This window comes from Streptomyces sp. L-9-10 (genome assembly GCF_004151105.1).
Taxonomy (GTDB): domain Bacteria; phylum Actinomycetota; class Actinomycetes; order Streptomycetales; family Streptomycetaceae; genus Streptomyces.
Window position 1 is genome coordinate 171,841 of sequence record NZ_PHRF01000172.1, and the last position, 57,671, is coordinate 229,511.

At 71.2% G+C, this 57,671-nt stretch carries 45 protein-coding genes (2 of these 45 only partly in view); 10 read left to right on the top strand and 35 right to left on the bottom strand.

The genetic code is table 11. The features are described from left to right. Positions 1-1,467: the 5' portion of a discoidin domain-containing protein gene (locus tag CU044_RS37855; protein ID WP_129773599.1), read on the bottom strand. Its footprint begins 2,823 nt before the window's first position; 1,467 of the gene's 4,290 nt are visible here — the first part of the coding sequence; it begins with the start codon at positions 1,465-1,467; its stop codon lies beyond the left edge, outside the window. 320 nt (positions 1,468-1,787) lie between these two features. Between CU044_RS37855 and CU044_RS37860 the strand changes: the two genes are divergently transcribed. Together CU044_RS37860 and CU044_RS37865 are read left to right on the top strand one after the other, a co-directional pair. Beyond that, complete coding sequence (locus tag CU044_RS37860; RefSeq protein WP_129773600.1) at positions 1,788-3,497, top strand: sensor histidine kinase; 1,710 nt, start codon at positions 1,788-1,790, stop codon at positions 3,495-3,497. Further along, positions 3,494-4,171 (top strand): response regulator, encoded by a 678-nt coding sequence (locus CU044_RS37865; RefSeq protein WP_129773601.1) that lies wholly within the window; start codon positions 3,494-3,496, stop codon positions 4,169-4,171. The genes CU044_RS37860 and CU044_RS37865 overlap by 4 nt, the downstream gene beginning before the upstream one ends. A gap of 102 nt (positions 4,172-4,273) precedes the next feature. Here the strand turns inward: CU044_RS37865 and CU044_RS37870 are convergent, their stop codons facing one another. The 6 genes from CU044_RS37870 to CU044_RS37895 all read right to left on the bottom strand — a co-directional run bounded on the left by CU044_RS37870 (position 4,274) and on the right by CU044_RS37895 (position 11,090). Continuing rightward, positions 4,274-5,866 carry a cation acetate symporter gene (locus CU044_RS37870; protein WP_129773602.1) on the bottom strand — a complete coding sequence of 531 codons (1,593 nt, stop codon included), beginning with the start codon at positions 5,864-5,866 and terminating at the stop codon, positions 4,274-4,276. After that, a complete protein-coding gene (locus CU044_RS37875) occupies positions 5,863-6,363 on the bottom strand; it encodes a DUF485 domain-containing protein (protein WP_129773603.1) in 501 nt (166 codons plus the stop codon). The genes CU044_RS37870 and CU044_RS37875 overlap by 4 nt, the downstream gene beginning before the upstream one ends. Before the next feature lie 99 nt (positions 6,364-6,462). Next, positions 6,463-7,131, bottom strand: a complete 669-nt coding sequence (locus tag CU044_RS37880) for a response regulator transcription factor (RefSeq protein ID WP_129773604.1) — start codon at positions 7,129-7,131, stop codon at positions 6,463-6,465. Then, entirely contained in the window at positions 7,128-8,312 is a 1,185-nt protein-coding gene (locus CU044_RS37885) for a histidine kinase (protein ID WP_129773605.1), read from the bottom strand. The genes CU044_RS37880 and CU044_RS37885 overlap by 4 nt, the downstream gene beginning before the upstream one ends. Next, on the bottom strand, positions 8,309-8,818 hold the full coding sequence (locus CU044_RS37890; RefSeq protein WP_129773606.1) for a CcdC protein domain-containing protein: 510 nt from the start codon (positions 8,816-8,818) through the stop codon (positions 8,309-8,311). The genes CU044_RS37885 and CU044_RS37890 overlap by 4 nt, the downstream gene beginning before the upstream one ends. 148 nt (positions 8,819-8,966) lie before the next feature. Further along, on the bottom strand, positions 8,967-11,090 hold the full coding sequence (locus CU044_RS37895; RefSeq protein ID WP_129773607.1) for a DNA topoisomerase IV subunit B: 2,124 nt from the start codon (positions 11,088-11,090) through the stop codon (positions 8,967-8,969). A gap of 456 nt (positions 11,091-11,546) precedes the next feature. Between CU044_RS37895 and CU044_RS37900 the strand changes: the two genes are divergently transcribed. After that, positions 11,547-11,777 carry a hypothetical protein gene (locus CU044_RS37900; RefSeq protein ID WP_030350144.1) on the top strand — a complete coding sequence of 77 codons (231 nt, stop codon included), beginning with the start codon at positions 11,547-11,549 and terminating at the stop codon, positions 11,775-11,777. A 199-nt stretch (positions 11,778-11,976) separates the two neighbouring features. On the opposite strand, the gene CU044_RS37905 is transcribed toward CU044_RS37900, so the two are convergent. The 7 genes from CU044_RS37905 to CU044_RS37935 form a co-directional block, all read right to left on the bottom strand. Further along, on the bottom strand, positions 11,977-12,825 hold the full coding sequence (locus CU044_RS37905) for a serine protease (RefSeq protein WP_129773608.1): 849 nt from the start codon (positions 12,823-12,825) through the stop codon (positions 11,977-11,979). Between the two features lie 171 nt (positions 12,826-12,996). Beyond that, entirely contained in the window at positions 12,997-14,547 is a 1,551-nt protein-coding gene (locus CU044_RS37910; protein WP_129773609.1) for an RNA polymerase sigma factor, read from the bottom strand. A 338-nt stretch (positions 14,548-14,885) separates the two neighbouring features. Further along, positions 14,886-15,773: an FCD domain-containing protein gene (locus CU044_RS37915; RefSeq protein ID WP_129773610.1), complete on the bottom strand. Its 888-nt coding sequence runs from the start codon at positions 15,771-15,773 to the stop codon at positions 14,886-14,888. A gap of 163 nt (positions 15,774-15,936) precedes the next feature. Next, on the bottom strand, positions 15,937-17,766 hold the full coding sequence (locus CU044_RS37920; RefSeq protein ID WP_129773611.1) for an ATP-binding cassette domain-containing protein: 1,830 nt from the start codon (positions 17,764-17,766) through the stop codon (positions 15,937-15,939). Positions 17,767-17,894: 128 nt separating this feature from the next. Next, positions 17,895-18,659, bottom strand: coding sequence for an NUDIX domain-containing protein (locus CU044_RS37925; RefSeq protein ID WP_129773612.1), 765 nt, complete (start codon positions 18,657-18,659; stop codon positions 17,895-17,897). A 196-nt stretch (positions 18,660-18,855) separates the two neighbouring features. Then, a complete protein-coding gene (locus tag CU044_RS37930; protein ID WP_129773613.1) occupies positions 18,856-20,916 on the bottom strand; it encodes a glycogen debranching N-terminal domain-containing protein in 2,061 nt (686 codons plus the stop codon). A gap of 115 nt (positions 20,917-21,031) precedes the next feature. After that, the gene (locus CU044_RS37935; protein WP_129773614.1) at positions 21,032-22,324 is read right to left on the bottom strand and encodes a DUF4192 domain-containing protein; all 1,293 of its coding nucleotides are present in this window, start codon (positions 22,322-22,324) and stop codon (positions 21,032-21,034) included. Between the two features lie 110 nt (positions 22,325-22,434). Between CU044_RS37935 and CU044_RS37940 the strand changes: the two genes are divergently transcribed. Both CU044_RS37940 and CU044_RS37945 read left to right on the top strand, forming a co-directional pair. Further along, positions 22,435-24,606, top strand: coding sequence for a RecQ family ATP-dependent DNA helicase (locus tag CU044_RS37940; RefSeq protein WP_129773615.1), 2,172 nt, complete (start codon positions 22,435-22,437; stop codon positions 24,604-24,606). Between the two features lie 215 nt (positions 24,607-24,821). Next, positions 24,822-25,451, top strand: a complete 630-nt coding sequence (locus tag CU044_RS37945; RefSeq protein ID WP_129773616.1) for a hypothetical protein — start codon at positions 24,822-24,824, stop codon at positions 25,449-25,451. Between the two features lie 95 nt (positions 25,452-25,546). Here CU044_RS37945 and CU044_RS37950 read toward each other — a convergent pair whose 3' ends face one another. From CU044_RS37950 to CU044_RS37975, 6 genes are all read right to left on the bottom strand, one after another. Beyond that, positions 25,547-26,185, bottom strand: a complete 639-nt coding sequence (locus tag CU044_RS37950) for a hypothetical protein (protein WP_129773617.1) — start codon at positions 26,183-26,185, stop codon at positions 25,547-25,549. A gap of 138 nt (positions 26,186-26,323) precedes the next feature. Then, positions 26,324-27,034 (bottom strand): ribonuclease HII, encoded by a 711-nt coding sequence (locus CU044_RS37955; RefSeq protein WP_129773618.1) that lies wholly within the window; start codon positions 27,032-27,034, stop codon positions 26,324-26,326. A 357-nt stretch (positions 27,035-27,391) separates the two neighbouring features. Beyond that, on the bottom strand, positions 27,392-29,170 hold the full coding sequence (locus tag CU044_RS37960) for a DUF4173 domain-containing protein (RefSeq protein ID WP_129773619.1): 1,779 nt from the start codon (positions 29,168-29,170) through the stop codon (positions 27,392-27,394). 253 nt (positions 29,171-29,423) lie between these two features. Next, positions 29,424-30,284: an ADP-ribosylglycohydrolase family protein gene (locus tag CU044_RS37965; RefSeq protein ID WP_240046080.1), complete on the bottom strand. Its 861-nt coding sequence runs from the start codon at positions 30,282-30,284 to the stop codon at positions 29,424-29,426. 123 nt (positions 30,285-30,407) lie between these two features. Beyond that, the gene (locus CU044_RS37970) at positions 30,408-31,067 is read right to left on the bottom strand and encodes a histidine phosphatase family protein (RefSeq protein ID WP_129773621.1); all 660 of its coding nucleotides are present in this window, start codon (positions 31,065-31,067) and stop codon (positions 30,408-30,410) included. Between the two features lie 139 nt (positions 31,068-31,206). Then, positions 31,207-31,812 (bottom strand): YdbC family protein, encoded by a 606-nt coding sequence (locus CU044_RS37975; protein ID WP_129773622.1) that lies wholly within the window; start codon positions 31,810-31,812, stop codon positions 31,207-31,209. Positions 31,813-32,014: 202 nt separating this feature from the next. Here CU044_RS37975 and CU044_RS37980 point away from each other — a divergent pair, with 202 nt between their 5' ends. Next, entirely contained in the window at positions 32,015-32,539 is a 525-nt protein-coding gene (locus CU044_RS37980) for a TerD family protein (protein WP_129773623.1), read from the top strand. Positions 32,540-32,609: 70 nt separating this feature from the next. Here CU044_RS37980 and CU044_RS37985 read toward each other — a convergent pair whose 3' ends face one another. Continuing rightward, positions 32,610-35,504, bottom strand: coding sequence for a vitamin B12-dependent ribonucleotide reductase (locus CU044_RS37985; RefSeq protein WP_129773624.1), 2,895 nt, complete (start codon positions 35,502-35,504; stop codon positions 32,610-32,612). Positions 35,505-35,649: 145 nt separating this feature from the next. After that, entirely contained in the window at positions 35,650-36,159 is a 510-nt protein-coding gene (gene nrdR / locus CU044_RS37990; protein ID WP_129773625.1) for a transcriptional regulator NrdR, read from the bottom strand. 535 nt (positions 36,160-36,694) lie between these two features. Here nrdR and lexA point away from each other — a divergent pair. Beyond that, positions 36,695-37,480, top strand: coding sequence for a transcriptional repressor LexA (gene lexA, locus CU044_RS37995; protein WP_030350125.1), 786 nt, complete (start codon positions 36,695-36,697; stop codon positions 37,478-37,480). A gap of 147 nt (positions 37,481-37,627) precedes the next feature. On the opposite strand, the gene CU044_RS38000 is transcribed toward lexA, so the two are convergent. The 5 genes from CU044_RS38000 to CU044_RS38020 all read right to left on the bottom strand — a co-directional run bounded on the left by CU044_RS38000 (position 37,628) and on the right by CU044_RS38020 (position 45,836). After that, positions 37,628-39,598 carry an ATP-dependent DNA helicase gene (locus CU044_RS38000; protein ID WP_129773626.1) on the bottom strand — a complete coding sequence of 657 codons (1,971 nt, stop codon included), beginning with the start codon at positions 39,596-39,598 and terminating at the stop codon, positions 37,628-37,630. A 38-nt stretch (positions 39,599-39,636) separates the two neighbouring features. Continuing rightward, on the bottom strand, positions 39,637-41,580 hold the full coding sequence (locus CU044_RS38005; protein ID WP_240046087.1) for an IucA/IucC family siderophore biosynthesis protein: 1,944 nt from the start codon (positions 41,578-41,580) through the stop codon (positions 39,637-39,639). A gap of 167 nt (positions 41,581-41,747) precedes the next feature. Then, on the bottom strand, positions 41,748-42,485 hold the full coding sequence (locus CU044_RS38010; protein WP_240046081.1) for a GNAT family N-acetyltransferase: 738 nt from the start codon (positions 42,483-42,485) through the stop codon (positions 41,748-41,750). A 41-nt stretch (positions 42,486-42,526) separates the two neighbouring features. Then, positions 42,527-44,440 carry an IucA/IucC family protein gene (locus CU044_RS38015; protein ID WP_129773628.1) on the bottom strand — a complete coding sequence of 638 codons (1,914 nt, stop codon included), beginning with the start codon at positions 44,438-44,440 and terminating at the stop codon, positions 42,527-42,529. 37 nt (positions 44,441-44,477) lie between these two features. Further along, positions 44,478-45,836 (bottom strand): diaminobutyrate--2-oxoglutarate transaminase family protein, encoded by a 1,359-nt coding sequence (locus CU044_RS38020; protein WP_129773629.1) that lies wholly within the window; start codon positions 45,834-45,836, stop codon positions 44,478-44,480. 401 nt (positions 45,837-46,237) lie between these two features. Between CU044_RS38020 and CU044_RS38025 the strand changes: the two genes are divergently transcribed. Then, on the top strand, positions 46,238-47,464 hold the full coding sequence (locus CU044_RS38025) for a hypothetical protein (protein ID WP_193564172.1): 1,227 nt from the start codon (positions 46,238-46,240) through the stop codon (positions 47,462-47,464). A 168-nt stretch (positions 47,465-47,632) separates the two neighbouring features. On the opposite strand, the gene hflX is transcribed toward CU044_RS38025, so the two are convergent. The 6 genes from hflX to miaA form a co-directional block, all read right to left on the bottom strand. Continuing rightward, positions 47,633-49,123, bottom strand: a complete 1,491-nt coding sequence (gene hflX / locus CU044_RS38030) for a GTPase HflX (RefSeq protein WP_129773630.1) — start codon at positions 49,121-49,123, stop codon at positions 47,633-47,635. A gap of 124 nt (positions 49,124-49,247) precedes the next feature. Beyond that, positions 49,248-50,789, bottom strand: a complete 1,542-nt coding sequence (locus CU044_RS38035) for a M1 family metallopeptidase (protein WP_129773631.1) — start codon at positions 50,787-50,789, stop codon at positions 49,248-49,250. Positions 50,790-50,941: 152 nt separating this feature from the next. Continuing rightward, positions 50,942-53,092, bottom strand: coding sequence for an HD domain-containing protein (locus CU044_RS38040; RefSeq protein WP_129773632.1), 2,151 nt, complete (start codon positions 53,090-53,092; stop codon positions 50,942-50,944). 118 nt (positions 53,093-53,210) lie between these two features. Then, positions 53,211-54,191 carry a diaminopimelate epimerase gene (gene dapF / locus CU044_RS38045; protein WP_129773633.1) on the bottom strand — a complete coding sequence of 327 codons (981 nt, stop codon included), beginning with the start codon at positions 54,189-54,191 and terminating at the stop codon, positions 53,211-53,213. Between the two features lie 34 nt (positions 54,192-54,225). Then, positions 54,226-54,663: a hypothetical protein gene (locus CU044_RS38050; RefSeq protein ID WP_129773680.1), complete on the bottom strand. Its 438-nt coding sequence runs from the start codon at positions 54,661-54,663 to the stop codon at positions 54,226-54,228. 125 nt (positions 54,664-54,788) lie between these two features. Beyond that, positions 54,789-55,727 (bottom strand): tRNA (adenosine(37)-N6)-dimethylallyltransferase MiaA, encoded by a 939-nt coding sequence (miaA, locus tag CU044_RS38055; RefSeq protein ID WP_129773634.1) that lies wholly within the window; start codon positions 55,725-55,727, stop codon positions 54,789-54,791. A gap of 278 nt (positions 55,728-56,005) precedes the next feature. On the opposite strand from miaA, the gene CU044_RS40260 reads away from it, so the two are divergent. Together CU044_RS40260 and CU044_RS38065 are read left to right on the top strand one after the other, a co-directional pair. Continuing rightward, the gene (locus tag CU044_RS40260; RefSeq protein ID WP_345790172.1) at positions 56,006-56,182 is read left to right on the top strand and encodes a gliding motility protein; all 177 of its coding nucleotides are present in this window, start codon (positions 56,006-56,008) and stop codon (positions 56,180-56,182) included. Positions 56,183-56,222: 40 nt separating this feature from the next. After that, the gene (locus CU044_RS38065; RefSeq protein ID WP_129773636.1) at positions 56,223-56,468 is read left to right on the top strand and encodes an antitoxin; all 246 of its coding nucleotides are present in this window, start codon (positions 56,223-56,225) and stop codon (positions 56,466-56,468) included. A gap of 176 nt (positions 56,469-56,644) precedes the next feature. Here the strand turns inward: CU044_RS38065 and CU044_RS38070 are convergent, their stop codons facing one another. Both CU044_RS38070 and miaB read right to left on the bottom strand, forming a co-directional pair. Further along, entirely contained in the window at positions 56,645-57,379 is a 735-nt protein-coding gene (locus CU044_RS38070) for a class III extradiol dioxygenase subunit B-like domain-containing protein (RefSeq protein WP_129773637.1), read from the bottom strand. Positions 57,380-57,453: 74 nt separating this feature from the next. After that, positions 57,454-57,671, bottom strand: the end of a protein-coding gene (gene miaB / locus CU044_RS38075) for a tRNA (N6-isopentenyl adenosine(37)-C2)-methylthiotransferase MiaB (RefSeq protein WP_129773638.1). It continues 1,270 nt past the right edge of the window; only the last 218 of its 1,488 coding nucleotides appear in the window; the start codon falls outside the window, past its right edge — the gene reads right to left on this strand; it ends in the stop codon at positions 57,454-57,456.

Here is a 57,671-nt window from a genome sequence, read left to right on the forward strand (position 1 = left end):
GCTGTTGCCGGAACGGTTGCCCGCCGCGTCCTTGGCCCGTACGTAGTACGAGACGGTCGTACCGGCGGGCTGGGTGTCCGTGTACGTGGTGGCGTCGCCGGCCACGGTCTGGCGCAGCACGTTGTTGGCGTAGATCTCGTACCCCGTCACGCCCCTGTTGTCCGTCGAGGCGCCCCAGGTCAGCTTGATCTGACCGGAGGACGGCTCGGTGAAGGCGAGGTTGGCGGGGGCGGTGGGCGCCTGGGTGTCACCGCTGTCGCCCTGGCGGGTGACGGTGTTGCTGTTGCCCGAGACGTTTCCGGCCGCGTCCTTGGCCCGTACGTAGTACGAGACGGTCGTACCGGCGGGCTGGGTGTCGGTGAACGTCGTGACATTGCCGGCGACGCTGGTGCGCAGCTCGTTGTCGGCGTAGATGTCGTAGCCGGTCACGCCCGTGTTGTCGGTGGACGCGTTCCAGGTCAGCTTGATCTGGCCGGTGGCCGGCTCGGTGTAGGCGAGCCCGCTGGGTGCGCTGGGCGCCTGCGTGTCACCCGTCTCGGGGCCGTAGACCTCCAGCTCGGAGAGCTGACCGCCGGGCTGGCCGGTGTTGGCCGTGATCAGCACCCGGACATAGCGGGTGGTGACGGCGTCGAAGGGGATCGTCACCGCCTGTCCGCCCGCGGCGTCGAAGGTGTACGCCTTGGACGCGGTCAGATCCGTGAAGGCGGAGTTGTTCTCGCTCCCCTGGATCTTCAGCGTCTGGCTCCTGGCTCCCCAGCCGTCCGGCAGCCTCAGCACCACCTGGTTGACGCGGACCGAGGAACCGAGGTCGGCCTGGATCCACTGCGGGAAGGCGTTGTTCCTGCTCTCCCAGTAGCTGGCCTTGTTGCCGTCATTGGCGTTGCCGGGGCCGTAGACCTCGGTGAAGCTGCTCGCCGTGAGCGTCCTGCCGAGGGCGAGGTTCACCGACGCCGCGGCGGCCGCGTGCACCTCCAGCTCGGCGAGCTGGGCCTTCTTCCCCGCCGTGTTGCCCGTGATGTTCGCCCGTACGAAGCGGGCCTTGGTGGCCGGGAAGGACACGGTGACCTTGTTGCCCGCGCCCTTGCTGAAGGTGTACGTGGCGGAGGACTTCAGCGTCGCGAAGCTGGTGCCGTCCGCGCTCCCCTGGAGGGAGAGCGTCTGCTTACGGGACTCCCACCCTGCGGGGAGCTTCAGCACCACCTGGTCGACGCGCTTGCTCGATCCCAGGTCCGACTGCACCCACTGGGGGAACTTCTTGCCGTCGCCCTCCCAGTACGTGGACTGATCCCCGTCCGTCACGTTCCGGGCGGTCCCGTCGCCCGACGTCGTGCTCGCGGCCGCGGTCCGCCCCGCGGCGATGTTGGGACCGTCGGCCGCCATCGCGGTCATCGACGGCCAGCCGATCATCAACAGACTGGTGGCTATGGCGGCGGAGAGGACCCGCCATCTCCGGCGTAGCGATCTCATGGATCCCCGATCTTCGGCCTCGGCGCGGGGGCGACGAGGGCGCGGCTCTGGCTGCGTACCTGTAGGACAGGCATTTCTGCATTGCTGAACAGAGTCTTTTGCGTTTTGCGGTCAGAGAGTTGCAGAGAAATGCGAGTGCGTCCACCGCTCGGACAGAACGAAATCACCAGGATCCCCACCCGAGTTGGCGGTCAGCGCGCCCCACTTGCTCGTTTCCGGCCGCTCAGCAGGGAAGCGTAAGCGCGCCGCAAATCACGCAAGCCATTTGCGTGATTGTGGAAGTTTCGAAAAGGGCGCCCGGCCCTCTACCGTTCGTACATATGAACGCCGCACCGAGCACCGCGGGCAGACGACGGCGATTCGGCTGGCCACGCCGGGTCTTCTCGCAGGTGCTGCTGATGCAGCTCGCCATCGCCGCGGGCGTCACCGTGCTGGCCACGGGGCTCTTTCTCGCGCCCTTCAGCGCCGAGCTGGACGACCAGGCGATGCGCCGCGCGCTGGCGATCGCCGAGACCACGGCGTCCACCGATGTGGCCGCCGACCTCGTCGCCACGGACCCGGCGGCCGACGGTCCCGTACAGGCCGAGGCCGAACGCATCAGACAGTCCACCGGCGCCGAGTACGTGGTGATCATGGACAGACGCGGGGTGCGCTGGTCGCACACCGACCTGGACCAGATCGGCAGGGTCGTCTCCACCGATCCCAGCGACGCCCTCGCGGGCAGGGACATCATGGAGCTGGACAACGGCACGCTCGGCCGGTCCGCCCGGGGCAAGGTGCCGCTGCGCGACGAGAGCGGGCGGATCGTCGGGGCCGTCTCGGTCGGTATCGCGTACGACAGCGTCCGCGACCGGTTCCTGGCCGCGATCCCCGGGCTGCTCGCGTACGCGGGCGGCGCGCTGGCCGCCGGGGCGCTCGCCGCGTATCTGATCTCCAGGCGGCTCCAGCGCCAGACCCATGACCTGGCCTTCTCCGATATCTCGGCGCTGCTCACCGAGCGCGAGGCCATGCTGCACAGCCTGCGGGAAGGCGTCGTGGCGCTGGACGGGACCGGCAGGATCCGGCTGATGAACGACGAGGCGCAGCGACTGCTCGGGCTCGGCCCCGACGCCATCGGACGGCCGCTGGACGAGGTGCTCGGCACCGGGCGCACCACCGAGGTACTGGCGGGGCGGGTGGTCGGCGAGGATCTGCTGGCCGTCCAGGGCAGCCGCGTCCTGGTCGCCAACCGGATGCCCACCGACGACGGGGGCGCCGTCGTGACCTTCCGCGACCGTACGGAGCTGGAGCGGCTCGGCCGGGAGCTGGACGCCACCAAGGGGCTGATCGACGCCCTGCGCGCCCAGGACCACGAGCACGCGAACCGGATGCATACGCTGCTGGGGCTGCTGGAGCTGGAGATGCACGAGGAGGCGGTGGAGTTCGTCACCGAGGTCGTCGGGGTGCACCGGGCCACCGCCGAGCAGATCACCGAGCGGATCCACGATCCGCTGCCGGCCGCGCTGCTGGTCGGCAAGGCCACGGTCGCCGCGGAGCGGGGCGTCTCGCTGCGGCTCTCCCCCGGCACGCTGCTGCCGGACCGGCTGATCGACCCGCAGGGTCTGGTCACGGTCGTCGGCAACCTCGTCGACAACGCGCTGGACGCGGCGGCCGGCTCGGAGGACCCGCGGATCGAGGTGGAACTGCGCGCCGAAGGCCGTACGGTCGTGCTCGTGATCTCCGACAGCGGCCCCGGCGTCCCGCCCGACCAGCGCGAACTGGTCTTCTCCGAGGGCTGGTCGACCAAGGAGCCACCGGCCCACGGCAAACGCGGCCTCGGGCTGGCCCTGGTGCGCAGACTCGCCGAACGGCAGGGCGGCAGCGCACGGGTCGGCGCGGGGGCGCACGGTGGTGCGGAGTTCACGGTCGTGCTGCCGGAGGCGCTGACGGAGGACGGACCGGGCGGGACCATGGAGCCGGACGGGACCACGGGATCCGGCACAGCGCCCGGGACGGCCCGTGAGCAGGCCACGGCAGGGGAGACGCGATGATCGACGTACTGGTCGTGGACGACGACATCCGGGTCGCGCAGATCAATACGGCCTATGTGGCCAAGGTCGCGGGCTTCCGGGTGGTGGCCCAGGCCCACACGGCAGCCGAGGCCCTGGACCGGATCGCCGGTCATCCCGTCGATCTCATCCTGCTCGACCACTATCTGCCGGACGAGAACGGGCTCGCGGTGGTACGGGAGTTGCGGCGCCTCGGCCATCAGACCGACGTGATCATGGTGACGGCGGCGCGCGATGTCGCCACCGTCCAGTCCGCGATGCGCCACGGCGCGCTCCAGTACCTGGTCAAACCCTTCAACTTCGCCGGGCTGCGGGCCAAGCTGGAGGCGTACGCGACGCTCCGCCGCACCCTGGAGGGCGGCGGCGAGGCGGAACAGTCGGAGGTGGACCGGATGTTCGGGGCGCTCTCCGCGGCGAGCGCCCCGGCTCTTCCCAAGGGCCACTCCCCCACCACCGCCGAGGTGGTGCGCAAGGTGCTGATGGGCGCCGACGGACCGCTCTCGGCGCAGGAGATCGCGGAGCGCGCGGGCATGAGCCGGCAGACCGCGCAGCGCTATCTCAAGCTGCTGGAGCGGGCCGGGCGGGTACGGCTCACGCTGCGGTACGGGGAGACGGGGCGGCCGGAGCACCGGTACGCCTGGGCGACGAGCGGCTGAGAAGCCCGCCGCCGGGACCGGTCCGGTCCCCGGCCCGGGTCCAAGGCCTGGGTCCCCGGCCACGGGCCGCTTCACCGGCGCCGCTCTCGGCCGTTCCCGCCCTCAGACCGCTCCCGCCCCGGTCAGCGACCTGACCTCGGTCTCCGCGTGCCTGGCCGCGTCCGGCGGCTCGGTGGAGGTGACCGTACCGAGCCAGCCCGCGAGGAAGCCCAGCGGGATCGAGACCACACCGGGGTTCTGGAGCGGGAAGAACGCGAAGTCGGCGCCGGGGAGGATCGATTCGGGGCTCCCCGAGACCACCGGCGAGACCACCATCAGCAGGACCGCCGGGATCAGCCCGCCGTACACGGACCAGACCGCGCCCCGCGTGGTGAAGTTCCGCCAGAACAGCGAGTAGAGCAGTACGGGCAGATTCGCCGAGGCCGCGACCGCGAAGGCGAGCCCGACGAGGAAGGCCACGTTCAGGTTCTGGGCCGGCAGGCTGAGCGCGATCGCCACCGCGCCGATTCCGGCCGCCGCCAGCCGCGCCACGGCCACCTCGTCACGCTCTTCGGTGTGCGCGCGCTTGAGCGAGGCGTAGAGGTCATGGGCGACGGAGGCCGAGGAGGCGAGCGTGATGCCCGCGACGACGGCGAGGATGGTCGCGAAGGCGACCGCCGCGACCACCGCGAAGAGCACCGTTCCACCGGTCGATCCCGCCCCGCCGCCGAGATCGAGGGCGAGCAGCGGGACCGCCGTGTTCCCGGCCGCGTCGGAGGCACGTACCGCGTCCGTGCCGACCAGTGCCGCCGCGCCGAACCCGAGCACGATCGTCATCAGATAGAAGCCGCCGATCAGCCCGATGGACCAGACCACCGAACGGCGGGCGGCGAGCGCGGTCGGCACGGTATGGAAGCGCGACAGGATGTGCGGCAGTCCTGCCGTGCCGAGGACGAGCGCGAGCCCGAGGCTGATGAAGTCGATCCGCGCCGTCCAGTCCCCGCCGTACCGCAGTCCCGGCGCGAGGAAGTCCTTGCCGTGGCCGCTCTGCGCCGCCGCCGTGTTCAGCAGGTCGTTGACGTTCCCGTGGAAACGGACCAGGACGAGCACCGTCAGCGCGATCGCGCCGGCCATCAGCAGGACGGCCTTGACGATCTGGATCCAGGTGGTGGCGCGCATCCCGCCGAGCGAGACGTGGACGACCATCAGCGCGCCCACGCCGATCACGGTCCAGGTGCGCGCCGCGCCGCTCGTGCCGCCGAGCAGCAGCGCGACCAGGCTGCCCGCGCCGACCATCTGCGCGACCAGGTAGAGCACGGAGACGGTGAGCGAGGCGGTGCCCGCGGCGATCCGTACGGGGCGTTCGCGCATCCGGGCCGCGACCACGTCGGCGAGGGTGAACCGGCCGACGTTGCGGACGAGTTCGGCCACCAGGAAGAGCACGACCAGCCAGCCGACGAGGAAGCCGACCGAGTAGAGCAGGCCGTCGTAGCCGAAGAGCGCGATCAGGCCCGAGATCCCGAGGAAGGAGGCCGCGGACAGGTAGTCCCCGGAGATGGCGAATCCGTTCTCCATGGGCGAGAAGAGCCGGCCGCCCGCGTAGAACTCCTCGGCGGAACCCCGCCGACGGCGGCTCACCCAGGTGGTGATCCCCAGCGTGACCGCGACGAACGTGCTGAACAGCAGCAGCGCGAGGGTCTGGTGGCCGCCGCTCACCGGCCGTCCCCCTCCGCGCCGGGCGTACGCCGGTCGAACACGGCCCAGCGCAGTTCGAGCGCCGCGCGGTCCCGGTGCAGCCGGGCATGGCGGGCGTACGCCCAGGTCAGCAGGAAGGTGGAGAGGAACTGGCCGAGACCCGCGACCATCGCCACATTCACCGCGCCCGCGACCGGCCGGGCCATCAGCCCCGGCGCGGCCGTCGCCGCCACCACATACGCCAGGTACCAGCCGAGGAAGGCGAGCGAGGCGGGGACGACGAACCGGCGGTACCGGCCGCGCACTTCCTGGAAGGCCGCGCCGCGCTGGATCTCCGCGTAGATTCCGGCGGCCTCGCTCACGCCGCCCGGAGCCCCGGGGACCTGCCCGGGGACCTGCGCGGCCGGTGCCGAGGAGCCGCCCGTAGCGGCCCACTCGCCCCACTCCGGGGACAGTGCCTCACACCACGGATCGCCGAGCCGCACCGCTGCGGCGTGACGCCGTTCCTGCTTCTCCACCGGTCAACTCTCCTTGTCGGCGAACCGTTTCGGCCGCGTGCAAGAAGGATGGGCAGAGTGGGCGGATCCCGGACTCCTCTCTCCCCCGGCTTCACTCCATCAGGTGATGGATGTCCCGGGTGGCCGGATGAGTCCGCGCTGATAGGCGTAGCGCACGGCCTGCGCGCGGTCGCGCACACCGGTCTTGGCGAAGAGGTTGTTGATATGGGTCTTCACCGTGGCCGCCCCGATGTGCAGCCGCTGGGCGATCTCCTTGTTGGAGAGCCCCTCGGCGACCAGCGAGAGCACTTCCGCCTCGCGGGCGGTGAGCCCGTCGGGCAGTTCCGCGGGGGCGGGCTCCGCGGGCGGGGCCGTGACCCGCTCCAGCAGCCGGCGCTGCACGGCGGGCGCCAGCCCGGCCTGCCCCGCCAGGACGTCGTCGACGGCCCGGACGATCTCCTCGCCCCCGGCGTCCTTGGTGAGATAGCCGCGGGCGCCGGCCCGCAGCGCGGCGAACAGCGAGTCGTCGTCGGCGTACGTGGTGAGCACCACGACCTGCGTGCCCGGGTGCTCCGCGCGGATACGGCGCGTGGCCTCCACGCCGTCGCAGCGCGGCATCCGCAGATCCATCAGCACCACATCGGGAGCGAGTTCGGCCACGAGGGCCACGGCTTCCTCGCCGTCCCTCGCCGCGCCGACGACCTCGATCCCCGGCAGCAGCCCGAGCAGCATCACGATGCCCTCGCGCACCACGGCCTGGTCATCGGCGACGATCACCCTCGCCGTCATGCCGGCACTCGCAAACGCACGCTGAAACCCTTCTCGCCGGGGTCTCCGGGGCCTCCGGGGCCGGCCTCCAGAGTGCCGCCGAGCAGTTCGGCGCGCTCCCTCATCCCCAGCAGACCGTACCCGGAGCCCGACGCGCCCAGCCCGGCCGGGGCCGCGCCCTTCCCGCCGGTGTTCCGTACCTCCAGTGTCACCTCGTCCGCGCCGTAGGTGAGCCGGATCAGCACCCGCGCGCCCGGGGCGTGTTTCCGTACGTTGGTCAGCGCCTCCTGCACCACCCGGCGCACCGTCTGGGACGCCTCCGCCGGCAGTGGCCGCGGCTCGCCGCCGATCTCGACCTCGGCGCCGTCCATCGCGGCCAGTTCGCGCAGATAGTCGCCGAGAGGTGCCATCTCGCCGCGCAGCGCGGAGAGCGCCTGGCGGGTCTCGGCGAGCCCTTCGCGCGCCATGGAGCGCGCGGCGACGACCCGTTCCAGGATCTGGTCGCGGAACGGGCTGTGCGGCTCGCTCTCGATCCGCAGCCGCGCCGCCTCCAGATGGACGAGCTGCGCGGAGAGGCTGTGCGCCAGGACGTCATGGATGTCCCGGGCGATCCTGGCCCGCTCCGCGAGGGCGGCCGACTCCGCCTCGGCGGCGTGGGCGGCGCGTTCCTGGGCCAGCAGCCGCTGGGCGTTGCCGCGCGCCTCCGCGTCGAGCCGCAGGACGTATCCGCCGAGGAGCAGCCCGGCGGTGGTGATCGTCGTGGTGAGCCAGTGGTCCTGGTCGTACGCCACGAGGCCGCCGAGGGCGGCGAGGGTGGTGGGCAGCGCGGCGACGAGCGGCAGCCGTTCCATGGCGACGATCGCGCAGCCGCTCCACAGCACCGTCGCCGCGATCTCGAACCCGCCGTGCCGCGCGGCGATCGTCCCGCCCATCAGCAGGACGAGCAGCCCGACCGAAGGCCAGAGATCGTTGCGCAGCGTGGTGCGGAAGAAGCACCGGACGAGGAGCCCGGTGAGGAGCACCCCGGCGACGGCCGCGACCGCGGCCCAGCCGGCCACATGGCGCTCGCTGAAGGTGGACCACATCAGGGCGCCGAGGGCCAGCACACGTACGCCGCGGCTCAGCCATCGCCGGGCGTCGGTGCGGCGCTCCCGGGAGAGAGCCTCCCGGGAGGGCCAGTCCGTCCAGGCCTCGGGGGTCACACACGGTCCTTCCAGGGTGCGGCGGCTACGCCGTCACCGTACGACGCCCCGCCCGCGCGGGCCCGCCGCACCAGCAGACCCCTGCGGACCAGCACCGAGGCGGCGAGCGCGAGCAGGATCGCCCCGGTGCCCTGATGGACCCCGATCAGCGCGCCGACGCCCACGAGCCCCAGCCGCAGGGCGATACCGGCGATCCAGACCCCGGCGGTGGCCTTCGTGCCCTTCGACCACACCGAGCCGTCCCGCTCGGTCCAGATACGGCTGGTACGGGCCCAGCCGACGCCCATCAGTGCCCCCACGACCAGTTCGGCGCCGAGCAGCAGCGCCGACAGCGACAGGTCCCGCGCGTCGAGGAGGCCGGGCCGGCCCAGTGCGATCACGACCAGGATGACGGGCAGCACCAGCCAGCGGTGCCCGTCGGCGGTGACCCGCTGGGGCTTGATCTGGCGGGCGGCGATCAGGGCGACCACCGCGACGGCCACCAGCACATTGACGAGCGAGGACATCAGGGCCTCCGGGGACGAAGAAGTTCAACGACTTCGACGCTACGGAGAAGCACCAGGTCAGATCATCGGCGCGGAGGTTGACCGCGGGTGGAAGTGCGGTCTCCACCCGTGGGTGGAGACCGCACGTCAAAAGTCCCGGGCGTCCGCCTCAGGCGTCGATGCGCGAGCGGTCCAGCGTCGCCGCGGAGCTGGTGATGAACTCCTTGCGGGGAGCCACCTCATTGCCCATCAGCAGATCGAAGATCTGCTCGGACGACTCCAGGTCCCCGATGTTGATCCGCCGCAGAGTGCGGTGGCGGGGGTCCATCGTGGTCTCCGCCAGCTGGTCGGCGTCCATCTCGCCGAGGCCCTTGTAGCGCTGGATGGAATCCTTGAAGCGCACGTTCTTGCGCTGGAACTCCAGCAGCGTCTGCCGCAGCTCATTGTCCGAGTACGTGTAGACGTACTTGTCCTGGCCCTTCTTGGGCTGGACCAGCTCGATCCGGTGCAGCGGCGGCACGGCGGCGAAGACCCGGCCCGCCTCCACCATCGGCCGCATGTAGCGCTGGAAGAGCGTGAGCAGCAGACAGCGGATATGGGCGCCGTCGACGTCGGCGTCGACCAGCAGCACGATCTTTCCGTAGCGGGCGGCGTCGATGTCGAAGGTCCGGCCCGAGCCCGCCCCTATGACCTGGATGATCGCCCCGCACTCGGCGTTCTTGAGCATGTCGGAGACGGACGACTTCTGGACGTTGAGGATCTTGCCCCGGATCGGCAGCAGTGCCTGGAACTCGCTGTTCCTGGCGAGCTTGGCCGTACCGAGCGCGGAGTCGCCCTCCACGATGAACAGCTCGCTGCGTTCCACGTCGTCACTGCGGCAGTCGGCGAGCTTGGCCGGCAGCGAGGAGGACTCCAGCGCCGTCTTCCTGCGCTGTGCCTCCTTGTGCTGGCGGGCCGCGATCCGCGTACGGGCGGCGGCGACGGCCTTCTCCAGCACGGCGCGGGCCTGCGCCTTGGCGTCGCGCTTGGTCGAGGTCAGGAACGCCTTGAGCTCCTTGGCGATGACGTTGGCGACGATCCGGTTGGCCGCGGACGTACCGAGGACCTCCTTGGTCTGGCCCTCGAACTGCGGCTCGGCGAGCCGCACCGTGACCACGGCCGTGAGGCCCTCCAGGGCGTCGTCCTTGACGACGTCGTCCTCCGCGACGCGCAGCATCTTCGCCGAGCGCAGCGCCTCATTGACCGTTTTGGTCAGAGAACGCTCGAATCCGCTCACATGGGTGCCGCCCTTGGGGGTGGCGATGATGTTCACGAACGACCTGACGGTGGTGTCGTATCCGGTGCCCCAGCGCAGGGCGACATCGACGCCCAGCTCGCGGGTGACCTCGGTGGGGGTCATGTGCCCGCGGTCGTCCAGGACCGGCACGGTCTCCTTGAAGGTGCCCTGTCCGGTCAGCCGCAGCACATCGCAGACGGCCTTGTCCTGCGCGAGATATTCACAGAACTCACTGATGCCGCCGTCGAACCGGAACGTCTCCTCGCTGACGCCGCCGCCCTCGCCCTCGCCCAGACCCCGCTCGTCCCTGACGACGATCGTCAGTCCGGGGACCAGGAAGGCGGTCTGCCGGGCACGCTGGTGGAGCGTCTCCAGGGAGAGCTTGGCGTCCTTGAGGAAGATCTGCCGGTCGGCCCAGTAGCGCACGCGCGTGCCGGTACGGCCCTTGGGCACCCGCTTGCCCTTGCGGAGCCCGCTCGCGGGATCGAAGGGGCTGTCGGGGCCCTGCTCGGTGAACATTCCGGGGACACCGCGGCGGAAGCTGATCGAGTGCGTGGTGTTGCGGTCCACCTCGACGTCCAGCCGGGCGGAGAGGGCGTTGACGACGGAGGCGCCCACGCCGTGCAGACCGCCCGACGCGGCGTACGAGCCGCCGCCGAACTTTCCGCCGGCGTGCAGCTTGGTCATCACGACCTCGATACCGGAGAGGCCGGTCTTGGGCTCGACGTCGACGGGGATGCCGCGGCCGTTGTCCTTGACCTCCACCGAGCCGTCCTCGTGGAGGATCACCTCGATGTGGTCGCAGTAGCCGCCCAGGGCCTCGTCGACCGAGTTGTCGATGATCTCCCAGAGGCAGTGCATCAGGCCGCGGCTGTCGGTCGAGCCGATATACATTCCGGGGCGTTTGCGGACCGCTTCGAGCCCTTCAAGGACGAGCAGGTGCCGCGCGGTGTAGTTGGAGCCGTCACGGTCTGCTGTCAGCAGCGCAGTGGACGGCACGGACGTATCGGCGGTCACGCGGTTCGCTCCTCGCTGAATTTGAGATGGGCCCCCGTGGGGTAAAGGCCCGGCGTCTGTCACCGGTCAGAGGGTACAGAGGCCTGGTAGAGCCGTTGTCACGCCACCCTCGCGAATTCTCATGCTAGTCCAAGGTCGCATAGGTGTTCGATCCTTCGATGGAGTGAAGCACACATCACGTTCCCTTCCAGGCATGAACCATTTAGGCTCCGGGCACGTCCTCATCAACAAACCGGCAAGCCGGCCGGCGAGGGCGATCCCCCTGACAAGCAACGTCAAGCAACGCGAAACCCGTAGTGCGAAGCCCCGCGAGCAATACGGCCCATTCGCCGCCAATCGTCAGCAGTCAGCCACAACGGAAGAAATTTTCGAGGAAAAGCCGGGAGCGGGAACGTTTTCGGCCTGGTTGGATGTTGACCCTGGTACGACAGCTCGTCGAGCTAGAGAAGAGGCGACGTGACTACTGTTCTGACCCCCGCGAGCCCGCTGACCGCGGCTGATCGCTGCGACCGGTGCGGCGCCCAGGCCTATCTGCGCGTCCTCCTGTCCAGCGGTGGTGAACTGCTCTTCTGCGCCCACCATGGACGCAAGTTCGAGCCGGAACTCAAGAAGATCGCCGCGGAAATACAGGATGAGACCGACCGACTGACGGCCGTACCGGCCGGCGGCGGTGAAGAGGAACACTGACACCTCGCATCCACGACGAGCCAAGGGTCGGCCCCGAGCCGGCCGACGGGCGGCCACCCCTGTACCGCAGGGTGACCGCCCGTTCTCGTCGTCGTGCCGGTCCCGGCCGTCATGCCGGTCCGGGCCCGTCATGCCCGTTCCGATCAGCCGTGCCCGTTCCGATCACGGGAGGAGCACGACGATCGGCGCGGGCCGCCCGTCATCGTGGGGCCCGTGCTCCGACCGCGTCGGCGACGGGTTGCGCGCCCATGGTGATCCGGGTGTAGACGCCCGGACTGTCGGCGAGCCCACAGCCGCTCCCCCAGGAGACGAGCCCGATAAGCCGCCCCTGGGCCACCAGCGGCCCGCCACTGTCGCCCTGGCACGCGTCATGCCCGCCCCGGGGATCGCCCGCACAGAGCATCGTGGAGGCCTCGTAACGGTCCCCTGAGCCTCCCGGGTAGGCCCGCTCGCAGCTGGAGTCCGGCAAGACCTTCACAGGCGCGGAGCGCAGCACCTGCGCGTAGTCGGCGTTGCCCGAGGTGTCACCCCAGCCGTAGACCGCCGCGTCGGTGCCCGGCGCCGAGGCCGGGTCGCCCCGCTCCGCCGGCCGGATCGTGTACTCCTCGGGCAGGGCGCGCGCGAGCGTCAGCACGGCGAGGTCCGCCAGGTTCGTGCGCGGCTCGTACGCCGGATCCACCTGGACGGACCGTACGGCGACCTCGCGCCCGCCGGGCCCCCGCAGCCGCTCACGGCCCGCGATGACCCGGAGGTCCGGTACGTCCTTCGGGGCCGCCCCGAGGACGTCCCGGCCCACACAATGGGCGGCGGTCAGCACTTTCGTCGGCGCCACCACCACGCCTCCGCAGAACTGGCCCGCACGGGTACCCCCGAAGCGGTCACGACTGGCCAGCGCCACGACCCATGGGCTGTCGGCGATCCGCACCGCCTGGCCGCCGACGATCACCCGATCGGCGGCGGCGGAGACAGGCGCGACGAGTGGCAGCACCGCCCCCGTGGTGATCACGGCCAGTCCTCCGGTCAGCACTCGGGCTACGGAACGACGCATACAGTCTCCTGACTCTCCGGTGGACTCCGATCTACCCAGAGTCATCCCACCGATCGAGTCTCGCACTCCCGCGCACAACGCGAAGGCCCGGATCCTCGGTGGCATCCGGGCCTTCACTCGTGCTTCGCGCGCCCCCTCGGGAGCGCCCGCGCCTGCTCCAGGTACCTGGGCCTAGTCCAGGTAGTCGCGCAGAACCTGCGAACGCGAGGGGTGGCGCAGCTTCGACATCGTCTTGGACTCGATCTGGCGGATGCGCTCACGCGTCACGCCGTAGACCTTGCCGATCTCGTCCAGCGTCTTGGGCTGGCCGTCCGTGAGACCGAAGCGCATGGAGACCACGCCCGCCTCACGCTCGGAGAGCGTGTCGAGCACCGAGTGCAGCTGCTCCTGGAGGAGCGTGAAGCTCACGGCGTCGGCCGGCACGACCGCCTCGGAGTCCTCGATGAGGTCTCCGAACTCGCTGTCGCCGTCCTCGCCCAGCGGGGTGTGCAGCGAGATCGGCTCACGGCCGTACTTCTGGACCTCGATGACCTTCTCGGGGGTCATGTCGAGTTCCTTGGCCAGCTCCTCCGGGGTGGGCTCGCGGCCCAGGTCCTGGAGCATCTGGCGCTGCACACGCGCGAGCTTGTTGATGACCTCGACCATGTGCACCGGGATACGGATGGTGCGGGCCTGGTCGGCCATGGCGCGGGTGATCGCCTGACGGATCCACCAGGTGGCGTACGTGGAGAACTTGTAGCCCTTGGTGTAGTCGAACTTCTCGACCGCGCGGATCAGACCGAGGTTGCCCTCCTGGATCAGGTCCAGGAAGAGCATGCCGCGGCCGGTGTAACGCTTGGCCAGCGAGACCACCAGTCGGAGGTTGGCCTCCAGCAGGTGGTTCTTGGCCCGGCGGCCGTCCTCGGCGATGATCTCCAGCTCGCGCTTGAGCTTCGGCGCGAGCTTGTCGGAGTTGGCCAGCTTGTCCTCGGCGAAGAGACCGGCCTCGATGCGCTTGGCGAGTTCGACCTCCTGCTCCGCGTTGAGGAGCGGGACCTTGCCGATCTGCTTCAGATAGTCCTTGACCGGGTCGGCGGTGGCACCGGCGACGGCGACCTGCTGGGCCGGCGCGTCGTCCTCGTCGTCGTCGGAGAGTACGAAGCCCTTGTTCTCGCCCTCGGTCTCCTCCTCCTCGCCCTTGCCGCCCTGCACCTCATCGGTGGGCTCTTCGCCGTCGGCGGCCTCGTCGGAGTCCTTCTTGCCGACGGCCTTCTTGGCCGTCGTCTTCTTCGCGGCGGTCTTCTTGACCGTGGCCTTCTTGGCCACGGTCTTCTTCGCGGCCGCCTTCTTGGCGGGGGCTCCGGCCTCATCGGCCGCGGCTTCCACGATCTCTGCCGCCGGAGCCGAGGTGGCGGCCGCGACGGTCCTCGTCGTGGTCGTCTTGGCCGCGACGGTCTTGGTGGCGGTGCGCTTGACCGGGCTCTTCGCTGCGACGCTCTTGCGGGTGCGCTTCGGCGACTCCGCGGCACTGACCATCAGCGTCACACCCTCTTCCTCGAGGATCTGGTTGAGGCTGCGCAGAACATTCTTCCACTGGGTTGGCGGAATCTGGTCGGCCTCGAAGGCCCGACGCACGTCATCGCCGGCGATCTGCCCATCAGCCTTTCCCCGCTCGATGAGCGCCATCACAGACTCGGACTCGGCGATCTCCGGCGGGAGCGTACGGGATGTGCTGGCCGACACGAACAACCTCTCGGAACGATGGAAACGGCTTCCGGCCCCGCCCAGGATCGGGCCGGAGCCGACGACCGTCGACTGGGGATGTGCCGACGGCGCGGGCTTGGGCCTCGGAGGTGAATACAGCGCCATGCGTGGCGGACGTATTCCCTCCTCGGCTGTCACCTCTTAGGTCATCGCGCTGTCTCCAGGAGTGTTACGCCCATTCCACGTGGCCCGAGTCACACTCCATTTGCGACAAATGACCAGAAGGGGGATTTAAGGCCCCACAATCGCGTCGCCGGACCCCCCGGGTCCGGCGACACACGATGCGTACATCCCCTATGCCCGGCCTTCGGCGGCGCTCAGTGCTCGCGCGGTGCCGGAACGACGCGCTCCACTTCAGGCTGGACGGTGAGCAGTTGGCGCATGGCCGATTCGGCGGCGTGCGCGTCACCGGCGGCGAGCGCGTCCACGATCCGCGCGTGGTGGGAGAGCGACGCCTCGGTGGGCCGGTCGCATCCGGTGACCGGGCCGCCGGAGACCTGGAGGGCCGCCGAGACGATCCCCGAGAGATGCTCCAGCATGCGGTTGCCGGCGAGCTGGATCAGCAGGGAGTGATATTCGGCGTCCGCACGCGAAAAGGTGATCGAATCACCCTGCGCGAGGGCGTGGCTCATGATCCCCACCATGTCGGAGAGCCGCTGCTGGACATCGGCCCGGCCATGGCCGGCCGCCAGCCGCGCCGCGAGGGGCTCGATCGTCCAGCGCAGCTCACTCAGCTCGCGGCGCTGATCGTCGCGCTGCGGCCCGAAGGCGCGCCACTCGATGATGTCGGGGTCGAGCAGATTCCAGTCGCTCACCGGACGGACACGGGTACCGACATTGGGCCGGGCGCTCACCAGGCCCTTGGCCTCCAGCACGCGCAGCGACTCCCGCACCACCGTGCGGGAGACCTCGAAGCGCTGGCCGATCTCCTCGGGTACGAGCGGCCGGTCGGCGCCCAGATCACCGGAGACGATCATCTGGCCGAGCTGCTGGACGAGTTGGCCGTGCAGCCCGCGGCCGCGGCTGCTCGTCGTACGTCGTCCCACCCGGCCCAAGTCGGTGTCTGCGCCCTCCCAGACGGGGGCGGCGACGCGGTCGGCGCCGGGCGCCTCCGCGAAGGGGTAGCGGTCGAGTTCACCCGGCTCGGCGAGGCCGGACTCGACGGAACGGGCGGCGGTCATCATGGTGTGCGCAAGGGTACTCACGCATCCTTTGTCGGCGTTGCTTCCACGACCCTTGAGGTCTTTGGTGAAAAGCACACGAAAGGGTGATCGGCGCTCGCCCCTCGATTGACGCCTTATCGGAAAGAAGCGGACGCTGTCAGGGGAGTTGCGAACACCTGGGAACGGTCCGGTCGTTCCGCGGTCATCAACGGGCCCTACGGCGAAGGCCGGTGAGCAGATATGCGCAGAGCAGGGCCGAGAGCGACAACGTCAGGGCCGCGGCGACCGGTTGGGCGACGAGTCTGAACGTGGCCATCAGCCAGTGGTCGGCCTGACGCGGCCAGTCCAGCCAGGCCAGCTCGCGCAACCGGCCCGGGAGTCCGACGGCCGAACGCGTGGACGGACCGGCGAGCGCCCGCTGAACCAGGGGTACGACGAGGGTCGGTACGGCGACGACCACGGTCACGCCCGCGACCGTGATCCGGAAGACCCCGGCCCCCAGCAGCCCCGCCCAGGCGCAGCCGACGGTCAGCCCGGCCCAACCGGCGCTCAGCGCGAACCAGTTGCCCGGGACGGGCACAGCGTCGGCGCCGTACACCAGGCGCAGGGCCCCGGCGTCGGCGGCCACGGTCAGGAACGCGAGCGCCAGCGCCGCCGCCGCTGTCACGACGAGCTTGGCGAGGAGCAGACCGAGGCGTCGCGGGACGGTACCGCGTGCGCCGGCGAGCGCGGGATAGCGGAACTCCTCACCGAACGAGTACGCGCCGAGCAGCCCCGCGCCGAGGGCCGCGGGCGGCAGGGGCAGGATCGCGGGCCAGGCGGCGAGCAGACCGGAGAGCGGGGTCCTGCCGGTACGGGCGAGCGGCACGGCGAGGGCCACGGACGTGACGAGGACGGCGATGGCGATCAGTGCGGTGGTGCGGATCCCGAACATGCGGCGGAGTTCGTAGCGCAGCGGCCGGAGCGGACTGCGCACCGGCCCCGACGACAGCGGTGCCGGGAGCGGACCGCGGTCGTGCTGCCGGGAGTCGCCGTCCTCATGGCCGTGGTCGGGTCCGCCCTCGTAGCCGTAGGCGCGGTCGGGCTCGAAAGCCGGCTCGAAGGCGGAGTCGTAGGCGGGGGCCGGGGACGGCACCGGTACGGAAACCGGCGCGGGACCCGTGTCGCCGAACTCGTCGGCGAGCTGGTGGACGAGGACGCCGTTGCGGAAGGCGGTCTCCCCGATCTCCGGGCAACTGCTGCCGTAGACGGTGAGCAGACTGCCCACGCCGGGCTCGGAGACCACCTCGACGGAGCGCCGGTCCGCGCGGGCCTCGCGGCTGAGCGCGTCGGCGAGACGGGCGGCGTGCGGAGTCCTGACGGCGACGCGGGGGCGCAGCCGGGTACGGGCGAAGGAGGCCACGTCTTGGTCGGCGACGAGACGGCCCTCGTCGAGGGTGACGACATGGTCGGCCGTGCGCGCGGCCTCCTTGGCGTCCTGCGTGGTGTAGAGAACGGTGCCGCCGTGGTCGGCGTGCGCGCGCAGCAGTCCGAACAGCCAGCTGTTCTCGCGGGGTGACAGCTCGGCGGACGGCGCGTCGAGCAGCAGCGTGTGCGGATCCCCCAACAGCGCGGAGGCGAGCCCGAGTCTGCGGTCCATGCCGACCGAGAGCGAGCCGAGCCGTTCGTCGCGCAGACCGCCGAGCCCGACGACGTCGAGGAGTTCGTCGGCGCGTGAGGCGGGCACTCCCGCGGCGGCGCAGAGCATCCGGAGCTGGCCCTTGACGGAGCGCGCGGGATGGCCCGGCACGTCCCCGAGGAGCACCCCGATCTCGCGTGCGGGATGGGCGATGCGGTGGAGGGTGCGACCGCGGAAGTAGGTGACTCCGCGACCTGGTTCGAGTTCGAGCATCAGCCGGAGCGCGGTGGTCTTGCCCGCGCCGGGGGCGCCGAGAAGCGCCGTGACGGAGCCGGACCGCGCCTCGAAGGTCAGATCGTCCACAGCGGGCGGGAGGTCTCGACGGGGGTTGCTGGTCAGTCCGATGGCCTGGAGCATCGCTTCTCTCGCGGGGAGGTGAGACCGCTCGGCGGCAGGGCGGGTACCGCAGCAAGATAACGCGACATGTCCGACTTGTGGCGCAGGGTGGCGTCTCCGGGTGTCAGACGTCCGGCACGTGGCCCCCGTCAGACCTCCGGGCGCAGCATCGGCGGGTTGAGTACGGTCGCCCCGCCGGCCCGGAACAACTGCGCGGGCCTGCCGCCCTGCCGGGTCGTGGTCCCGCCCGACGGCACGAGGAATCCCGGAGTGCCGGTCACCTTGCGGTGGAAGTTGCGTGGATCGAGCGCCACGCCCCACACCGCCTCGTACACCCGGCGCAGCTCACCGACGGTGAACTCGGAGGGGCAGAACGCGGTGGCGAGCGAGGAGTACTCGATCTTGGAACGGGCCCGTTCCACCCCGTCCGCGAGGATCCGGGCGTGGTCGAAGGCGAGTTGGGCGGGCTGTTCGTCCTCGCGGGCGAAACCGCCCTCCTGGTGGAGCAGCGCGTCCACCGGGGCCCAGCGGGCGCTGTTGGCGTCACCTCCGGCGCGGGGCGCGGGAAGGTCGGGCGAGAGCGCCAGATGAGCCACGCTGACCACCCGCATACGGGGATCGCGCCCGGGATCCCCGTAGGTGGCGAGCTGTTCGAGATGGGCGGCGTTCCCGGGCGCCGGGGAGACCGGGTCGTGCGCGCACAGGCCGGTCTCCTCGGTGAGTTCGCGCGCCGCCGCGCCGGCGAGGTCCTCGTCCGCCCTGACGAAACCACCGGGCAGCGCCCACCGGCCCTGGAACGGCGACTCTCCGCGCCGTACCACCAGCGCGCAGAGCGCGTGGCGGCGCACGGTGAGCACGACCAGGTCGACGGTGACAGCGAACGCGGGGAAGGCCGACGGGTCGTAGGGCGACATGCCGCGATCATAGTCGTCTGCCTGACGATAAACACTCGTTCCGCCTCTCCCGCCGCCTACTTCTTCGCCGTCTCCTCCGCCGTCTTCGTGATCTCCGCGCCCCGGGCCGGGCCCGCGTGCCCGCCGGGTCCGAGACGGGTCCGTCCGAAGCGGTCCCGTCCGCTCCCGGGCGGACGGGACTTCGGGCGTACCCGTCTCAGACGCCCAGTTGGAGACCGGGGGCCGCCTCCTCGACCATGCCGAGCCCGGCTCCGCTGACCCGTACGGAGAAGGGCTCCTCCGCCACCCGTAGTCCGGTGAGCTGGAGCGCCCCGAGCGGGGCGCTGCGGACCGGACGCAACGCGACGGTGCGCGCGGGCGCGTCCGGGCGGATACCGGCGAGAGCGGTCAGCAGATGGATTCCGGCGGCGGCGGCCACGGCCGCCGGGCGGCACGCGGCGGGGTGCGGTACGGGAGCACCGCCCGCGGTACGCCGCTCCCCCGCGTACATCTCGGGGAGACGGTGACCGAACGTCTCCGCCGCGTCCAGCACACCCCGGAGCAGCGAGAACGCCTCCTCCTCGTATCCGGCCGCGATCAGGCCGTCGATCGCGACGGCCGTCTCATGGACCCGTACCGCCCCCGCGCGGTGGCCGAACGGATTGTGTCCGGGCTCCTTGCTCCCGAGGCCGCGCAGCCCCCATCCCGAGTCGAGGTCCGCTCCCCGGACCATGCCGACCAGCCGCTCGGTCTCCGGCGCGTCGAGCAGCCCCGGGGCCCGCTTCCCTCCGCCGAGCAGGCCCGTGTCCAGCAGATGGGCGGCGCCGGCGCTGGGTTGGGGAAGAAGCCGGCCGTCGGGCCATCGCGCCGCGGCGGGGCGTCCGCCCGTGGACTCGTCGGCCCAGAACGTCCGCCGGAAGCGCAGCCGCAGCGCACCCGCCCATTCCCGCCAGCCGTCGGCCCCCGGCCGGCCGCAGGACTCCAGCAGATCCGCTCCGAGCAGCGCGGCGCGATGCGCGTGGGCCTGGGTCTCGACGCGCCGTGGCCCGGAGGGGCCCGGCTCCCCGAGCAGCCCGTCGGCACCGAGGGCGGTGCGCAGCCAGTGCAGACAGCGCTCCGCCGTGGGGAGCAGCTCGGCGAGATCACTCTCGGGAAGACCCCAGCGGCGGGCCTCGGCGAGGACCACGGGGAAGGCGAGTGTGGCCTCAACTCCTGTACAGCTCGGGGGCAGATGGGGCCCGGCGTCCCGCAGCGGTCCGGGAATGCGCCCGAAGTCGCGTCCGGGGCCGCGGAACTGGATGCGGGCGAGTGTTCGCATCGTGCCGGCGGCCAGCCGGGTGCCGAGCGGAAGGGCCATCCGTACCGCCCAGAGCGCTTCCGCGGCCGGAGGTCCGCAGCGCCAGGGCACGCCCGCGGCGGGATGGACATCCGTGGAGCCGCCCGGCCCGCGCAGCAGGAGCGCCCTGAGATCGTCGAGGCTCGCGGCGAACAGAGGCCGCACCCTGGGGTCGTCGCCCTCGGCGCTCGCCTCCGGCAGGGGATTGCTCGCGGTCCGGCCGGTCGGCCGCACGGGCCGGTCCGTACGGATCCGCAGCTCGATGGTGCGAGAGGCCCCAGGGGCCAGCTCCATGTCCCAGCGGAGCAGTCCGGCCGAGGCCATCGCGTCCCGCGGGGCCGGGTCGGCGGAGACGACGGCGTGTCCGCCGTCGGCCGCGGCCCAGCGCAGACCCGCCGCGTGGACGCTCGCCGGGAGTTCGGGCCCGGCGCGGCCGACCGCGATCGCGGCCAGCCGCGCCAGATCCGTCCCCAAAGTGATCTCCACCGGGAACCGGCGGACTCCGCGGGCCGAGTTGTGCAGCGTGATGCGTTCGGTGCCGTCGGCGTCCCGGAGCCGTTCGACGCTGATCTCCGGATCGGGTCCGGCGTCCGCCGGCGTACGGACCACCGCGCTGAACCGCGCCCGGTCGGCGGCGACCATCCTGCCCTGCAACGGGAGGGGTTCCCGTCCGGCGATCCGCAACAGGCAGCGGGCGAGGAGACGGCGGCCCGACTGGTAGAAGCCCTCCAGCCCCTGACCGGTGAGTTGTCCGTGCTCGGCCGAGACGGCGAGACGCGGCATCGCGACGCAGAAGAGCGTGCGGTGCACGCCGGGCAACTCGCCGCGCGGCAGGGCGCCGCTCCGTACGGCTCCGGGCGGTGCGGCACGCGAGGGCGCGGCACGCGACGGGTCGCCGCTCGACGTTCCAGGGGTGTGTGAGGGAAGGGCGGTGAGGGCCATGGGTGGTTTGCTCTGCCTTCTGTGCGCTCCGGGGAGCCGCGCTGTGTACGGCGGCGCGGCTCGTACAACTTCGCCACAGAGGTGAACGGCTGCCCGGGCGGCCGGGTCACGGCTCTCATCGGCCACTCCTGGTCCCGCGCCGGCCGCTGCGCCCGGCGCGTCGGTCGCGCGCCGCCGGCGCACCGGACGCGGCTCCCTTGGGCGGAAGACCCTTCCGCGGAACGGGCCGGCGCACCGGACGGAGCTTGGGCCGCCCACTCGTCCCGCGCGGGCCCGGCAGCGCCCGTGCGCCGCGCTCCTCGCGCAGACAACGACGCAGCGTCTCGGGGTCCAGTCCTTCGTTGCACGCCTGGTGGAGCAATCGCGCGAAGACGTACTGGGGATCGAGCCGCAGCGCGAGTCCCAGGGCGACCCGCGCGCTCGGCTCGTCGCCGGTCGACCAGGCGACCCAGCCGGCCAGGGTCAGCGGGGCGGTCGCGTGCTCGGCGTACGAACCGACGCAGCGCCGGGACAGCGCGCGCCAGAGCCGAAGGGCGGGCGCGGCCTCGGGCCCTTCCATCCACTCGGCGGCGCGGTCGCGGGTCTGCCTGTCCTGGAGTCCGAGAATGACGGTGGCCGCCTCTTCGTGGGTGATGAGCCGGTCGTCCTCGGTGTCCGCGCCGGCCCCGCCCGCGTCCGGAGCCTCCCTCAGCCGCCCGATCAGGGCGCGCGCCAGCCGCAGTGTCTCCTCGCCGACCCGTTCCCGGCTTCCGCCGCCCAGGATCCTGGGCACGAGTGCCGCGCCCGCGTCGTCCAGCGCCCGTTCCTGTTCCGCCGCGGCGGGGGTGCGCCAGGGCTCCAGGCGGGCTTCCATCTCCCGCAGCGATCCCCGTACCTGGACACCGGCGTACGCGGCGGCCGCCGCCATCACCGACGTACCGGGCAGGGCCAGCCCGGTCCCCTCGGGCGGACAGCAGCGGACATCCGGGCAGCAGTAGGACCAGAATCGCCCGTCGGAGATACAGAGCGCCTCGTGCACGGGAACGTCGAGGCTTCCGCACGCGGTGCGCAGCCGCTGCGCGAGGGGGCGCAGCCGCTCCATCACCTGCCGGCCCGTCTCCCCCGCCGCCGGGTCCTGGCAGAGGAAGACGACGATTCCCTCGGGACGGCCGCCACGCTTCTCGCTGCCGTCGATCAGACACTCGGCGAGCTGATCGGCCACCGGTGGCCATTCCTTCGGCGAGCGTGGGATACCGAGCCTGAGCCGTCCGCCGAAGCGTCCCCGGTCGCCCTGGAGCGCGACCATGACGATGGAATCGGAGGGATGGAATCCGAGCAAATACGGGAGAGCGTCGGCGAGTTCCGCGGGACTGCGCAGGGTGATCTGCTGCTCGTCGGCGGATCCGGTCGGTTCGTGGTGCTTGTTCATGGCTCGACGGTCCCGCGCCGGGCCGGATCCCGCGACCCCTGTGGATAACTTTATCCACAGGCTGGACGGCGCATTCGCGGTTTGTCGGAGCCATCGGGTTGCATGGGGGCATGACCAACGCAGACCGCACGGCTCTCCGGGCCTCGGCCGACTCCGTACTCGCCCGCCTCGTCGGTGACACCACCGGCACCGCCCGGCTGCGCGAGGACCAGTGGCGGGCCATCGAGGCGCTCGTCGCCGACAAGCGCAGGGCGCTGGTCGTGCAGCGCACGGGCTGGGGCAAGTCCGCGGTGTATTTCGTCGCGACGTCCCTGCTGCGCGAGCTCGGCGCGGGCCCGACGGTGATCGTCTCGCCGCTGCTCGCGCTGATGCGCAACCAGGTGGAGGCGGCGGCGCGGGCCGGGATCCGCGCGCGGACGATCAACTCGTCCAACGCGGAGGAATGGGCGACGATCCAGGACGAGATCGCCGCGGGTGAAGTCGATGTCCTGCTGGTCAGCCCGGAGCGGCTGAACAATCCGGACTTCCGCGACCAGGTCCTGCCCCGGCTCTCGGCTGCCACCGGTCTGCTGGTGGTCGACGAGGCGCACTGCATCTCCGACTGGGGCCATGACTTCCGGCCCGACTACCGGCGGTTGCGCACGATGCTCGCCGAGCTGCCGGCGGGCGTTCCGGTCCTCGCCACGACCGCCACGGCGAACGCCCGGGTGACCGCCGACGTCGCCGAGCAGCTCGGCACGGGGGCGGGGACGGACGCGCTGGTGCTGCGCGGGCCGCTGGACCGGGAGAGTCTCAGTCTCCATGTGCTCAAGCTGCCGGACGCGGCGCACCGGCTGGCCTGGCTCGCCGACCACCTGGGCGAGTTGCCCGGCTCCGGGATCATCTACACGCTGACGGTCGCCGCGGCCGAGGAGGTCACGGCGTATCTGCGCCAGTGCGGGCACACGGTCGCGTCGTACACCGGCCGTACCGAGAACGCCGACCGGCAGCAGGCCGAGGACGATCTGCTGGCGAACAGGGTCAAGGCGCTGGTCGCCACGTCCGCGCTGGGCATGGGGTTCGACAAGCCCGACCTCGGATTCGTGGTGCATCTCGGTTCGCCCTCCTCCCCCATCGCCTACTACCAGCAGGTGGGGCGCGCGGGCCGCGGGGTGGAGCATGCCGAGGTGCTGCTGCTGCCCGGCCGGGAGGACGAGGCGATCTGGAAGTACTTCGCCTCGGTCGCCTTTCCGCCCGAGGAGCTGGTCCGGCGCACGCTCGATGTCCTCGGCCGGGCGGACCGGCCGCTGTCGCTGCCCGCCCTGGAGCCGCTGGTCGAGCTGCGGCGTACGCGGCTGGAGACGATGCTCAAGGTCCTCGATGTGGACGGGGCGGTGCACCGCGTGAAGGGCGGCTGGACCTCGACCGGGCGGCCGTGGGTGTACGACACCGAGCGGTACGCCTGGGTGGCGCGCCAGCGCGACGCCGAGCAGCAGGCGATGCGCGACTACGCGTCGTCGACCGCGTGCCGGATGGAGTTCCTGCGGCGGCAGTTGGACGACGAGGAGGCGGCCCCCTGCGGGCGGTGCGACAACTGCGCGGGGGCGCGGTTCGAGGACAAGGTGACCGCCGCGGCCCTCGACGCGGCTCGCGGCGAGCTGGGCAGGCCGGGCGTGGAGGTGGAGCCACGGAAGATGTGGCCGACCGGGCTCACCGCCGTCGGTGTCGACCTCAAGGGACGTATCCCGCAGGGCGAGCAGTACCTCCCGGGACGGGCTCTCGGCCGGCTGTCGGACATCGGCTGGGGCAACCGGCTGCGGCCGATGCTCGCGCCACAGGCCGCTGACGGCCCGGTACCGGACGATGTGGTGACCGCCGTGGTGAGTGTGCTCGCCGACTGGGCGAAGGGGCCCGGCGGTTGGGCCTCCGGCGCGCCCGACGCGCCGCCCAGGCCCGTCGGGGTGGTCACCGTGGCGTCGCACGGCAGGCCCCGGCTCGTGGGCTCGCTCGGCAGCCGGATCGCGGAGGTCGGCAGGATGCCGCTGCTCGGCACGGTCGCGTACGCACCGGGCGCGGCCGACTCCCGGATCCCCCGCACCAACAGCGCACAGCGCGTACGGGCGCTGCACGAGACGCTGACCGTACCGCCCGAACTGGCCGAGGCGTTGGTCTCCGCGGGCGGCCCCGTACTGCTCGTCGACGATCTCTCGGACAGCGGCTGGACGCTCGCGGTGGCGGCGCGGCTGCTGCGCAAGGCCGGGGCAGAGGGGGTGTTTCCGCTGGTCCTCGCCGTTCAGACATGACGCATAACCGCACCAGTGGCGAGTTCAGGCGGGGATATGACTGCCATATCCCCGCATTCCGGACGACAGTGCCAATTGCTCGTTGCCGCACGCCGATACGCCAGCGAGAATTGGAACCGCCCCCGCACGGTCCCTCGCCGTCCGTCAAGGCCGTGCCGCGGCGCGCCCCCGTCCGACCCAGCCCGCACTGTGGGCGCGTATGCGAAGGGAGGAACGTGACCTTCGGATTCGCTCCGTCCGCGGACACTTCGGTCAGCACACCCGCCGACTCCGTCAGCCGCCTCGCCAGAATGCTCGAACCCGCCGAATGGGCGGAGGCGGGTATTCCACTGCTGCGCAACCCCCGTGAGGTGGTCAGCGGTCTGCACAGCCGGCACCGGCCGACCCCGTCGACCGCTGTCGTGGCCGTACTCGACCACGAGGAACGGCTCGCCGCCAGCGCCTCGTTCGCGCCGCGTGCCGCGCCGGTCGACGGATGGGAGTTCCGCAACGCGCTGCTGGCGCATCTGCGCCGCGTCATCCCGCACGACCTGCGCCGCCGTACGCCCGTACGCACCGCCGTCCTGCTCTACTGCCGTGAGGGCGACGCGCGTTGGACGGAGGAGGACGGGGCCTGGATGTGGGGGCTGCGGGACGCCTGCACCCTCCATGGGCTGCGCTGTGGCGCGTACATCACGCTCACCCGCGGCGGCTGGCAGGTGCTGGGCGAAGGCCGCGGTGGCCGACGGCCCAGCTCCGAGACCCCGCCCACCGCTCTGGCCGAGACGGTGGCCGACCCCGACCCGTCTCCGGTGCGCGGCGGCGGTGGAGCCGTGGAGGTACTGCGGCGCACGGCTGCCCGTTGAGCAGCCGGGCGCCCGCCGCACGTCACGCCCGTCACAGCGGCCCGGCCGCCCCCTGAACGGGCAGCCGGGTCACGGCGGGACCGGCGTCGTACGGCTCAGACGCCCGCACCCAGCACGGTGTTGATCCGCTCCGAGTCACCGCACACGACGAGCAGTGCGGCGGCCTTCTCCCTGGCCGGCGGAAGCACCCGGGCGACGGCGCCGTCACCGCCTCCGTTGACGGCGACGACCACGACGGGCCGTGACTGCGCGCGGGCGACGGCGCCGCCGTCCGCGAAGAACACGTCCTCGCGGGCGTCGTGCTGAGCCCAGTAGGAGGCTTCACCGAAGGACAGCTCGTGGGTGGCCCACGGGTGTTGTTCCCCGGTGGTGAGCACCAGGATGTCGCCCGGCGCCCGCCCCGCCTCGAGCAGCAGATCGACCGCTTCCTCGGCGGCATCGAGCGCACCGCCGGCCGGAGCCGGAATCAGCTGGATCTGAGGGACGGAAGGAGTCGTGGCGCCGGAAGCCTGGGGCTGCCCGGCGGAGTTGTGCGAGCGCTGCGCCGGCGGCGCGGGCCTCGCGGGACCGGGGCCCGGACGTCCGGGCCGCGGTGTCGTCGCGGAGCGCGGCCCGGGGACGGGACGCGGACCGGGTACAGGACGAGGGGTCGGCGCCGTACGGCCGGTGGCCGGAGTGGCGCTGGCACCCTGGGCTCTCTCGTGAATCTGAGGCTCCTGAGGGATGAGAGGCATGACTGGATGTCTATCAAACACCGGTGCGAAAAGCATCGGCAGGTGGGGATATTTGTACCCATGTCTGAGGGCGCGAGCCACACAGATTCAAGGTTCACCGGAAGTTCCGGAAGTCGGACCTTCCGGAAAATCGGCAGTTCAGAAGTCGAAGCCGAGCTGGCCCCCGCTTTCCATAGCGGTGGCCTCGGCGGAGACCCGGACCTTCTTGAGGTGCCGCCACCGGGGCAGCGCGTCGAGATAGGCCCACGAGAGCCGGTGGTGCGGTGTGGGCCCCCACTCCTCCAGTGCCGCTCTGTGCACCGGTGAGGGGTAGCCCGCGTTGGCGCCGAACGCGTAGGGGACGTATTCCTCGGCCCCCGCGCCGAGTTCGGCCATCATGGCGTCCCTGCGCACCTTGGCGAGGACCGAAGCGGCCGCCACCGAGACACAGGACTGGTCGCCCTTGATGACCGTACGCACCTGCCAGGGTCCTCCGAGGTAGTCGTGCTTGCCGTCGAGGATCACCGCGTCGGGCCGCACCGGCAGCGCCTCCAGGGCGCGTACGGCGGCGAGCCTGAGCGCCTCGGTCATCCCCAGGGCGTCGATCTCCTCAGGGGAGGCGTGTCCCAGCGCGTGCGAGGTGACCCAGCCCTCCAGCTCATCGGCCAGCTCCGTACGGCGCTTGGGGCTGATGAGTTTGGAGTCCGTGAGGCCGGCCGGAGGTCTGCGCAACCCCGTGACGGCCGCGCATACGGTGACCGGACCGGCCCACGCTCCGCGCCCGACCTCATCGACGCCTGCGATGATCCTGGCCTCGGTGGTGGCGCGCAGCGAGCGCTCGACAGTGTGCGTGGGTGCTTCGTACGGCATGGCACCAGCCAGGTTACGCCGCCCGAACGCCACGCGACAGACCGGGTACCGGCCGTGGTGTTCGCCGGTGACATCGGGACGCGCGTCGCGACGCCGGACCCCATGGGTTCGCCGCGCGGGATGCCCCGTTCACCGCGCGGGACCTCGGTGCACCGCCCTCGTGACGAACCGGGCGTACGGCTCGACGGCACCGGCGAGAATCAGCCCGCGGAATCGCGCGGCGGTTGACGCCTCACGCACGTGGGCTGTTGACGTCCCACACACGTGGGCGGTTGACGCCTCGCACACGTGAGAGACCGTCGTACCGCCCGCGGTGGGTACGGGACGTCCGGAGGCGCGTCCCGTACCCACCGACGCTCATGGCCTGTCGAGTTCGCGCCCCAGCCCGTAGCAGGTGGAGGACGGGTCGAGCTCCCGCTTCGCCACGATCTCGCGGGCCCTGCTCTCCGACCAGCTCGTCGCGTACCACGGATCGGACGCGTTCCGGAGATTCCGGTCGATGCCGGCCAGGGCGCACGAACGCAGCGGCTCGGAGAGCCGGTCGAGCGCCGGTGCGGCATCGGCCGAGAGCTCCTGGAGGTAATCGATGTCGATCTTGTGCGAACGCTCGTACCGCTGCACGTTCCGCTCCGCGACCAGCGCGTCCGGCGAAATCAGGCCAAAGGCCAGGACGGCCGCCCCGGCGCTCGCGGCGACGGCACGCGGCAGCCACCGGCCGCCGAGAGCCCCGGCCACCAGGATCAGGACGATCACCACACCGAGCCACAGCTCCACCGCCGCCACCGAGACCCGCAGGCGGGTCAGCCCGTAGGCGTCGACGTACAGATCCATCCGGCGCAGCGCCGCTGCCACCACGACCAGGGTCAGCGTGCAGAGGACCCCGAGCACGGCCCGGACCAGGGCGGCGTCTCCGGCTCCGTCGCGCGGGGCCCATCGCCGGGCGAGCCCGATCACGAGCAGGACGAGCAGGGTGGCCCAGAGCAGCTGCCAGAAACCCTGGCGCGCGTACTCCGCGTACGACAGGCCGGTCTCCCGGAGGACCTTGTCGTACCCGCCGAAGAGCACGGCGAGCTGGATGGCGATGAAGGCCGCGAAGAGCAGATTGAGGACGATGAGCGGAAGCGCCCACTCCATCCGGCCACGGGCCCGTCCGGGACGTACGGTGATCCGGTCCCAGCGCAGCGGTGCGGCGGCGGTGTGGGCGGCGGCGAGCGCACCGACGGATCCGACCACGAACCCCACGAACCGCCACGGCCCCTCGTCGAGCGAGACGTCGGGGGTCAACTGGCCCAGCAGATCGGCGAACGCCGCGTCGGCGTTGGCGAAGAGAGTGCCGAAGACGATCAGCAGCACGACCGCGACCGCGACGGCGCGGACGGCCGACATCACGCGACCGCGCGATCCTCCGGCGCGTGCCCGCAGGCCGGCCCACCCCCAGAACATGCCGGGGCCGAGGGAGCCGATCAGGCCAAGCGGGCCGAACACGACACCGGGCCAGGTACGGCAGCCGTGCAGGGCGAGCGAGCCGAGCGCCAGCGCGGAGACGACCGCGAGAAAGGTCGGCAGCCCGGCGTCCCGCAGTGCGGGTACGGCGAGCAGAGCGATGCCGCCGAGAGCCCAGACCAGCGTCCAGGGGCGCGGGCGGCGGCCGGCGGCCCGGGCCGCGAAGAAGGCGGCGAGCGCCGCGGGCACCGCCACGATCAGCAAATTCAGTCCGAGTCCGTCACCCAGCACCAGGGCGCTGAGCAGGGCGGTCACCAGGACCGACCAGAGGGTGGCGGCACGGACCGGGGCAGGGGTGGCCGGCTGTATCTCGGTGAGCCAGCGGGACTGCTCGCCGGGTCGCGGCTGCCACCGTTGCCAGTCGGGCGGCGGCGGCCCGCCCTGACGCTGCTTGGTGAGCACGGGCTCGGCGGAGGACGGACGGGCCGCGTCCCCGGGACTCCGCGCGCCGCCCGGCGCCGGCGCGCCGCCCCGCCCCTGCGCACGGCTCCGCCCCTGGCTGTCGGCCGGCCCCTGGTCGTCGGCCGCCCCCTGGCTGTCGGCCGTCCCCTGGTTGTCGGCCGTCCCCTGGTTGTCGGCAGGCTCCCGCCCCCGTTCCCCGTCGGATTCCTGTCCTCTGACCGGATCTGTCACGGGACCCCCTCCCGGCCGGGTCCCTTCGCGGCAGCGGAGTGGCGCGTACGGCCCGGCGTCTTGTCGGCGCACGCCCCTCGAAGATCACCGGGGCGGCGTGGCCGACAGAGTAACCGCGCTCTCCCGCCCCTTCCCCGGTTCCGGGAGCAGGTGTGGCAGGACCGTGACAACCACGGGCGAACACCTATGAGTGCACGCCTGTGAGCGCACAACTACGAGCGGACACCTACAGGCGGACAACTACGGGTGCCGCCTACGGTGCTCGCAGCCAGCCCGGCAGCGCTTCCGTCCGCTCCAGCCAACGCGCCGGCGGCGCCCCGGTCCTCGCCGCGGAGATCACGCCCCCCGCGATCGCGCATGTCGTATCCACATCACCGCCCACCTGGGCCGTGGTCCAGAACCCCCGCTCGAAATCGCCGAGGGCCCGCGCCGCCGACCAGAGCGCGAACGGCACGGTGTCATGCGCGCTGGTACGCCGCCCGCAGCCGAGAACCGCGGCCACCGTGCCCGCGTCGGCGTAGTCCAGCATGTCCCGCGCCCGGCGCAGCCCCGCCCCGACCGCGCTGCGCGGCACGAGCGCCACCACTCCGTCGAGCAGCGCCTCCGGCGCCGGAGGCCCCGCCGGATCCGCGGCGAGAGCCGCTGCCGCCGCCACCGCCATGGCGCCCACCACGGCCTCGCGGTGCTGGTGCGTGGTGTACGCGGAGATCTCGGCCTGATGCGTGGCCTGCTCCGGATCGTCCGCGTACCAGGCGCCGAGCGGCGCGATCCGCATGGCGGCCCCATTGCCCCACGAGCCCTGCCCGTTGAACAGCTCGGCGGCCAGCTCGCGCCAGTCGCCGCCCTCCCTGATCAACCGGAGCATACGGTTCACGGCGGGCCCGTAACCGCGGTCGAAGTCATGATGCGCGGCGAAGGACAGGGCCAGCGCGTCCTGGTCGATACGGTGATGCGCGGCCAGGACGGCCAGGACCGACGCGGCCATCTCGGTGTCGTCGGTCCACTGCCAGGACCCGGGCGGCAGCTCGCGCCGTTTCAGCAGCGGATAGTTCGAGGGGACGAAGAACTGGGAACCGAGAGCGTCGCCCACCGCCAGCCCGCGCAGGCTCGCCACGGCGCGGTCGTAGCGGCGGTCGTAGCACGGATCGGTTCGCCGACCGGCCGAGGATTCGGCGGGCGTGGAACCAGCGGGTGTGGAATCAGCGGGTGTGGAATCAGCGGTCATCGCACGGTCATTCTATCCAGTACGCCCGTAGGGCTCGGGGGTGCGCCAGCGCTCGAACGGCTGGTCAAGGGTGTATCGCCCGTCCTCGCCGAGCAGCAGGGTGCGGGTCTCCCCGTTGCCCGGATTGGACAGGGACTCGAACTCCGCCACCGACCAGTGGAACCACCGCATACAGAACAGCCGCATGGTCAGTCCGTGGGTCACCAGCAGCACGTTCTCCGGCGAGTCCGGTGTCTCGAAGCTCCGGTGGAGGGATTCCAGGAACGCGCCGACGCGATCGTAGACATCGGCGCCCGACTCGCCCTGCGCGAAGCGGTAGAAGAAGTGCCCGTACGCGTCCCGGTAGCCCTTCTGCAGCCGGACGTCCTCCCGGTCCTGCCAGTTCCCCCAGTCCTGCTCGCGCAGCCGGGGTTCCTCCCGTATCCGCACCAGGCCGGGGTCGAGGCCGAACGCCTCGAACGTCTCGTGCGTGCGGCGGTAGGGGGAGACGAAGACGCTGACCGGCTCCCGGCCGAACAGCTCACGCAGGCGTACGCCGGTCTCCAGGGCCTGCCGCCTGCCCTTCTCGGTGAGCCTCAGGGCATGGTCGGGCTCGCGTTCGTACACCGTGTCGTCGTCGTTGCCTACCGACTCGCCGTGCCGGACGAGGACGATGCGCCGTGGTCGTGCCATGCCACGACCCTAGAACGGTCCGCACCGGGCCGTGCCACCGCCCGGTGCGGACGGAGACCATCCGGCGTAGCACCTCCCGGGCCGCCTGCCGGCACCGGGCAGCCGGCGGCGGGCTCCCGGACAGGGCCCGGCGGCCTGATCACACCGTCCAGGTCGATTCGAGGTCGACGACGTCCCCGGCCAGCGCGGCCACATCCGCGGCCGTCTGCGCGCGCAGCGTCAGCCGCTCCACCCGTTCGACCCGGTACTTTCCGTGCTCGGCCGCCGACTGCCACATGGACAGCACTATGAACTCATGGCCGGGCGCCTCTCCGAACAGCCCCCGCACCATGCCGGGCGACCCCGCCATCGCGGGGTTCCAGACCTTCTCCTGCATCAGCGCGAAATGCTCGACCCGGTCCTCGTGCACCTTGCAGTGCGCTACCCGCACCACATCGGCGTCGGTGAAGCGCGGTTCGAAACCGGTCTTCACATCGAAGCGGTAGTCGAAGAGCTTGACCTGTATGTCGCGATGCGTCCCGGACTGTGCGGCGGCGAGCCGGTCGTGTGAGCGCGCCATGAACGAGTCGTAGAACGCGCGGCTCTCCCAGAACGAGAAGACGTGCGCGACGCCCGGCCGCGCTCTGCTCCATCCTCCGCTCTGCCCCCGGAACCCCGGCTCACCGAGCAACCCCGCCCATTTCCGCTGCCCGCGCTCGAAACCTCGACGGTCGGTCACGGTGCAGCGAATCCACTTGACCAGCACCGCGCCATCGTACGGCGCGGAACGTGGCCTCGGTCACGCTCCTCAAGGACGGGACGGAGCCACCGTTCGGACAGCCGACGCGGCGAGTATCGGCCAACGTGGCGTCAACTGGACAGATCGCGAGGCGGGTTGTCAGCGCCCCGGACTAGCCTTGTCCCCAAGGCTCGGAGATCCGGCCAGGTTCGGAAGAGGGGGAAGACTGGTGAGCAACCTCAACAGAGGGGTGGAGAAGATCGAGGTCACGCTCAAATGGGACCCCAGTCCCCTGGGCGCGCCCCCGCACGATCTCGACCTGGTCGCCGCGACGTACACCTCCGACGACCCGAGTGGCGCCCCCGCCTATCTGGTCCATTTCGACAGCCGTTCACCGGACGGCACGATCACACTGGACCGGCAGAGCCGGACGGGGCAGGGCTTCGGCTCCGACGAGGAGATGACGCTGGAGCTGGTGCGGCTGGCATCCTCCTACACCCGCGTGCTGGTGGGCGTGGCCATCCAGCAGCGCGACGGGCGGCGGACGTTCGGCGACATAGTCAATGCCTCGGTCCGTGTCCTGGAGGGGTACACGGAGTTGGCCGCCCACGGCTTCGACGGGGTGACCGGCTCCACGGCGGCCACGTTCGCGGAGTTCACCCGGGACGACTCGGGCGCCTGGCACTTCCGCACGACGGTGCGCGGATTCGACACCGACCTCCAGTCCTTCGACGCCCTGATGGGCGGCGCCTGACCCGCGACGGCCCCGAGGGGCGGCGACCACTCGGGCCACCGCCCCTCGGGGGGACTCATCTCGTTGCGGCTCAGCTGCAACCGCTGGTGGAGCCGCATCCCTCGCAGATGTAGCAGGACCCGGCCCGCTGCATCTTCGTGCCGCAGGAGAAGCAGAGCGGCGCGTCGGCGCTGATACCGAGCTGCATCTCGACCAGTTCGGCCGAGGTGTGCGCCTCCTTGGGCGCCGGGGCCACGGCCGCCGCCGGCCCGGCGGGCGTCGGGGTGACCGCCTTCAGCGTCTCCTGCCGGCGCGGGGCCGACTGGGCCAGATTCTCGATGTCCATGTCGTCGTCCATGGACGGCTCGTACGAACCGGTGTCCAGGTGGCGCTGGCGCTCCTCGGCGGAGTGGATGCCGAGGGCCGAGCGGGTCTCGAACGGGAGGAAGTCCAGCGCGAGACGGCGGAAGATGTAGTCGACGATCGACTGCGCCATCCGTACGTCCGGGTCGTCCGTCATTCCGGCCGGCTCGAAGCGCATGTTGGTGAACTTCGATACGTAGGTCTCCAGCGGGACGCCGTACTGCAGACCGACCGAGACCGCGATCGAGAAGGCGTCCATCATGCCCGCGAGGGTCGAGCCCTGCTTGGACATCTTGAGGAAGACCTCGCCGAGACCGTCGTCGGGGTAGGAGTTGGCGGTCATGTAGCCCTCGGCGCCGCCCACCGTGAAGGAGGTGGTCAGACCGGGACGGCCCTTCGGGAGACGCTTGCGGACGGGGCGGTACTCGATGACCTTCTCCACCGCCTGGCGGATCGTGTCCTCGGCCTTCTCCGCAACCTTCTCGTCCTTCTTCTTCGCGGAGAGCGGCTGACCGACCTTGCAGTTGTCGCGGTAGATGGCGAGCGCCTTGACGCCCATCTTCCACGCCTCGAAGTAGACCTCTTCGACGTCCTCGACGGTGGCGGTCTCCGGCAGGTTCACCGTCTTGGACAGCGCACCGCTGATCCACGGCTGGATCGCCGCCATCATGCGGACGTGGCCCATGGCGGAGATGGAGCGCTCACCCATCGCGCAGTCGAAGACCTCGTAGTGCTCGGTCTTCAGACTCGGCGCGTTGATCACATTGCCGTGCTCGGCGATGTGGGCGACGATCGCCTCGATCTGCTCCTCCTGGTAGCCCAGCCGGCGCAGGGCCTGCGGGACGGTGCCGTTGACGATCTGCATCGAGCCGCCGCCGACCAACTTCTTGAACTTGACCAGCGCGAGGTCGGGCTCCAGTCCCGTGGTGTCGCAGGACATCGCGAGACCGATGGTGCCGGTGGGCGCGATGACCGAGGCCTGCGCGTTGCGGAAGCCGTTCTTCTCGCCCAGCCGGAGCACGTCCTGCCAGGCCTCCGTGGCCGCGGCCCAGACCGGGGTGTCCAGGTCGTCGACCCGGGGCGCGGTGGCGTTGGCGTCGGAGTGCTGCTTCATGACGCGCTTGTGCGGCTCGGCGTTGCGGGCGTACCCGTCGTACGGGCCGACGACCGCGGCGAGTTCGGCGGAACGGCGGTACGAGGTGCCGGTCATCAGCGAGGTGATGGCGCCGGCCAGCGAGCGTCCGCCGTCGGAGTCGTACGCGTGGCCCGTGGCCATCAGCAGGGCACCGAGGTTGGCGTAGCCGATGCCGAGCTGACGGAAGGCGCGGGTGTTCTCACCGATCTTCTGCGTCGGGAAGTCCGCGAAGCAGATGGAGATGTCCATCGCGGTGATGACCAGCTCGACGACCTTGGCGAAGCGCTCGGACTCGAAGGACTGGTTGCCCTTGCCGTCGTCCTTGAGGAACTTCATCAGGTTCAGCGAGGCCAGGTTGCACGAGGTGTTGTCCAGGTGCATGTACTCGCTGCACGGGTTCGAGCCGTTGATCCGGCCGGACTCGGGGCAGGTGTGCCAGCGGTTGATGGTGTCGTCGTACTGGATGCCCGGGTCGGCACAGGCCCACGCCGCCTCGGCCATCTTGCGGAACAGGGACTTCGCCTCGACCTCTTCGATGACCTCACCGGTCATCCGGGCGCGCAGCCCGAACTTGCCGCCGGCCTCGACGGCCTTCATGAACTCGTCGTTCACCCGGACCGAGTTGTTGGCGTTCTGGTACTGGACGGACGTGATGTCGTCGCCGCCCAGGTCCATGTCGAAGCCCGCGTCACGCAGGGCGCGGATCTTCTCCTCTTCCTTGACCTTGGTCTCGATGAAGTCCTCGATGTCGGGGTGGTCGACATCGAGGATGACCATCTTGGCCGCGCGGCGGGTGGCGCCACCGGACTTGATGGTTCCGGCGGAGGCGTCGGCACCGCGCATGAAGGAGACCGGGCCCGAGGCATTGCCTCCGGAGGAGAGGAGCTCCTTGGAGGAACGGATCCGGGAGAGGTTCAGACCGGCGCCCGAGCCTCCCTTGAAGATCATCCCCTCTTCCTTGTACCAGTCGAGGATCGAGTCCATGGAGTCGTCGACGGACAGGATGAAGCAGGCGGAGACCTGCTGCGGCTGAGGCGTGCCGACGTTGAACCACACCGGCGAGTTGAAGCTGAAGACCTGGTGCAGGAGGGCGTACGCCAGCTCGTGCTCGAAGATCTCGGCGTCCGCGGGCGAGGCGAAGTACTGGTGGTCCTCGCCGGCCTTGCGGTACGTCTTCACGATCCGGTCGATGAGCTGCTTGAGGCCGGTCTCGCGCTGCGGGGTGCCGAGGGCCCCGCGGAAGTACTTGCTGGTGACGATGTTGACCGCGTTCAGAGACCAGAAGTCGGGGAACTCGACGCCACGCTGCTCGAAATTGACCGAGCCATCGCGCCAATTGGTCATGACGACGTCACGGCGCTCCCAGGCCACCTCGTCGTACGGGTGCACGCCGGGGCTCGTATGAATGCGCTCGATACGCAGCCCCTTGCCGGCCTTGGCCCCCTTGGCTCGGGAACCTCGTGCCGAGCCGCTCGCCGTCTCTGTCATGCCGCCTCCCATATACGTACAAAAACGCGCCGAAGTGCCATGTTCTTCCCGTGGCACGGCGTGTGTGTCTGATGCCTCGGGTGCGCACAGGGGCACCCGTGACAGGTCTTCGTCACCGCGGAGCGGCCAGGATCGGGCCGGCCGGTCAGTCCGCGGCGATGGCGGGTACGGGGACCGCAGCGGCCCCGTCGACGCCTGTTTCCTCTGAGGGGGGCCGCTCGCGCAGTTCCGCGATGGCGGCCTCGAAGTCTTCGAGCGAGTTGAACGCCCGGTACACGGATGCGAAGCGCAGGTAGGCGACGAGGTCGAGTTCCCGCAGTGGGCCGAGTATGGCCAGTCCCACGTCGTGGGTGGTCAGCTCGGCGCTCCCGGTGGCGCGCACCGCTTCCTCGACCCGCTGGCCGAGCTGTGCGAGGGCGTCCTCGGTGACCGGCCGTCCCTGGCATGCCTTGCGCACGCCGGAGATGACCTTGGTACGGCTGAAGGGTTCGGTCACGCCGCTGCGCTTGATCACCATCAGTGACGCGGTCTCCACCGTGGTGAAACGGCGGGAGCAGTCGGGGCACTGACGGCGGCGGCGGATCGACGTCCCGTCGTCGGTGGTGCGACTGTCGACGACACGGCTGTCGGGGTGCCTGCAGAAGGGACAGTGCATGGTTCCCTACCCTCCTTCACAGCGCGACTGAATAGCCCCGTCAGGGCCCGTAAACGAGCCCCTCGAAGCACCCCCAGCATAGGCGATGGCTTCACCCCCGAAAGCGGGGGGACCACAACTTCTGGGTGGCTGAGACAATCCAACCACTAGATCTGGGGTTTGACTGCATCCTATGCCCCGGCGCGTGTCGCGTGTCGAGGCGGGTGCCGGCACGGGCACCGGGAGGGGCGCGGGGCCCGGTCCGGGGGCGGATTCCCGGGGCCGGGCGGACCGGCCACGAGAGTACGGGAAGGGCGCGGCGCACGGCCTTCCGGGCCGCCCGGTGGAACACTGGCCGCCGCGGAGGGCGGCGGCCGGGAGCAGGACGGTACGGTGGCGACCGGCCCCGTACCGCGACCATCGAGCCTGCCTATACACCCAGTCAGATGCTCAAGACGGACTCTCCGCAATTTTTCACTCGAACGTGTGTTTGGCGCAACCTTTCGAAAGCTACTACCGTTGTCCAGCTAGGGAGAACATTTCGAGAGGGGCCGACGTGACCACCACCGCAGACAGCGCCACCATCACTGCCCAGGACCGCTCCCAGAGCCGACTCGAGCCGGTGCATGCCATGAATGACGTACTCACGAACCCGGAGGGCGCCAAGCCCACACGTTCGTTGCCCGGCCGACCTCCAGGAATCAGGGCGGACAGCTCCGGTCTCACGGACCGGCAGCGACGGGTCATCGAGGTCATCCGTGACTCCGTGCAGCGGCGCGGATACCCGCCTTCCATGCGGGAGATCGGCCAGGCCGTGGGCCTCTCCAGCACCTCTTCGGTCGCCCATCAGCTGATGGCTCTGGAGCGCAAGGGTTTCCTGCGGCGTGACCCGCACCGGCCGCGGGCGTACGAGGTGCGCGGCTCCGACCAGCCGAGCACCCAGCAGACGGACACGACCGGCAAGCCCGCCGCCTCGTATGTCCCGCTGGTCGGCCGGATCGCCGCCGGCGGACCGATCCTCGCGGAGGAGTCCGTCGAGGATGTCTTCCCGCTCCCCCGCCAGCTGGTGGGCGACGGAGAGCTGTTCGTGCTGAAGGTCGTCGGTGACTCGATGATCGAGGCCGCGATCTGCGACGGCGACTGGGTGACGGTCCGCCGACAGCCGGTCGCGGAGAACGGCGACATCGTCGCCGCGATGCTGGACGGCGAGGCGACGGTCAAGCGCTTCCGGCGCGAGGACGGTCATGTCTGGCTGCTCCCGCACAACGCGGCATACCAACCGATCCCCGGTGACGAGGCGACGATCCTCGGCAAGGTGGTGGCGGTCCTGCGCCGGGTGTGAGCACTCCACCGGCTCCGACCGGGCCCCGGAACCCACTGCGCCGGTTCCGGGGCCCTGCTGTGTTTTCGAGGCTTCGCGTTCGAGGCTCTGTGTTCGACGCTCTGTCGCCTGTCCGCCTGTCGCCTGTCCGCCTCCGGACCAAAGGCCTCAGTGCCCCTCGGCCTGGGCCACCGCGTCGATGGACGCGAGGGAGCGCCGTACCTGATTACGGTCCGTGGTGTACCAGAAGTCGGGCAGTGACGCCCGCAGGAAGCTGCCGTACCGCGCGTTGGCCAGCCTCGGGTCCAGTACGGCCACGACGCCCCGGTCCCCGCTCGCCCGCACCAGACGTCCGGCGCCCTGGGCCATCAGCAGGGCGGCATGCGTCGCCGCCACGGCCATGAACCCATTGCCGCCGGCCTCCTCGACCGCCTTCTGCCGCGCGCTCATCAGCGGATCGTCGGGGCGGGGGAAGGGAATCCGGTCCATCACCACGAGCTGGGAGCTGGGGCCCGGCACATCGACGCCCTGCCACAGGGACAGCGTGCCGAACAGACAGGTCTTCGGATCGGCGGCGAACGCCTTGATCAGCTCGCCGAGCGTCTCCTCGCCCTGGAGCAGGATCGGGACGTCGAGCCTGCCCCGCAGCTCCTCGGCTGCCGCCTGGGCGGCCCGCATCGAGGAGAAGAGCCCGAGCGTACGGCCGCCCGCCGCCTCCACCAGCTCCGCCAGCTCATCCATCATGTCGCCGCGCGAGCCCTCCCGGCCGGGCGTGGCCAGATGGCGTGCGACATAGAGGATGCCCTGCTTGCGGTAGTCGAAGGGCGAGCCCACATCGATGCCCTTCCACTGCGGGACGTCGTCGCCCTCGGTGCCTTCCGGCGCCAGCCCCAGCGAGGCGCCCACACCGTTGAAGTCGCCGCCGAGCTTCAGCGTCGCGGAGGTGAGCACGACGGAGCGGTCGGTGAAGAGCTTCTCCCGCAGCAGTCCCGAGACCGAGAGCGGGGCGACGCGCAGGGACGCGCCGAACCGGTCGTGCCGTTCGTACCAGACCACGTCCCACTCGGAACCGTTGGCGATCCGCTCGGCCACGCCATGGACGGATTCGACGGAGGCCAGGGCCTGCTTCCGTACGACATCCTCGTCCTGGACGGACTTGTCACGGGTGGAGCCGAGCGCCGAGATCACCGTACGGGCCGCGTCGCGCAGCGCCATCAGTGCGTAGCCGAGGTCCTCGGGGATCTCTTCGAGCCGCCCGGGGAGGGCCAGCTCCATCAGCCGCTCGAAGGTCTCGGCCGCCGTCTGCAGGGCATCCGCGGCCTTCTCGTTGACCAGCTTCGCCGAGCGCCGCACGGCGCGGTGGACCTGCCCCGGGGTCAGCTCGCCGGTGGCGACTCCGGTGACCCGCGAGACCAGTTCATGGGCCTCGTCGACGATCAGCACCTCGTGCTGCGGAAGCACGGGGGCGCCCTCGATCGCGTCGATCGCCAGAAGCGCGTGGTTGGTGACGACGACATCGGCGAGCTTGGCACGCTCACGCGCCAGCTCGGCGAAGCACTCCGCGCCGTAGGCGCATTTCGAGGCCCCCAGGCACTCCCGCGACGAGACGGAGACCTGGGACCAGGCGCGGTCGGAGACACCGGGGGTCAGATTGTCGCGGTCGCCGGTCTCGGTCTCGTCCGCCCAGTCCCGCATCCGCAGCAGGTCCTGGCCCAGCTTGCTGGTGGGCGCGGCCGCCTCGAACTGGTCGAAGAGGCCGTCCTCCTCGTCCTGCGGCATCCCCTCGTGCAGCCGGTGCAGACAGAGATAGTTCGAGCGGCCCTTGAGCATGGCGAACTCGGGCCGCCGCCGCAGCAGGGGATGCAGCGCGTCGACCGTACGTGGAAGGTCTCGCTCCACGAGCTGGCGCTGCAACGCCAGGGTGGCCGTGGCCACCACGACCCGCTCGCCGTGGGCCAGGGCCGGCACCAGATAGCCCAGTGACTTACCGGTGCCGGTGCCGGCCTGGACGAGCAGATGGGACGGGGCGTCGATGGCTTCGGCGACGGCCTCGGCCATGGTGACCTGGCCTGGTCGTTCCACACCGCCGACGGAGCTGACGGCGGCGTGGAGGAGCTCGGGGAGTGATGGCTTCGTCATAGCCCGACCACCCTACGGGGCCCCGCTGACAACGGACGTCACTCGCTCGTCCGCCGGACGGCGAGCGGGTTGGGAACCGTACCGTGCACGGCGGCGTGCGGCCGGTGGGCGCGGTCCCGGTAGCCGTCGAGATGCAGCCGGTTCCGGTTGAGGCAGAGGCGCTCGATGCGGGGCGTGAGCAGATCGAATGTCTCGAAACGTTCCTTCAGTTCCGGGAACCGTGACTGGTACCGCAGGATCTCCGCCCGTACGAGGAACCAGAACTCTTCCTCGGACACGCCCAGTTGGTCCTGGCACAGCGGCGCGAGATAGCGGAAGACGCCGACGAAGAGCCCTGAATGGATGAACTGGGTGAGGAAGGACGGCTCTTCCGTCAGAAGGACGCTCTTCACGTCCGCGGGCATCGAGTCGTGCTCGGGCAGCGGCCGCGCGCTGATGTTCACATCGTCGACGAAGTCCTTGATGGCGAGCCGTACCGGCACGTCCTGGCCGTCGAAGACGACGATCGCGTTCTCGCCGTGCGGGGAGAAGACCGTCCCGTAGCGGTAGAGGAAGTGCAGCAGAGGCGGCAGCAGCGCGGAGAAGAGCCGCTGAAGCCAGTCGGCGGGCGTGAGTCCCGAGCGCGCGACCAGTTCGGCGGTGAACGCCAGGCCGTGCGGATCCGTATGGATGAGGGAGGCGAGCGTACGGGCGCGCTCACCGGATGCCAGCCGGGCCTGGAGGGGCTCGCGCCAGATCGCGCCGAGCAGTTCCTTGTACTGGTAAGGGACCTCGGGGAGATGGTCGTAGAGGGGATGTTCGACCGTGACGGAGGCGACTTCACCGAGCAGGATCACACCGCAGTCGTCGCGGAGGAAGGTGTCCGCGTCGCGCACCGCGTGCATCCACGCGGTGACGGCGGGGGCGGCGAGCGTGCGCTCCGTGGGAAGGCCGCGCCAGACGAGGGTGTTGAGGATGGACAGCGGCAGTTTGACCGTGTGCCGGTCGGGCCGTCCGAGGTTGAGGAAGGTGCGGATGGACTGCTGCGGCAGCCGGAGATCCCCGTCGGTGGGGAGCGGGACGATCGCTCCCTCGGCTATGGCGGGGGCGTAGAGCTGAAGCAGTACCTCGTCCCACTGCCAGGGGTGCACAGGGAGGTAGAGATAACCGGCGGGGTCGAGCCCCCGGCTGCGGAGTATGGAGTCGAAGCGCTCGCGGACGGCGTCGTCGAGTTCGCCGGCGTAGAGCCGGTCGGGCGCTTCCAGCGCGCCGACTCCCCGGTAGGTGGCGAGCGAGGTGCTGGCCGCGATCCAGGGGAGCCGGGTGGGTGTACGGGCCTCGGGCGCCCAGCGGTCGGCGTCGGTGGCGGAGAAGCCGCCCCGGCCCTTGTTGAGGACGATCCAGGGGTGGCCGGTCTGGTGTCCTTCGAGTTCGGCGTAGCCGAGGTCGGCGAGGCGTGCGGCGCTGAGGGCGGTGTGGTCGAGCTTCGCGTCGGCGGCGATGGTGGTGGTGAGCTCGCGGACGAGATGGCCCAGGGTCGCACCGTCGAGGGCGAGCAGCCGGCGGGACAGCAGCAGAAAGCGCAGGGGGTCCGTGAAGCGCCGGCCGTCGCAGGCGAGGGAGCCGGGGTCGACGCGCCAGCTGCCGTAGGCGCCGCGTGTCGCGCGGAAGGTGAGCGTCTCGCCGTCGTCGAGAGTGAGGGCGTACAGGAGTCCGTCCGCTGAGGCGTACGAGTGGTGCGAGCCAGGTGAATCAGGCGCATCGGGCCCGGAAGCCTCGTCGGGCGACGGGACCGCTGCCGGTGCCGGTGCCCGGACCGCTGCTGGGGCCGGTGCCACTGCCGGGACCGGCTCGATGATCTCCTCGTACGCGAACTCACCGATCAGTTTGGCGAGAAGGCGGCCGGCGACCCGCTCCCAGGTCCGCGGGTTCAGCTCGGGTGGGGAGAACAGGCCGGCCGGCTCGGTGGAACGGGTGGAACCGCTGGAATCGCTGGAGGATATGGGGCCGGTGGGGCCGGCGGAGTCATGGGTCGCAGGGGACGTCGGCACGTGGACTCCTCGGGGAGGGAACCGATGGGATCGAGGTCATCGAGTTGTAGGGCGGTCGGGCGGGGCGGGCATCGCGGCGGGACGGGCGTCGAGGCGGGCCGGCCACAAGAGCGGGTCTTTCACAGCAGGTCGCGCAGGGCACGGTCGCGGACCATGAGAGCGGCTCGTTTGTCGGGCAGGTCGACTTCCGCGGAGAACCGGAAGCCCGCACTGAGAAAGGCGGAGACGGAGGGCGTGTTACGGAGGTCGGGCTCGGCGATCACGCGCCCGCAGCGCGGACGGTGATCGAGGACAAGATCGGAGACGGCTCGGAGGAGGGTCGTGCCGACTCCGCGGCCGCGGTTGGTGACGCCTCCCAGCAGGAGATGGATCCCGGTGTCGTGCGGGCGTGCGGGGTAGTGCCGGGCGAGCGGGTCGAGGTCCGCGCGGTAGATCTCCCAGTAGCTCATCGGGACCCCGTCGAGCACACCGAGACAGGGGACGCTTCGGCCGTCGCCGTCGAGCTGCGGGCGCAGATGGGCGGCGGTGACCTCTTCCGGCCCCGCCAGCTCCCAGAAGGCGGCGACGGCGGGGTCGTTCATCCAGCGGCTGATCAGCGCCACATCGCGGGCGAGGCGTACCGGCACGAGCTGGAAGACACCCGAGGAAGTGGCGGCGGGCCCCCATCCGGCCGGGGCGTCGAGCAGGTCTCCGCCCGCGGGGTCGTCACGCGAAGGGGTCAGGGCCATCGGATCCCCCTCTCCGAACAGTGCGACGAGTTCGTCGGACCACCGCATGTCGAGGGTGTCATCGGCGCCCCCGCCCGTGCGCGGGGTGGGACCGGCTCCGGTGTCGGTGCCGGCATCGGTGGGAGACACAGGGACGCTCTCCTCTCGGCGGTGCGGACGGTTCATGCCCTTCAACGGCGAAGGGGGTTGGCGATGGTGACGTAGACGGACTGGGTGTCGACGGGGCCGACGAGTTCGTCGAGGCCGTGCAGCCGGGTGAGCATGTTGGCCTTGCAGCGGAGGGTGGATGCCTCCAGGAGCTGCTCGGGCAGCGGTGAGCCGAGCCCTGCCGCCCCGGCGAGGAACTGGCGGAAGGCGGCGATCAGTACGCGTTCGTCGGCGAGGCCCTGGGCGCCGAACGCGCCGATCAGACCGAGGACGTTGTTGATGGCGAGGTAGTAGGCGAAACGCTCGTCGGTGACGTCGTCGGAGACGAAGGTGTCGCTGACGGCGCCGATGCCGGGCAGCCGGCGGTCCAGTGAGGCACGGTGGGACTCGCGGAAGTAGTAGCCCTGGTTGTCGCGGTACCGCCCGCCGACGGGCCAGCCCTCGGCGTCGAGAAGGACCAGGGTGTTCTGCTGGTGTGCCTCCAGGGCGATGCCCGCCGTACCGTCCAGCCAGAGCACCGGGCGTACGACCTGGTCCAGGTAGCGCAGGAACCACTCGGCGGCCACGGCGCCGCCGGGGCGGCCGGTGCGGGCGGCGAGCGTGGAGACGAGCCCGGCCAGCCGCGACCGCATGCCGGCATGCCCCGGGCAGGGGCGCGCGGCGGTGAGTCCGGCGATGCAGACGGCGTCGTCCGCCGAGGTGAACGGGTTGTGGCGCAGCATGACGTCGAGTCCGGTCACGGCTTCGCCGTCCTCGGTGTCGACGGCGAGCCAGGCGGGGTCCCGGACGATGTCGAAGCCGGGATGGGCGGCCTGCCACTCCTTGGCGAGTCCGCTGCGCAGCAGCCGCTGGACCTCGACACCGCGGTGCAGTTCCTTGCGGAGGTTCTCGCGGCGGGAGTTGGTGATGCGTACCCCGAGGGAGAGCTTGAGCATGGCGGGGGCGCCGGGCCGGTAGACGGTGCGGATCGAGGAGGTGGGGTGCCAGGCTGCGCCGTGGGGGCCCAGGTCATGGAGGAGACCGGCGTCGAGGAGGCGGGCCACGGCGGGGCGGTGCCTCACCTCACGTGCCTGCCAGGGGTGGAGCGGCAGGGCGACGGAGTGTTCGGGAAGGGGGACGTCGCCGAGCAGGCGTGCCGTGAGCTTCTCGGCGGGCAGGACGCGGCCCTGTTCGGTCCAGGCGGAGTCGGTGGCGAGTACGGACCGGTCGACGGCCATCCAGTGCAGCGGGAACGAGCCGCGCGACTCCGGGGAGTAGAGCCGGGCCTCCGCCTCGGAGAGCCCTTCCCGGCTCTTGGGCGTGGGATGCAGGGGGTGGCCGAGGAGGAGCGACTGCTCGGCGGTGAGGAACAGGTCGGCGTCGGGCGCGGCCTCGGGGCGGCGTCGCCGCTCGGTGAGGAAGTCGGCCGTGTGGAGAAGGGAGTTGGCGACCCTGCCGACCAGCTCCCCGCCCTGGTAGCGGCCCGACTCCCGGCCGAGGAGCGCGGCGACGGTGACGGCCTCGGCGGCGGGGGCGTCCCGGGGGGCGCTCTCCAGGTACGGCATCCCGAAGCGGTGCCAGCCCGTCACCGACCAGTACCGGACGGGGACGAGCAGCGCGGTACCGCTGGCGTGGAGGGGGATCCGGAGGACATGGTCCTCGGGGCGGGGCAGGTCGTTCTCCCTGACCCAGCAGCGCAGCAGATTCTCGACGGCCGCCGCGTCGGCGGCCTTCAGCGGGTCGGGGTGGTCGAGCTGGTCGGCCACCGGGACTCCGGCGAACGTGTCGGCACCGGTGGCGAGTTGGCCGTCGAAGCCGCCCGTCGGCTGCCGTGGCACCGTCGTCGGCTCGACGGTGCCGGAGGCGCGGGACGCGTCCTGCACCCGGTCGTGTTCTCCGGGGTGGGCGGTGGGGCGGCCGGCGGCCTCGGGCACATCAGGTGCGGGGGTGGAGTTCACGGCGGGGGCTTCCTTGTGAGGGTGTCCGGGGGCAGTTCTAGGGGCCGGTTTCTTTCCGGCGGAGTGCGGCGCGCTCGGCGGCGGCCAGGGCGTCGGCGAAGCGGTCGAGGACCGCGACGGCCTGCTCGTCGGTGAGCGTGAGCGGCGGGAGCAGCCGTACGACGGCGGCCTGACGTCCGCCCAGTTCCACGATGAGGCCCCGGCTCAGGCACTCCCGCTGGACGGCTGTGGCGAGTGCCGGATCCGGCGGGGCCGGGTCGCCGGCTTCCGGGACGACGAGTTCCACACCGATCATGAGACCACGGCCCCGCACGTCTCCGATACAGGAATGGCTGGCGGCCAGCCCCTGGAGCTGCCCCAGCATGCGCGCGCCGAGGATCGCGGCGCGGTCGGCGAGGTGGTTCTCCCGTACGTAGGCGAGGGTGGCCGCGCCCGCCGCCATCGCGAGCTGGTTGCCGCGGAAGGTGCCCGCGTGGGCGCCGGGCGGCCAGCAGTCGAGATCCGAGTGGTAGACGATCACGGCCAGCGGCAGGGAACCGCCGATGGCCTTGGACATGACCATCACATCGGGGGTGATCCCGCTGTGCTCCACGGCCCAGAAGGTGCCGGTCCTGCCGACCCCGGTCTGCACCTCGTCGGCGATCAGCGGGATGGACCGGCCGGCGGTGATCTCGCGCATCCTGCGCAGCCAGTTGTCGGGGGCGGGGATCACCCCGCCCTCGCCCTGCACCGGTTCGAGGATCATCCCGGCGGGGGCGGGCAGGCCTCCCTTGGGGTCGTCGAGGAGGTTCTCGGTCCAGCGCGCGGCGAGTTCGGCACCGCGCTCCCCGCCGGTGCCGAACGGGCAGCGGTACTCGTACGGATACGGCAGCCGGGTCACCCGTACGTCCTCGGCTCCCCCTGAGGCGGCGAGGGCTCCGGCCGTCATCCCGTGGTACGCGCCGGTGAAGGCGAGGAGCCCGGTGCGGCCGGTGGCGGTGCGGACGAGCTTGAGCGCGGCCTCGACGGCGTCGGTGCCTGCGGGGCCGCAGAACTGCACCCGGGCGTTCTCGGCGAACCGCGGTGGCAGGGTGGCGAACAGCTCGGTGGTGAAAGCGTCCTTGACGGGTGTGGCCAGATCGAGGACATGGAGCGGGGCCCCTGAGTCGAGGACCTTCCTGATCGCGTCGAGCACGACCGGATGGTTGTGTCCGAGGGCCAGTGTGCCCGCGCCGGAGAGGCAGTCCAGGTACCGCCGCCCGTCGGCGCCTTCGATGGTCAGTCCTCGCGCGCGCACCGGCACGATGGGCAGGGACCTCGCATAGGTGCGGGCCGCCGATTCCCGTAAGGACTGCCGCCGGAGAATGCCCTCATGGGCGACGGTCGGTGCCGCTGGAGGGGGTTCGGTCACGGCCACGGCTGTCGGTCCTCCCGTTTTCACACTTCATGTCACAGTCAGTCAGTTGTGCTGATTTGCCGGTCAGTTGTCTGATGATGATGCTGTCGGTACGGCAGTCGGTCGTCTGTCCGTCATCATCTGTCCGTCGTCGTCTGTCAGTACGGCGCCCGCCCGCCGAATGTTCGACGGTGGACACCGATGTGAGACGGGGCGCCGTCCCGTACGTACAAACGACGGGAAGTGCCCGGGATCACGGGCAGCCGAAAGATCCTTGGGACGCGGAACCGCTGCCCTGCCGCACGCCGTCCCCATCGGCACCGGCATAGTGGGGGGCCGTCGTCCCGGCTCCGGCACCGCGACCGGGGCGCACCATACGTTTCACCGTTCCGAATTGTCCGAAGTCCCAGGGGGATCACGCCATGCGACCCATTCGCGCCACGCTCGCCGCACGCCGTGGAAGGAGCCCACGGCGCAGAACCTCCCCCGTCCTCGCCTCGGCGGCGATGGCCGCGGCCCTCGCGCTGACGGCCACGGCCTGCGGGCCGGAGGAGGACAACGCCACCGGTCAGGCGAGCGACGCCGCCACCGCTTCGTCCGACGGCAAGATCCAGATACCCGACGAGCTCAAGGACCGGCTCAAGGAGCGCGGGTTCGATCTGGACAAGTGGAGGAACGGCGAGTGGAAGAACTGGGACAAGGACACCTGGCTGCGTGAGGCCAAGGACTACATCAACCCGATCATCGAGGGCCTCTGGGACCCGGACCGGATGCGGGACGCGGAGAAGCCGCCGGAGAAGGCCGTCGAGGAGCAGGACATCTCCGGCGACGCGGGCGTGACCGACCCGACTCCGGATCCGGTCACCGCGCAGGCCGTGAACGCGCCGTACCGCGAGAACGCCGCCGAGGCGGGCAAGTTGTTCTTCGACGGCCCCGAGGGGTCGATGGTCTGTTCCGCGACCGTGGTCGAGGACCCGGCCCACCCCGGCAAGTCCAACCTGGTGTGGACCGCGGGCCACTGCGTGCACGCGGGCAAGACCGGCGGCTGGTACCGCAACCTCGCCTTCGTCCCGTCGTACAACAACGACGGTCTGTCGACGGCCGATCTGGAGACGGCCCCCAAGGAGCAGATCGCTCCGGAGGGCGTGTGGTGGGCCGACTGGGCGCAGACCTCCGAGCAGTGGATCTCGCAGGGCGCCTCGACCGGCGGCCAGGGAGCTCCGTACGACTTCGCGGTCATCCATGTCACTCCGGAGAAGGGCGGCACCGGCAAGTCCCTGGAGGAGACGGTCGGTTCGGCACTGCCCGTGGAGTTCAACGCTCCGGCCACCCCGCAGATCGACGCCATGACGGCGACCGGCTATCCGGCGGCGCCGCCGTTCGACGGCCAGAAGCTCTTCCAGTGCCAGGACAAGCCGGGCCGGCTGTCGCTGACGGCCGACGACCCGACGATGTACCGGGTCGGCTGCACCATGACCGGTGGCTCGTCCGGTGGCGGCTGGGTCGCGAACGGCGCGGACGGCACGCCTGCCCTGGTGTCCAACACCTCCATAGGTCCGGTCACGGCGGGCTGGCTCGCCGGACCGCGTCTCGGTGATGTCGCCAAGGGCGTCTACGACGGGGTCAGCGAGAAGTTCGCCGGTCGGTGACGCGCGGGCCCGCGGACGGCACGAAGGCCCGCCCCCTCCACACGGAGGGGGCGGGCCTTCGCCCTGTACGGCCTTCGTTCTGTACGGGCTTCGTTCTGTACGGGCTTCGTTCTGTACGGGCTTCGTCCCGTGCGGGCCCGCGGACGGCACGGGCCGCGCGGCCTGCGGTCAGCCGGCCACCGGTACATACGGAGCGAGCGCGGCGGCCAGCTCGTCATGGACACGCGCCTTGAGCACCGTGCCCTCCGGGACGTGTTCCTCGGAAAGCACCTCGCCCTCGGCATGGACGCGGGAGACCAGCGAGCCCTCGGTGTACGGGAGAAGCACCTCGACCTCGACCTCGGGCCGGGGCAGCTCCTCGTCGATGAGCGCGAGCAGCTCGCCGATCCCCTGGCCGGTACGCGCCGAGACGGCGATCGCGTACCGCTCCGCGCGCAGCAGCCGCTGAAGCACCAGCGGATCGGCCGCGTCGGCCTTGTTGATCACCACGATCTCGCGTACGTCCACCGCGCCCACATCGCGGATCACCTCCCGCACGGCGGCCAGTTGCTCCTCCGGCGCGGGGTGCGAACCGTCCACCACATGCACGATCAGATCGGAGTCACCGACCTCTTCCATCGTGGAGCGGAACGCCTCGACGAGGTGATGCGGCAGATGCCGGACGAATCCGACCGTGTCGGCCAGGGTGTAGATCCGGCCGCTCGGGGTCTCGGCCCGGCGCACGGTCGGGTCGAGGGTGGCGAACAGCGCGTTCTCCACCAGCACGCCCGCGCCGGTGAGCCGGTTGAGCAGCGAGGACTTGCCCGCGTTGGTGTATCCGGCGATCGCGACCGACGGCACCTTGTTGCGCCGCCGCTCCTGCCGCTTGATCTCGCGGCCGGTCTTCATGGCCGCGATCTCCCGGCGCATCTTCGCCATCTTCTCGCGGATACGCCGCCGGTCCGTCTCGATCTTGGTCTCACCGGGACCGCGGGTGGCCATGCCGCCACCGCCGCCGCCGCCCATCTGACGGGACAGCGACTGACCCCAGCCGCGCAGCCGCGGCAGCATGTACTGCATCTGTGCCAGCGCGACCTGCGCCTTGCCCTCACGGGACTTGGCGTGCTGGGCGAAGATGTCCAGGATCAGGGCCGTACGGTCGACGACCTTCACCTTGACGACGTCTTCGAGATGGATCAGCTGGCCGGGGCTCAGCTCACCGTCGCAGACGACGGTGTCGGCGCCGCTCTCCAGCACGATGTCCCGCAGCTCCTGGGCCTTGCCCGAGCCGATGTACGTGGCCGGATCGGGCTTGTCACGGCGCTGGATCACACCGTCGAGCACGAGCGCACCCGCCGTCTCGGCGAGCGCCGCCAGCTCCGCGAGCGAGTTCTCGGCGTCCTGCACGGTCCCCGAGGTCCATACGCCGACCAGCACCACGCGCTCCAGGCGCAGCTGCCGGTACTCGACCTCGGTGACGTCTTCCAGCTCGGTGGAGAGGCCCACCACACGCCGTAGCGCCGCGCGCTCGGAGCGGTCGAACTGATCGCCGTCCCGCTCTCCGTCGATCTCTTGGCTCCAGGCGACGTCCTCTTCCATCAGGGCATCGGCCCGAAGGCTTTCCGTGCGGGGGTCCGCGAAACGCTGTACGTCCTGGGAAGGGGAGGAAGAGGAGGTCATTGGATCCTTACGTCGAAGAGAAATCCATTACGTCAGTCACAACGCGTGACGATGGGAAATGATTCCCGGCCGCGTCGCCGACCATTCGATGGTGACACGGTTCCGCCCGGCCGTCACTCGGGTTTCACGCTCCGTTCCCGTGCGATGTCCCGGTGCCGTGGGGTGCCCCGGTGCCGTGGGGCGTCCGGTCCGGTGCGGCGTGCCGGTTCCGCGGGGCGTTCTGGTTGCCGGCCGGCGCCTCGGAGCGCCAGTCGGGGTGGCCGGGCATCGGCGGAGTCTTCTGCCGGTACAGCCACGCCGTGAAGAACGCGGACAGATCACGCCCCGCGACGGACGACGCCAGCTCGGTGAAGTCCGCCGTCGTCGCCGTCCCGTCCCGGTGGATCCGTACCCAGTCCCGCTCCAGGCGCGCGAAGGCCTGCTCGCCGATCTCGTGCCGCAGCGCGTAGAGCACCAGCGCGCTTCCGTCGTACATCACCGGCCGGAACAGGCTGATCGGCTGCCCCTCGACCGGCGGCTTCGGGCTCGCCGGCGGGCCGCCCGCCGCCCGCCAGCCGTTGGACTGCCGGTACGCCTCCCGCATCCGGGTCTCCATCGACTCCCCGGCGTGCTCCTGCGCGTAGCGCATCTCGTACCAGGTGGCGTGTCCCTCGTTCAGCCAGAGATCGGACCACCTGCGCGGGGAGACGCTGTCGCCGAACCACTGGTGGGCCAGCTCATGGACCATGACGGAGTCGACGTACCACTCCGGGTATCCGGGCTGGGTGAACAGGGAGCGCTCGAAGAGCGAGAGTGTCTGTGTCTCCAGCTCGAAGCCGGTGTCGGCGCCCACGACCAGGACGCCGTAGTTCTCGAAGGGGTACGGCCCGACCTGCCGCTCCATCCAGCCGATCTGGTCCGGTGTCTTCTTGAGCCAGGGCTCCAGCTTCTGGCGGTCCTTGGTCGGCACCACGTCCCGTACGGGCAGTCCGCCGGGCCCCTGGCGGCGCACCACGGTCGAGTCGCCGATGGAGACCTGGGCCAGTTCGGTGGCCATGGGGTGGTGGGTGCGGTAGGTCCAGGTGGTGATCGCGCCCGCGCGTGCCCTGCCTTCCAGTACGCCGTTGGCCACGGCGGTCAGCCGCTCGGGCGCGGTGATCCGGAAGGTGAAGTAGGCCTTGTCTGCGGGGTGGTCGTTGCCGGGGAAGACGCGGTGGGCGGCGTCGGCCTGGTTGGTCATCGCCAGTCCGTCGCTGGTCCGTACCCAGCCGCCGCGGTTGCCCGCGGGGTCGCTGGTGTGGCTGACGGTGATGCGCATCCGCGCGCCGTCCTCGACCGGCGTGGCGGGGGTGATCACCAGGTCCTCGCCGGCCGTGGCGAAGCGCGCCGCCGCGCCGTTCACCTGGACCGAGCGGACCTTTCCATGGGTGAAGTCGAGGTTGATCCGTTCCAGCCGCTGGGTCGCCTGTGCGTCGATCTTGGTGATGGCGTCCAGCGGCTTGCGGTTGTCACCGCCGTAGGTGAAGTCCAGGTCGTAGGCGGCCACGTCGTAGCCGGGGTTGCCGAGCCGTGGGAAGAGCGGATCGCCGATGCCGAGCGGCTCGGGGGCGGGCAGGGTCGCGGCGACGAGGGAGACCGAGGCGGCGGCCAGCAGGGCGGCGCGCAGTCGGCGGTTGGTGAGGAGCATGCCCCACGGCTACCAGCGCCTCCCAGGCGCACCGCGACGGCGCGCTCCGTACCCACCCGAAAGGGGCAGGTCAGAGCGCGGGCACGGGCCGGATGCCGATCGGCGCGCGGTTGACGAACACCGTCGCGGTCGACCGGCGCCCGGCGGAGCGATCAGGCCGTCGCCGGATGCTGGGCGCGGCTGACGTCGTACACCCCCGGCACGTCGCGCATCGCCCGCATCAGACCGGGCAGCCCTGCCGCGTCCGGCAGCTCCAGCGTGTACGTGTGCCGTACGCGCTGTTCGCTGGGCGGTTCCACGGTGGCCGCGACGATCGCGGCGCCCGCCGTGGCGATGGCTTCCGTGAGATCGGCGAGCAGCCGAGGACGCCCGAAGGACTCGGCGTACAGCGTCACCCGGCACTCCGGCGCGTCTCCCCAGCTCACCGCGACGGGGGCGCGGTCGAGGGCCCTCATCCGTTCCACCGCCCGGCACTCCTGCCGGTGGACGGTGACCACGCCGCCGCGGATCGCGAAGCCGGTGACGGCGTCGGGTGGCACGGGCGTGCAGCAGCCCGCCAGCCGGACCGTCGCGCCCGGCAGGTCCACCACGGCGTTGGCGACGTCCCGCCGGCCCGTGCTGACGGCGAGGGCGGCGCGGGGCGTGGCGGCGGGAAGTCCCACCGTTTCCGGGTGCGCCGCGAGCCATCCCGTGATCGCGATCCGGGCGGCGGCGGTACGGGCGTGGCTCAGCCACTCCGGGGAGGGCCCCGAGACCGCGTCGCTGTCGAGCAGCAGCTGGACCGTGTCGCCGTCGTTCAGGACCGTGCTGAGCGTCGCCAGCCGGCCGTTGACGCGCGCCCCGATGCAGCCGTGCGCGGCCTCGCCGTACTGCGCGTACGCGGCGTCCACGCAGGTCGCCCCGGCCGGGAGTCCGAGCATGCCGCCCTCGGCGCGGAAGACGGTGATCTCCCGGTCCTGGGCGAGGTCCGCGCGGAGCGTCGTCCAGAAGGTGTCCGGGTCGGGCGCCGCCTGCTGCCACTCCAGGAGCCGGGAGAGCCAGCCGGGCCTGGTCGGATCGGCGCGCTCGCCGTCCTGCGGCTCCCCGGCGGACTCCTGCGCCGTACCGGCCGGGGCAGCGGTCCCGGGGGCGGATCCCGGACCGTCCGACGCTCCCCCGCTCTCCACGGACGCGTACGGATTGCCGAGGGCGACCACCCCGGCCTCGGCGACCTTGTGCATCTGGTGCGTACGGATGAGGACTTCGGCGACCGCACCGTCGGGGCCCGCCACCGCGGTGTGCAGCGACTGGTACAGGTTGAACTTGGGCGCGGCGATGAAGTCCTTGAACTCGGAGATGACCGGCGTGAAACAGGTGTGCAGCTCGCCCAGGACCGCGTAACAGTCGGCGTCCTCGCCGACGAGCACCAGCAGCCGGCCGAAGTCCGTGCCGCGCAGCTCACCGCGTTTCAGCCCGGACCGGTGTACGGAGACGAAGTGCCGCGGCCGTACGAGGACTTCGGCGGCGATGCCCGCCTCGCGCAGCACCCTCCTGACGTCCTCGGAGATCGCCGCGAGAGCGTCGCCCGCGGTGGCGTTGTCGGCGATCAGGGCACGGGTGTGCGCGTACTCCTCGGGATGGAGGATCGCGAAGACCAGGTCCTCCAGCTCGGTCTTGAGGGCCTGCACACCGAGGCGTTCGGCGAGCGGGATGAGGACGTCCCGGGTGACCTTGGCGATCCGGGCCTGTTTCTCGGGGCGCATCACACCGAGGGTCCGCATGTTGTGCAGCCGGTCCGCGAGCTTGATCGACATCACTCGGACATCGTTGCCAGTGGCCACGAGCATCTTGCGGAAGGTCTCGGGCTCGGCGGCGGCGCCGTAGTCGACCTTCTCCAGTTTGGTGACCCCGTCGACCAGATAGCAGACCTCTTCACCGAACTCCGCGCGCACCTGATCGAGCGTCACTTCGGTGTCCTCCACGGTGTCGTGGAGGAGAGAGGCCGTCAACGTCGTGGTCTCGGCGCCCAGTTCGGCGAGGATCAGGGTCACGGCCAGCGGATGCGTGATGTACGGCTCGCCGCTCTTGCGGAACTGTCCGCGGTGCGAGGCCTCGGCGAGGACGTACGCCTTGTGCAGCACGCCGAGGTCGGCGTCCGGATGGTGTGCGCGGTGGGCATCCGCGACATGGCCCATGGCGTCGGGCAGCCTGCCCCTGGAGGTGGGGCCGAGTAAGGCGGCCCGGCCGATTCTGCGCAGGTCGATCCGGGGAAGGCCGCGTCTGCGACTGATCTGGGCACCAGGGTTGGTGGCCTCTGCACTCATGGGGCACCTCCGGCAGCTTCGACCGGCGGTGAAGAGCAAGGCCGCCCTCCGGGCCGGTGCTTGATGCTACCGAGCCCACCACGTGGACCAGTCCCGCTCTCGCCCGGCGTGAAACGGATCACCCATTCGAGCGAGCTTCAGGGCGAGTTGCGAAGGCCGTTTCGAGCCAGACCGGATCGACGTACCCCTCCGCGACGATGACGGCGGGTCCGGTCATCTCGATCTCGCCGTCCGGGTGCTCCGTGATGACGAGCCGTCCGCCGGGCAGATCCACGGTGTAGGTGACGGGGACACCGGTCACCGCGGGGTCGGTGCCGTCCCTGCGGGCCGCGGCGACGGCCACGGCACAGGCGCCCGTACCGCACGAGCGGGTCTCGCCCGAGCCGCGCTCATGGACGCGCATGGCGACATGGCGGGGACCGCGGTCGACGACGAATTCGACGTTCACCCCGTCCGGGTAGACGGACGCGGGGCTGACCGGCGGCTCGGAGAACAGGTCCCCGGCGTGCGCCAGCTCCTCCACGAAGGCGACCGCGTGCGGATTGCCCATGTTGACGTTCCGCGCGGGCCACTCCCGGCCGCCCACGGCCACGGTCACCCCGCCGTCGGGGAGCACCGCACGCCCCATACGGACCGTGACACCGCCGTCCTCGGCCCCTGTCGCGCTGTCCGCGCTGTCCGGGTTCGTGGCGCTCGCGCCGCCCGTGGCGCTCTTGGCGAGATGCGCCCACTTCACGCCACCGCGCGTGGCCACCGCCAGATCGCCCGCCGTCACATGGCCGGCGCGCTGGAGATAGCGGGCGAAGACCCGCACTCCGTTGCCGCACATCTCGGCGACGGACCCGTCGGCGTTGCGGTAGTCCATGAACCACTCCGCCTCACCGGCCATGGCGCGCGCCTCGGGGTGCGCGGCGGACCGTACGACATGCAGCAGCCCGTCGCCGCCGATGCCGGCCCGGCGGTCGCACAGGGCGGCGACGACGTGGGGAGGCAGGTCGATGGCGTTGTCCGGGTCGGGGACGATCACGAAGTCGTTCTCGGTCCCGTGTCCCTTGAGGAAGGCGACCGGCGCGGTCGGGGAAGTGCTCACGGAACCCATCGTACGAGCAGGGTCCGACATCACGACCGCGCGGTCAGCGCAGCCGGGCGACCCGCCAGACGGCGAGGGCGACGAGGGCCGCGGCCACGGAGACGTACAGGGCGATGACCCGCCAGTCGGGGCGCTCGCCGGAGGCGCGGGTCGGCAGGCCCGGCCAGGTGTGGCCGACCCTGCGGGCGGCCATCATGCCCCAGCCCGCCGCACAGCAGCTGATCAGCAGCCCCAGCATGGCGACGACCGCGCCGCCGTCCCCGGTGCCGAAGGCGAGGGGGAAGGCGAACATCAGCGAGCCGATCGCGGCGAGCCCCACGATCGGGGCGAGCTGCCAGATCCGCAGCCGGCGCTGGGGACGCAGTTCAACCTCGACCTCCGGCGTCGTGGTCTCTTCCTCGGGCCCGTCCGGGCTCAGTCCGGGAGAGGCTTCCGGAATGTCCGGTGCCGTGGGTTCTCTGTCGCGAGGGCCGGCCTCCATCGCCACGCGCCCTCCCCAATCGGACTCCACTGGTCGATCGATGCCCGATGGTCGATCGATGCTCGATGATGGCACGCCCGGAGGTACCGCAAGGGCGCACGGAGCGTCCCGATGCCATCACGTGATCAGGCTGTGACCGCTCGTTCGACCAACGCCAGCGCCCGGCGCGGCAGTTCCTCCCTCTGCTCCGATCCGCCGCCCAGCCAGTGGACCCGCGCGTCGCGGCGGAACCAGGAGTCCTGGCGGCGCGCGAAGCGTTTGGTGGCGCGCACGGTCTCGGCGCGCGCCTCGTCGTCGGTGCACTCCCCCGCGAGCGCCGCGAGCACCTGCTGGTAGCCGAGCGCGCGCGAGGCGGTACGCCCTTCGCGCAGGCCCCGGTCCTCCAGGCCCCGCACCTCGTCCACCAGCCCCGCGTCCCACATCCGGTCCACGCGCTGTGTGATCCGCGCGTCCAGCTCGGGGCGGGCGACATCGACGCCGATCTGCACGGTGTCGTAGACGGAGTCATGGCCCGGCAGATTGGCGGTGAACGGTTTGCCGGTGATCTCGATCACCTCCAGTGCCCGGACGATTCTGCGGCCGTTGCTGGGCAGGATCGCGCGGCCCGCCTGGGGGTCGGCGGCGGACAGCCGGGCGTGCAGGGCGCCCGATCCGCGCAGCGTGAGCTCGCTCTCCAGCCGGGAGCGCACCTCGGGGTCGGTGCCGGGGAAGTCGAGGGCGTCGATGGCACCGCGCACGTACAGTCCGGAGCCGCCCACCAGGACGGGAGTACGGCCCGCGGCGAGCAGCCGGTCGATCTCCGCCCGCGCGCGCCGCTGGTACTCGGCGACGCTGGCGGTCTCGGTGACCTCCCAGATGTCCAGGAGGTGGTGCGGGATGCCGGCGCGCTCGTCCGCCGTCAGCTTGGCGGTCCCGATATCCATCCCCCGGTAGAGCTGCATGGAGTCGGCGTTGACGACCTCACCGTCGAGTTGCCGGGCGAGATGAACGCCCAGATCGGACTTGCCGGCCGCGGTGGGACCGACGACGGCGATGACCCGCGGTGGGGTAGCTGCGCTTCTCACCGCCCCAGTCTCGCAAACACACAGGCCGCTCCCCGAACGAGTTACGTGACGCCACACGGTCGGCTTCGTTGCCTGTTGCGAGGTTCCGGCCGCCGGTTTTCTGGCCGGTGCCCCTGGGCGGCGCAATGGGACGCTCCGGGCGGCGCGGAATTTCGCCCCCACGAGTAATGTATGGAGAAGATATGGGTGTTTTTTCACGGTTTCGCCGGAAGTCGGTAGCCGCGTCCGAGGCGTCAACCGCAGAGGCACCGGCCACCACTCCGACGGCCGATCCCGCCGTGGACAGCGCTGTCGTGGCGGCGGAGGCGGAATCCGGGGAGACCGGAGCGGCGACGGCCGAGCCTGCGGAGAGCGCCGGGCCCGAGACGGCGACGGCGGAGGGCGTGGAGATCCCGAAGCAGCAGTCGGCGGAGGCCGCGGCGGACAATGAGGCCGGGAAGAGCACCCGCAAGTAGGCTGCAAGTAGGCTGTTGTCTCTCCGAGGGAAGGTGGCCCATGAGCTTCCTGGATTCATTGAAGGCCAAGATCGGCCCGGCCAAGAACAAGGTCGCTGACCTCGCGCAGCAGCACGGGGACAAGATCGAGCACGGGCTGGAGAAGGCCGCCCGCACGGTCGATCAGAAGACCAAGGGCAAGTACAGCGGCAAGATCGACAGCGGGACGGGCAAAGCCAAGGACGCCCTGGGCAAGCTCGCTCACAAGGATGACGGCACGACCCCGCCGCCACCGCCCGCTTCCTGATCCTCTCCTGTTCTGTCCTGATCCTCGGCACAGAATGGCCGGACAACACCGGCCGGGACGGCCGCGAGGCGCTTCACAGCACTTCGCGGCCGTCGCCTTTTGTGTCCTCGCGGTGCCGCGCCCTCCGGACCGGGCCGGCTGTCGCCGCCCGTCGGCGCCGGGCGGCCACTACGGCACTACGACCAGGCCGCGACGAGATACCCCACGCCATAGGGCGCCGCCTCGTACAGCAGCTCGCCGCCCAGGCCGGCCCTTTCGGCGGCGCCCGCGAGCACCTGCCAGGGCGCCCGGCCCGCCGCCTTGAGTGCGTACGCCAGCTCCGCGTCCAGCGCCTTCAGCGCCGCCACGTCCGCCGTACCCAAGGCCCTGGCGGCCTCCTCGTCGAATCCGGCGGCCCGTTCGTCCAGATAACCGGGCGCCTTCAAGGAGCGGCACGCGCTGGCATCGCCCATCACCAGCAGCGCCAGCCGATCGTCCCCCGCCGCGAGCCCCCGGCCCGTCCGCAGGCACCGCTCGGTGTCGAGCGGTTCCCCCACGCCCAGTCCGCTGACGGGAGCGGCGGTCCAGTGGGTGTGTTCGAGCAGCCAGGCCGCGACCGCCAGGGACGCGGGCAGTTCCCGGCCGGGACTTTCACCTGCCCCGGCATCCGCCGCGGCCGTGCCCGCGCCCAGTACGACATCAAGGTCCACGCCGAAGCCGCGGAAGGACCCGGCGGTCCCCGAAGGGTGCTCCCCACGGCGGTCCCGATCGGCGGGTCCGACGACGATCAGCCGCTCCGGCCTGGCGGCGGCCAGCACCCCGAGGGCATCGGCACACGCGGCGCGCGCGGCGTCGAGTTCGGGGGCGGCTCCGGCGGCCACGGCGGGTACGAGCAGGGGCGGGCCGGGACACACGGCGGCGGCTACGAGCATGATCCGCAGCCTAGACGAGTGGGTCCGAAGACCCGTCCGTCAGAAGTCCCGCCCGCCCGGAGGGCGGTGCACCGTCACTCGACGGAACAGCCGCCCGTCACCGCCGGCAGCGGAGCCGGCACGCCGACCGTGGGCAGCCCCAGCAGCACGCCCGCGGGCTTCGCCGCCTCGGTCGCGTTCCGCCGGTCCCAGGCGTCTCCGGCGCGGGTACGGCGTACCTTCCGCGTCGGTCCCTCGGCGAGGAGATGGTGCGGCGCGGCGTAGGTGATCTCGACGGTGACCACATCGCCGG

Coding starts and splice junctions, on each gene's coding strand:
- CU044_RS38000 (WP_129773626.1), bottom strand. CDS start 39,598: ATGACGAAGCCATCACTCCCCGAGCTCCTCCACGCCGCCGTCAGCTCC.
- CU044_RS37920 (WP_129773611.1), bottom strand. CDS start 17,766: ATGCTCCAGGCCATCGGACTGACCAGCAACCCCCGTCGAGACCTCCCG.
- CU044_RS38040 (WP_129773632.1), bottom strand. CDS start 53,092: ATGAGTGCAGAGGCCACCAACCCTGGTGCCCAGATCAGTCGCAGACGC.
- CU044_RS37880 (WP_129773604.1), bottom strand. CDS start 7,131: ATGACGGCGAGGGTGATCGTCGCCGATGACCAGGCCGTGGTGCGCGAG.
- dapF (WP_129773633.1), bottom strand. CDS start 54,191: ATGGGTTCCGTGAGCACTTCCCCGACCGCGCCGGTCGCCTTCCTCAAG.
- CU044_RS37860 (WP_129773600.1), top strand. CDS start 1,788: ATGAACGCCGCACCGAGCACCGCGGGCAGACGACGGCGATTCGGCTGG.
- CU044_RS38050 (WP_129773680.1), bottom strand. CDS start 54,663: ATGGAGGCCGGCCCTCGCGACAGAGAACCCACGGCACCGGACATTCCG.
- CU044_RS37890 (WP_129773606.1), bottom strand. CDS start 8,818: ATGTCCTCGCTCGTCAATGTGCTGGTGGCCGTCGCGGTGGTCGCCCTG.
- nrdR (WP_129773625.1), bottom strand. CDS start 36,159: ATGCACTGTCCCTTCTGCAGGCACCCCGACAGCCGTGTCGTCGACAGT.
- CU044_RS37950 (WP_129773617.1), bottom strand. CDS start 26,185: ATGCCTCTCATCCCTCAGGAGCCTCAGATTCACGAGAGAGCCCAGGGT.
- CU044_RS37925 (WP_129773612.1), bottom strand. CDS start 18,659: ATGTCGCCCTACGACCCGTCGGCCTTCCCCGCGTTCGCTGTCACCGTC.
- hflX (WP_129773630.1), bottom strand. CDS start 49,123: ATGACCTCCTCTTCCTCCCCTTCCCAGGACGTACAGCGTTTCGCGGAC.
- CU044_RS37935 (WP_129773614.1), bottom strand. CDS start 22,324: ATGAACAAGCACCACGAACCGACCGGATCCGCCGACGAGCAGCAGATC.
- CU044_RS37930 (WP_129773613.1), bottom strand. CDS start 20,916: ATGGCCCTCACCGCCCTTCCCTCACACACCCCTGGAACGTCGAGCGGC.
- CU044_RS37985 (WP_129773624.1), bottom strand. CDS start 35,504: ATGACAGAGACGGCGAGCGGCTCGGCACGAGGTTCCCGAGCCAAGGGG.
- CU044_RS37865 (WP_129773601.1), top strand. CDS start 3,494: ATGATCGACGTACTGGTCGTGGACGACGACATCCGGGTCGCGCAGATC.
- CU044_RS37955 (WP_129773618.1), bottom strand. CDS start 27,034: ATGCCGTACGAAGCACCCACGCACACTGTCGAGCGCTCGCTGCGCGCC.
- CU044_RS37940 (WP_129773615.1), top strand. CDS start 22,435: ATGACCAACGCAGACCGCACGGCTCTCCGGGCCTCGGCCGACTCCGTA.
- CU044_RS38025 (WP_193564172.1), top strand. CDS start 46,238: ATGCGACCCATTCGCGCCACGCTCGCCGCACGCCGTGGAAGGAGCCCA.
- CU044_RS38035 (WP_129773631.1), bottom strand. CDS start 50,789: ATGCTCCTCACCAACCGCCGACTGCGCGCCGCCCTGCTGGCCGCCGCC.
- CU044_RS37970 (WP_129773621.1), bottom strand. CDS start 31,067: ATGGCACGACCACGGCGCATCGTCCTCGTCCGGCACGGCGAGTCGGTA.
- CU044_RS38070 (WP_129773637.1), bottom strand. CDS start 57,379: ATGCTCGTAGCCGCCGCCGTGTGTCCCGGCCCGCCCCTGCTCGTACCC.
- CU044_RS37905 (WP_129773608.1), bottom strand. CDS start 12,825: ATGCGTCGTTCCGTAGCCCGAGTGCTGACCGGAGGACTGGCCGTGATC.
- CU044_RS38065 (WP_129773636.1), top strand. CDS start 56,223: ATGAGCTTCCTGGATTCATTGAAGGCCAAGATCGGCCCGGCCAAGAAC.